Raw genomic sequence first — 57671 nt, 5'->3', positions numbered from 1 at the left:
ACTGTATAAAAAAGCGTATTCGTTGATATTCAGTCGTTGGTTTTTTCTTTTCTTCTCTGCCAACTCCAGCAATTGCTGGCGCAAATATCGCAAGCGGTTATTTTCTCGTTGTACATGAGGACGCAGATAATCAAAAAACGCGCGTTTTTTCGCTGTGGTATCGCTGATTGCATTAAAATCAGGCAACGGTTTAAATTTAATCGCCGGTTCAGTATATGCCAACCGTTCCAGGACTTTTTTCTTATCCGCCTGGCCTAGCGCTGCAATTCTGTCGGGGCGTTGCCATTCGTCCAGTGAATCTTGCTGGGGGATGGGCTGTAGCCCCACGAATGGACTTAACGCGGCAGAACATACTGCCAGCCATCCAACGATAATTGCACTTTTTTTAATCAAAAAATCACCACTATATTCAACAGTTATAGAGCAAGTTCAGTTCAACTTAACCGGTTACTGCTTTGAAAAATCAATGTTCATTTTAGCCTTTGCTGGCGCTGGAGTGAACTAAAAAAAAATTCAGCATTTTTTTAGTGATAATTCGCCAACATTTATGGTCAGCGCATTGCAAATTATTCCCCTTTATGTGACAACTACACTTTATTGTTTTAGCTATCTGGATGGATATTATTTTAGGGGGCAAACCGGTTCTGGCTATGAAACCAATTGAACGTTCGACCAAGCTTGATGGAGTCTGTTATGACATTCGCGGTCCTGTGGCACAGGAAGCCAGAAAAATGGAGGAAGAAGGCCATCTTATTCTGAAACTGAATATCGGTAATCCGGCACCATTTGGCTTTGAGGCGCCGGATGAAATACTTAAACATGTTATTCATAATCTGCCAACAGCGCAGGGCTACTCTGATTCTCAAGGTATTTATCCGGCAAGAGTTGCTGTTGCGCAGTATTATCAGCAGCGCGGTATCAGAGGTGCCGATGCCGATGACGTGTATATCGGCAATGGTGTATCAGAACTTATCTTAATGTCGTTGCAGGCTTTGCTGAATAATAACGATGAGGTACTTATCCCCTCGCCTGATTATCCGTTATGGACGGCGGCCGTTAATCTGGCAGGGGGTAAAGCGGTGCATTATCGTTGTGACGAGCAACAGGACTGGTATCCGGACCTTGCCGATATTAAACATAAAATAAGTAATAAAACGAAAGCCATCGTGCTGATTAACCCAAACAACCCTACCGGTGCGGTGTATGATCAGGCTTTTTTACTGGAGCTGTTGAAAATAGCCCGCGAACACCGGTTAGTTGTGCTAAGCGATGAGATTTACGACAAAGTGCTCTATGACGGCACCGAGCATATCAGCACCGCGGCGCTGGCCGATGATCTGATAATGCTTACCTTCGGTGGCCTGTCGAAGAATTACCGGATTGCTGGTTTTCGGGTGGGCTGGCTCTTTATCTCTGGCGCCAAACATCTGGCGAAGCATTACATTGAAGGCTTAAACGTGCTGGCCTCAATGCGGCTTTGTGCCAACGTACCCTGCCAGCACGCCGTTCAAACCGCATTAGGCGGCTACCAGAGTATTAATGAATTAGTGGTACCCGGTGGCCGCTTATATGAACAGATGGACCTGGCGCACAAACTGGTCAGTGAGATTGATGGCTTAAGTTGTATGCGACCTAAAGGCGCCATGTATTTATTTCCAAAAATTGATCGCAAAAAAATCCGGATCAAAGACGATGAATTGTTCGTGCTGGATTTTCTGCGTCAGCACAAAGTATTGTTGGTTCATGGCCGGGCGTTTAACTGGCCAGAGCCCGACCATTTCAGGATCGTTTTTTTGCCGCATAAGGAACAACTTTCGGCTGCCCTTGGCAAACTTGCCCAATTTTTACCAGGCTATAACCAATGATAACTGACATTTCGTTCCAACAGGTATTTGAGAGTTTCACCGCCAAACTCGCCGCCATCGTGTTTTATGCATTTGATATTAATGGCGTTGCCATACCCATGGTATTGATCTGGCTGATTAGCGGTGCGCTGGTATTCACCTGTTATCTCGGCTTTATTAATGTCCGCGGCTTTAGCCATGCTATTGGTTTGCTAAAAAACAACAAAAGTAGCGGCGGCAGTGGTGAAATTTCACCCTTTCAGGCTTTAAGTACCGCATTATCGGGCACCGTGGGTACCGGTAACATCGCCGGTGTCGCTATTGCGATTAGTCTGGGCGGCCCAGGTGCCACCTTCTGGATGATTGTGGCGGGCCTGCTTGGCATGTCCACTAAATTTGTTGAATGCACTCTGGCCGTAAAATACCGGCAGATTAACACTGATGGCAGCGTGTCCGGCGGCCCGATGTATTACATTAAAGCGGCATTAGATAAATTTAATCTGCCGCTTACCGGCACCGTACTGGCCATGGCATTCTCGGTGTTTGTTATTTTCGGATCTGCTGGTTTTGTCCATGTTAACCAGGGGTTTGTTCAGGTGAAAACCGTGACCGGTTTTGACAATGCCTGGCTGTTCGGTGTTATTTATGCGGTACTGGTGGGCGCCGTTATTATTGGGGGCCTGAAAAGTATCGCCAGGGTTACCAGTAAACTGGTGCCGTTAATGTGCGGACTTTATCTGGCGGCGTCGCTGCTGGTTATGTTTACTCATTTTAGCGCGATCCCTGCTGCGCTGTGGCTGATTGTCCAGGGTGCGTTTACACCGGAAGCCGGTTATGGTGGCTTTATTGGGGTGCTGATTCAGGGATTTCGGCGTGCCGCTTACTCTAACGAAGCGGGCATCGGCTCCTCGCCTATCGCCCATGCCGCGGCAAAAACCAAAGACCCAATTAGCCAGGGGTTTGTTGGTTTACTCGAGCCTTTTATTGATACCGTCGTGATCTGCACTATTACCGCTCTGGTGATCATCCTGACCGGGGCGTATCAGACCCCGGGGCTGGATGGCGTGCAAATTACCTCCGGCGCCTTTGCCTCCGTTGTCAGCTGGTTTCCGTGGGTATTAATGGTGGCCCTGCTGTTATTTGGCTTCTCAACCGTTATCAGCTGGTCCTATTATGGCTTAACCGGTTGGCGTTATCTGGTGGGCCACGACAGGCGTCTGACCAAGCTTTATAAAGTGCTGTTTTGCTTTATTGTGTCCATTGGCGCCGTGCCAAATGTGATGGCGGTGTTCGATTTTATCGATTCAATGATATTTCTGATGGCGGTGCCCAATATTCTGGCGTTGTATTTGCTGCTACCTGAAGTAAAAACCGATTTAAAAGCCTATTGGCTAAAGCGGGCACGTTAATACCATAAAGGCTTTGGCTGCGCTGTCACATCTAAGTCAGCGCAGCTTTTGCTTACTATTGCCATTGCAAGTGGCTCAGGCAGCTTGCTCTGCCCCAGGCTTGTTTGCTGCTAATTCAGTCTCGTCAGGCGCTTTTGTTTCAGCGACCGCTTTAGCAGGTTTTTTTAGCGGCGATTTTTCAGCCACTTTTGCCGGCTTTTTGGCACCCAATGCAACCAGTAACGCCTCTTTATTCTGGGCCAGATATAACGCCAGAGTTTCGGTTTGCGCTTCATCAGTAAACAGGCTACTGGCATTTAAAAAACCAGCCAACTCATCAGCAGTATCCAGCATTTTGTCATAGGCATCAGCCTCCGCTTTTGAGGTAAATGTCATTTTCTCTACTCCATTGCGCTCTACAATATATTTAATTACTACTGCCATTTTGCTGCCCCTGATTAATTTTAACTGTTATTTTATACAGTATAATTTAGCCGGTGTCGAGTGCTCGAATTAAAATCGATTGTCGCGTAGTATAGTTGCCCTTGCTAAGCCGTTTTATCATGATTAAGGAAGGTTATGTTAGCAATTTGGTCAGAGCGACACTCAGAGAGCAGCCATGACAGGCCTAATGATCAACGCTCCCCCTGGCAACGCGACCGGGCGCGCATTTTGCACTCTGCTGCGTTTCGGCGCCTGCAATCAAAAACCCAGATCCTGGGCATTGGTCAGAATGATTTTTATCGGACAAGGCTTACTCACTCATTAGAAGCAGCCCAGATTGGTACGGGCTTAGTGAGTCAGCTGGAAAAAAAGGCGACCGGACACATTAAAGCCGCACTGCCGGATCCGAGCCTGATGGAAGCCTTATGCCTGGCCCATGATATCGGCCACCCGCCGTTTGGCCATGGCGGTGAAACCGCACTGAACTATAAAATGCTCTCTGACGGTGGCTTTGAGGGCAATGGCCAGACCTTGCGGATTGTTGCCAAACTAGAGCCTTATACTCAGCACCATGGCATGGACTTAGCACGGCGTACTTTACTGGGGTTATTAAAATACCCGGTATTGCAACCCACGTTAGCCGCCACCAGCAGCGCAAATCCGCTTAACTTAAATCAGTGGAAACCCGCCAAAGCCATTTTCCAGGTCGACGCTGATATTCTTGACTGGATATTGCAGCCACTAAGCAGCAACGATCGCGACGCCTTTCAGCGGGTAGAAACCTTAGCACAATCACCTTTTATTAAATCCCGCTATAAGTCGCTGGATGCGTCGATTATGGAGTTAGCTGACGATATAGCTTATGGCGTTCATGATCTAGAAGACGCTATTGTGCTGGGTAACGTCAGCTATGGTCAGTGGCAGCAGTATACCGGCGATGATATGCAACAGCTGGGTGCCAAATTGTTCAGCAATGAGCATCATATCCGTAAAGATGCTATTGGCGCGTTGGTAAACCGGCTTATCACCTCGGTAGAGGTATATCAGTCGTTACCGGATGCCTCCGAGCCGCTTATCCGCTACAACGCACGGTTACCCGGTGCGGAAACCGCATTGTTACACAGCTTAAAAAAACTGGTATTTAACTGTGTTATCAGGCAGCCAATTATTCAGCAATCCCGCTTTCGCTGTCAGAATATGTTATTACAGCTGTTTGATGCTTTTGCTTCTGATCCCAGCCGCCTGCTCCCGCTCAACACCCAGCAGCGTTGGCACAGCGCCAGCGAAAATGACCAGGGAATGCGGGTAATTTGTGATTATATTTCAGGCATGACTGACGATTATGCTGAACGTATGCACAAGACCCTGTTTGGTCCGTTGTAACCCGTTTTACTATCGGTGTGAGAAGCTTACTGGAGACCCTGTCGTTTTGAATAAACTTCGTGTATTAGCCGGCCCGGGTGCAATGGCACATATTAAACAACATGGTCTGCACGCCGACGATATCAGTGTGATGGTGGGCGCAAGTGGTGGCCCGAAATGGTTTTGCTTATTTGGCCTTGACCAGTACCTGCTGGCCGATTTTTTTGCCGGGCGCACTAAGCCACTGCATTTGCTGGGCAGTTCAGCCGGAGCCTGGCGCTTTGCTTGCTACGCTCAAGCCAACCCGGTTGCCGCCTCACAACGTTTTGCAAATGCATACTCGACAATTCGCTACCCGGCAGGTGCTAATATTGAGCAGGTAACCCGTATTTCATCGGCCATTATCGACCAGGTTTTCAGCGCTGAGCAACAAGTTACTGAAGTGCTGGAAAATCCGGTGATGAAACTTAACCTGATTGTTGCCAAAGCCAAAGGTATCAACCGAAGTCAGCGCAAACTATGGCAAGCCGCTGGCTTAACCCTGGCGGCGGGTGCTAACTTGTTAAACCGGCGTAACCTGCGACACTTTTATCAGCGGGTGCAATTCTATCCTGAACATAGCCAGGCACCGTTTCACCGCTACACCGGTCTGCCTACCCAACATGTACCGTTAAGCCAGGCTAACCTGCGTCAGGCCGTAATGGCCAGTGGCTCTATTCCGTTAGTACTATCTCCCGTAAAGGACATTGCAGGAGCAGGGCCTGGTATGTATTACGATGGCGGCATAACCGACTATCATTTTGATTTGCCATTTAGTAATCATGGCCTGGTGTTATATCCGCACTTTTACCCCCATCTTACCCCGGGCTGGTTCGATAAAGCACTTAAATGGCGCCGGGCCGATGCAGCCCATTTGCACAACGTGGTATTACTGTGTCCAAGCGCAAGTTGGGTGGCCAGTTTACCGAACGGTAAAATACCTGACAGAAATGATTTTAAGCTCAGTGATCAGCAACGGATCGCTAACTGGCAAACCGTATTGCAGCGCTCTCACGAGTTGGCCGAGGCGTTCGCGAACGGCCAGTATCAACTGGAACCACTGTAGACAACGGCTGTTTACAGCGCCGACCAACGTAATTATTGTGCTGCCAAGGCTTTTGAACTGGCGACCTCAGTTGTTGCTGTTAACGGTTTAATACTAAATTCGGTGGGTATAATATCCAGCTTAACGCCAAAAGCACTGCCACTGTCGAGCAAACCATCGAGATACTGCCAATAGCCTGTAGTATATTCGTCCTGACTAAAACGCAGGGTAAAACCCATCCCTTCGCCCTGATGCAGATAGCTAACCACTTGTGTGCTGCCTTTATTGTCAACCAGATCAAAGGTCAGCAGATCTTTTAGCCGGGTATTACGACTGAACACACCCGATACCACCGGTTTTGCCAGATTAAGATACTCATGGCCGACAGTCGCTGATTTCAGTGGGTTTGCCACAAATTGCTCCGTGTCAAAATGATAATGATCTCCGCCCTGCATCACGCTGATCCGCACATTTTCAATATGATAGCCGTGGGGGTTGTCAATCCGCCTGGCATGACTCACATCAATGGCGGTAACCGAACCGGCGCCAATAACCTGAACACTATGATTCGCCGCAGTGTATACCAGCGCGGTATTCTCATCGATGCCAAAGCCCAGCGGAAAGGTTGCTTTGTTTAGTTCGGCCGCCACAATCAAACGGCCAAAACGGGCTTTGCGGTCAAAGTGCTGATCAATAATGGCATGGGGAAAAAGACCCAGACCCGGTGCCAGCATTAGCGGACCATTCTCCTGATCCTGCATGCCGTTATAACTCTCGGTAGTGCCTTCTGTCAGCGCCCCCCACGAATCACCTGCCGCAATCATAACATCACTCATCATTGCTGCACCGGCACTGGTTCCGCCAATCACCCCACCACGCTGATATAAAGCCCATATAGCTTCAAGCAATACTGATTTATGGCCATCGGGCGCCAGGGTGGCGGTAATGTTCAGCTGATCGCCGCCCAGAAACCACACTGCGGTATACTGACTAAGGTGCTCTGCCAGCTGTATATCAGTAGCACCACGGCGCCACTGACTTTCATCTAAATCGGCGGTGCTTTTATCGTCCGCTACCGCAATCGGAAATAAGGTTATCTGGTCCTCATCCAGACCATAACGCTCCATGTCCTTCTGAAATTGCTTAAAGTATTTAACAGGCTGGCTACTGGCCGCAGGAACCACGGCAATCCGCGCCTGCAGCGCCCCACCGGCCAGTTCAATAAATCTCTGATATACCTGCGCATTTGACGCCGCCAACGCCCCGCCAACCAACACCAGCGACCCTTTATCTGGCAAAGGTAAAGGCGTCGGTGTATCTGCCTCAGTGCAACCTGTTAAACCAGTTATAGTAAAAATTAAAATTAAAATAGAAATCGGAATTGAGTTAGGAATCGACTTCGAAATAAGAATGTGCTTCACCAGATTTGCTCCATCTCTATGCTTCTAGCATTTGTTATTTTTATGGCCCACCGCACAGAGTACCAGATTTAAGCTGGTCAGGTCACTCGCTACGCAGTAAGCTGAAGTTATACTGTTTCTTTCAATCTCAGCGCTATACTGGAGCGCTAAACATCAACCGGAGAATGTTTCAATGCTAAGTACGCTTTTACTCACCTTGTTTATCGCCATGCTATTGCCATTTTTAGCCAAAGCGCCCCTGGCGTTTGCCATGCAAAAATCCGGCGGCTATGACAACAACAATCCCAGAGAACAACAGGCAGCCCTTAAAGGCTTTGGCCAGCGTGCCAATGCCGCCCATTACAACAGCTTTGAAGCATTAATTATTTACGGCTGCGCGGTGTTAAGTGCCGTAGCACTAAACGCAGTAGACAGCACCACCGTTATTCTGGGCTGGGTGTTTATCGCCAGTCGCATTCTTTATTACATCTGTTACTGGTTCGATTATGCCACTCCACGTTCCACCATATGGGCAATAGGCATAATAGCTGCATTTTGTATTGCTGGCCGAGCGATATTTGCGTAAGGCATCGGTTATACAACCAGGTATAGCGCCGATACCACGTTAATCAGCGTCTACCTGGTGATATTGCCGTGCGTTGCTATACTGAGTTGCTTACCATCTAGCCTCTAAATACTGGTCAGAATACTGGTCAGATTGAACGATAACCACTGCAGGAGTATTGCCTTGAGAACAACGCTCTTGCCGTGGGTAATGCTTTCTTTGCTAATTCTTATGTCAGCCTGTAGCGGGCGCGCCCAATTATCTGCAAAGGCCGGCACCGGCACTGATCCGCTACTACCGCCGCCTAACCCTTCTCTGATCCCCACCGTCAATATCGCACCAGCAGTCGGCTGGCCAAACGGTGTCACGCCAACCCCGGCGTCAAACATGAAGGTCACATCCTTTGCCGACGGCCTCGAGCATCCACGCTGGCTGTACGTTCTGCCAAATGGCGACGTACTGGTTGCCGAAACCAATGCGCCCCCAGGGAAAAGTGGTATCGGCGGCATTAAAGGCTGGATAATGAAACGGGTCATGACAAAAGCCGGGGCTGCCGTACCCAGCGCCAACCGCATTTCACTGCTTCGCGATACCGATGGCGACGGCAAAGCCGAATTACGCACTGTTTTTTTGCAGGGTCTGCATTCGCCGTTTGGCATGGCGCTGGTGGGAGACACCTTGTACGTGGCCAACGCCAATGCATTAGTAAAAATGCCTTATCAGCGCGGTGACACAACGATAACCGCTACGCCTACCAAGGTTACTGACTTACCCGGCAAGGGCGATGAATTGAACCACCACTGGACCAAGAGTTTGCTCGCCAGTGCCGATGGCAGCAAGCTATATGTCGGCGTTGGCTCAAATAGCAACATCGCCGAAAACGGCATCGATGCCGAGCATATGCGCGCTGCCATACTCGAAATTGATATTGCCAGCGGTGCGTTGCGAACATTCGCAACCGGCCTGCGTAATCCGGTAGGCTTAGACTGGGAGCCCGAGACTGGTGCACTGTGGGCGGTAGTAAACGAACGGGACGAATTAGGCAGCGACCTGGTGCCCGACTACCTCACCTCAGTGCGCCGGGATGCATTCTACGGTTGGCCATACAGCTATTTCGGCCAACACATTGATAAACGTGTTAGTCCGCAAAAACCAGAGCTGGTGGCGAGTGCTGTGGCGCCAGATTTTGCCCTGGGCGCACATGTCGCGCCGTTAGGTCTGGCCTTTAATAACAATACGGTGGCCGGCTATGCAGAGGGTGCCTTTATCGGTCTGCATGGTTCCTGGAACCGCCAGCCACTAAACGGCTATGAAGTTGTCTTTGTCCCCTTCGCTAACGGTATGCCAACCGGTCCGATGCAGGTGGTGCTGTCAGGCTTCATTGACGCCGACGGCAACGCCCGCGGCAGACCTGTTGGCGTTGTAGTAGATGGGCATGGCGGCCTGTTGGTGGCCGACGACGTTGGCAACACCATATGGCGCGTTACCAGCGCACGCACTATTTTTGAACGGGTTTCAATCAAAGATTCTACTGGCAAGCCTCGTTAAGCAAACTATTAGCGTGTGGCCTTTGCTCAAAGCTTTGTTACTAGTGTTTAGTGATCGTTTCATTCAATGCTTGTTCTAAAGTTCTGAAAAACTTTTCAGCTCGGTCCGGATGATCGTAATCCTGAAGAGCAATTGCATAATCGACTGAATCAAAATGTGACATTGATTTTATAGCCTCTAAGATTTTCATAGTTTTACCCATAAATTTATCAGAAATATCATTTTCTAAAGAATTTAAATCTTTGAAATTACTATATAGATATCTCATTACATTTATTTCTGGAGGGTAATCTACATAGAATTTCAAAACATCATCTTCAATAGTTTTACCTATTATTTTTTTTCGATCGAATTTTACACCACACAAATCAAATATTTTTTCATACTCAAAAATTATCGCTGTACTAGAAGCAAAATTCCAAACATCTTCATTGGTATAGCATTTCGCAACGGTGTCAGTGTAGTCTGCCTCTTTGTGGGAAAGAATCCAAATTATCGCTTTACAATCTGCAGTCAGTTTAGCTAAATCTTTTTTAGCTTCATTAATTTTTTTTGGTGAGAGAAATGTAGCATTTTTATTAGGGATAACACCCCACATAGTATATAGAAATGAAAACACGTTTCTGGGCAAGTTATTAATCATTAAAATTCCATCCAGTCATCAGGAATTTCCTCACCTGTCTGCCAATCTTCCGCTTTTCTAAAATCTACATGAGTTTTTTCATTCATTGAAAAACCGTCTTTTCTATATCCAGTTCTCTTAACTTTATCTAAAAAATCATTCTTCATTCCACGGTTCTCTAATTCTTTGAAAAACTGATTATTATGCTTTTGGGTAGTTTCATAGTGACCTGACTTATTACTCACTTCAGTTAATAATCCATCAATGACTTGCAAGGTACCCGCTGATGCAACGGCACCACCACTCGCTAACGAGGAATGGTGAAATATTTCTCTTTCTTGATAATTCGAAGCATATATACGTCCATCGGCTTCCATGACAAATATAGCACCTCCCCAAATTGAAATTGCCTCCCCCGTATCGAAAGGCTGACCTGAAATTTTGTTTACTAGTAAACCATTACTGACTTCAAGTTCAAATTTTAATTTCTGTTTTTCATCAAGGTATTCAACTACATTTGGTTTATTCCAACGCATGCAATTGTCTAGATCATTTTCGCCATTGTATCCAGGCAATAGATCAGTTGTCTTGTAAAATGGCTTCCCCTCCTTACAACTCAACCCCAACGGATCAACCCAATTAACATGATTAGGCGCATATTGGTAGTGGTTAATGCCGCCTAGCAGGCCTATGGGGTCCTGGCTGATAAAGCGGCCGGTTTCGGGATCGTAGTAGCGAAAGTGGTTATAATGCAGCCCGGTTTCACTATCAAAATACTGGCCTTGAAAACGTAACGGGTTATCAATTTCGTTACGCGTTACAGCCGCTTTACCAAATACTGAGTAGCTGGCTTGCCAGACGATATTGTTTTCACTGTCGGTTAACGATAGTGGCGTGCCGAGTTGGTCTAACTGGTAATAATAAATCGCGCCATTTTTCAGTAGTAATAATGGTTTATTGCTGCCTGGCTCGAAGATATACCAGCTATATTCACCGGCACAGCGCTCACCGATAAGCTTATCGCCATCCCAGAAATACTCGGTGCGCTCGCCACCGCTGATTTTAGCACTGCGTCTACCCAGGGCATCGTATTCGTAGCGGCTGATAGCACCGTTGCAGCTAACGCTGGTTAGCTGGTTAAAGCCATTAAACTCACGCTGCTGGCTACTTGGGCCAGAGGCAGCATGTAACTGGTTGCCACTGTCATCGTACTGATACTGCTTATCGTGATAGCGCAGCAGCCGGTCTTGTTTTACTTCAATGCCTTCGCCAGTGGGGTTGCCAAAACTATCCCATTGATGGCGCTCATTCTGGCTAGGGTCTGTGCTATGCTGCTTGTTGATTAACTGGTCCAGCGAATTGTACTGATACTCAGTGTTGCCCAGCTGGTTATCCGTTACTTTTTGCAGCTGATGCAATGGCGTATAACTGTACTGGCGTTGTTGCCCGAGCTCACCCCGCCGCCAGTGCTGCATGGTTAAGCGGTTAAAAGCATCAAACTGCTGCTCCAGCATCAGGCCGCTGTTGTACTCGCGGGCAGTTTCGCGCCCGGCACTGTCGAAGGTGCGCCAAATTACAGGCTGCTGATTTACTGCCAGCTGGGTCAGCTGGCCTTCTTCGTTGTAACGGTAGTCTATGTTGGTGCCATCAGGTAGCTGAGTCGTGCTGCATTTACCTTGCTCATTATACTGATGATACGTGCAGCTGTTATCCTGCCATATCTCAGTCAGCTGGCCGTTTAAATGGTAATTAAACCGCAGTTTGCGCTGGCCATTACTGGCCCGCAATACCCGGCCAATTTTGTCATAGTGAAAATGATTACTGGCCAGCGCCTGGCCATATAGCGCCGTTTGTTCGGTGATCCGGCCGCGTTTATCCCGCTTTACTTTCAGCTGACGTTTACTGCCGTCTCGAACGCCGGCAATTTTGCCGTTAATATCGTACTGCAAATGCTGCTGGCGGCCATCAAAGCCCTGCAAACGCACCGGCCGCTCCTGAGCATCATAGTCCAGCTGATAGCTGGCACCGTCGCTGCGCATAATGGCGGTTAAGTTACGTTCATTATCATACTGGTAGTCAAAAGCACTGCCATCTGCTTGTAACAGCCGGCTCGGTTGGCTTAATCCGCCGTACTGGCGTTCAACGATGTCCCCATTGGCATTGGTTGTGCTTCGTAAACGGCCACTCTCGTCGTAGCTGAAATGCTGCTCCAGACGCTGTGCAACACTCAGACTTTCACTTTCTGCCGGATACTGCACTTGTTTTAACAGCTTGCCAGCAGGGTTGTAATGGTATTCAGTTACCAGACCACTGGCATCTACCATGCCGTTTAACCGGCCCAGGCTGTCATAGCTGTAACGGGTTAGCGCATCGTTATGTTTCACCGCCAGTAGCTGGCTTTCATCACTCCATAATAACCGCTGCACGCCACCTGCGGGTAAATACACTTTCTCCAGCTGGTTTTCACCATTATACTGGTATCGCGTAACCGAGCTGTCAGGGTTAGATTCTTGTAATAACAACCCACCAGCGCTGTATTCCCGGCGCCATTGCCGCCCTTCAGCGTCAATAATAACGCTGCGTTGGCCCAGCTCATTATATTGAAAATGCGTAATAGCTGCGTCAGCTTGTTCCAGAGTAACCAGCTGAGAGTTTTCATTATAATAAAAGCGGGTCTGGCTGCCGTCCGGTAATGTTTCAGAAGTTTTTTTGCCCTGCTTATTCCAGCTGTATTGCCAGGTCGCACCATCCGGTGCCACCTTTTTTATCAGCAAATTTCGCTCATTATGAAAGTACTGCCAGCAATGGCCGTTACCATCGATACTGCTGGCGCTGTGATTGCTATCGTCATAACTGAAACGATAGTCATAAATGCCATTATCACCCCAGTTACGAACACAGCGGGCTGCCGGGCCGTTACCCTGCCAGCTGAAATAATGACAAAAGCCACTGGCTCGTTGCCGTACCGTGAGTAAATGCTGGCTGTACTGATATTTTTCTGTTTCGTCACCACTGTTGGTTGCACCGATTAGCTCTTTTTCGTCGTTGTACTGGTACTGCGCCAGCAACAGCTCTGTGCCTTTGGCTCCTTGTTCACTCAGGCTGACAGCTTCAATCCGGCTTAATAAGCCGGCAGCATTGTAGTGCAGTTCAATGCCTTTTTTGCGGGTATAATCAATACGGCTCAGCCGGCTTTGCCGGTTATAATAAAGCTGCAGATAACGCCCCAGGCTATCCATTACCTGATGCAGCAGCCAGCGTTTTCTGCCGGCTTGATCATCGTTTCCCGGGGCAGGATCAGTGGCCGCAGGTACAAATATCCAGTGCGTATTATCTGGCTTTAATAACACCAGGCTGCCATCGGTTTCTGCACGCAGAGCCAGCTCTTCGGCGAGTTGATAGCTGGTCTGGCCAGGCTCTGGCCGACTAAAATGCAGTTGCCGCCCTTCTTCATTTACCAAACGCAGGGTCGTCGTGCCGGCTTCATCACTTACGCTATCGATATGCAGGTTAAAATTACTGCGCCAGCCATAACCAAACCCAATATTCTGATGGCTTTGACTGGAACGGTACGTGCGTCGCCATTGCATCGGCAAGGGGCCGGCAAGCTCAAAATCGGTTAGTTCAAGAATTTCTTCGCCGGTACACATTGACACCGGATCACCACATTTTTCAACCTTGTCGGTCTCGGGCGTTTGCCGGCTGGCGGCATTGGTACCGCTCTTTTCTGATACAACATGGGCCCTGCTGGCGGCGCTGCTATTACCCGAACTGCTGGCTGCAGCTTTGCCTCCCCGTTTCATGGTTTTAGTGCTAGCCCTGGGTGGCGTGACAGACTCAGCTGCGCCCAATACAGCTTTTCGTTCCGGCACCTGCAAAACAAGTAATTTGCCGTCCAGTAAGGTTGTGGCCAGGGTGCGACATAATTCAGCGTCACGCACCGCGCTTAACGGCGCTGCTAAATCTGCCTGCGCTGATTGACGGCAAAACCATTGATACACCTGTCTGATACTGTCACTTTGGGTGGCGCTGCGATCGAATGACTGGCGGATCCAGTGCGTAGCAGCATCGCGGCTGGTAAAGTTTAGCGGCGCGCCACTTTGGCCCTGGCTGTCAGTGCAAAAGATATACATTTTGCCTGAACGGGATTTAAGGGTTAAAGAATGCGCCACCATGCCAGTTGTTGTCCTTAAGAGTCAGATATATTACTGGCTTGTTGCCAGCTGAAAACCGCCACGGCGCGGTACAAACGCTGTGAAATTTCACATTGCAGGGTAAAACCACGGTGTCCTGCGTTTAAATACCCCAGGTACAAATGCAACAATCGGTAAACTCCGCCAGCCGCGCCAAGCTCGCCGGTAAAATAGGCTGGAAAGCTCAGCTGAGTGGCGGCATCAATCACCGGCGCTAAGCGCGGATAGTGCGGCTGCCAGCAAGCTGTTGTCGCGCTACTGCCGTTATCTGCCAGATACAACCAGCTCAGCGGACCGTCAGTATTCGCGCTGGCACCGTCAAATAGATTGCCTATAGCCAGTTCATCGGTTTCAGTGCTAACCGTGGCATCTGAGGCCAGATAATGACACCGTAAACCGGTATCGCTTTGTGTAAGCGCCATAGCCACCGCAGCCTCAGACCACACGATTTGTTCCGTTTCCAGGTTCTCTGAGTAGTCAGCGTCCTGGCCTACTTTTGCAGCAGCGCGCGTCATTGCAGCCTGCTCCATCGCATTTGCAACCGGGCTATCCAGAGCAATCAGCCATATCACTGGGGCTCCGCTATCCAGTAATTGTCTGGCCGTGGCAAGCGCTAACAGTGCCGCACTGCTGCCATAAGGAAATAGTTGGCATGCAGCATGACTTAGCAACGAGGGAAACTCTTGCTGCAGTGCGCTGATAAACTCGGCTAACATCTGCTCGCCTGCCAGCTGTTCCGGTAACACCAACAACACCGGCGCCGCAGCTGGTGCAGTACTTAATTGCGGCCATAAGGTACGAAGCAACGCAACCAAACGTGCTGGCAACGGCAAGCCGGGTTCAATCTCAGACAGTTGATTAAATTGCCACCACTGGCCATACCGCAACACCAGACTTGGCGCTACCGGCACCACGTCCAGCTGCATTGCCCAGTCAGTAATGGCAGTTTTACCCAGCACCGCGGCGTAATCTTTTACTGCTAGGCAGTTGGCCATACACCACCCTGCCAGTTGTTCGGTTCTGCCAGGGCCAGGCCTGGTTGCTGCATTACTTGCAGAGCGGCAGCAGCAAAACGTTGATACTGATTTCCGCTAAGCCAACACGCCGCTAAATTCAGCCTACTTTGCAACTGGCCGCCAAGCAGTGGCTCGATGGTATCGGCCACATGCTGGCTCTGCTCTGCTGCCTTGCCGTTTAGCAGGTTGTCTGCTGCCAACGCGCCCAGCATGGTTATCAGGGCGCTTTGTGCTGCTGCATGGTGTGCTGGCTCACGGGCTATTTCCAGCAGCAACGGACAAAACTTAGCTAAACCGCTAAAGCCCATTGCATTAACCGCCAGCGCAATATCGCTAATACAGAGTGCATTTACTATTCGTACTTTATGCTCAGCAGACGCGCCAAGCAGTAATAACTGCAGTTGTCTGGGCGTCAGACATTCAGCGCTTTGTAATTGCTGCACAATGTCGTACTCGTCTATGTGATGCCCTAACAGATACAAACTGTAATTGAGCTCGGCCAGGCTTGCTGTATCAAGGGTGTTATCTGCTGCCAGCTGCTGTAAGGCAGCCCGCTGCATGGTTAAACCACTATGTCCGGCTATTTGAATCGCGCTTCGTATATCAAAGTCTTGCATGGCCCTAAAGAGCCTGCCGGCAGCCGGTTTGTCGGCAAGCAAACAGATGAACTGGCTTTGTTCTGGCCGGCAGTACTGCTCAAAATAATGTGCTTTATTTTTTTGTTGTAATGCCAGCCATAACTCAGCCAGCAACACTTGTGCAGACAACGCAAACGGCAATGCCAGGATTTTGTCCAGTTCAGCGACATGGTTATTCAGCACTGCATTGAGCCAGAATGGCATGTCATCCCGCTGCTGACGCAGATAGCGCTGACATAAACGCACACTTTGTAGCAATCGATAGTCGTGCTGCTGCAACTGGCTAAGCGTAATATAGTCACTACTACCAAGACGCACTCTTTGCAGCCATAACAGATTGCTGCGCTCTGCCAGATCAGTGAACGTTTGCATCATTGCTTAGCCATACCTCTGCCATTCCTTTGCCTTAGTTCTGTCGCTTCTGGAATAGTTGTGCCAAAACTTAGCCACCAATCAGCACAGTCGGTACACCTACCACTATCTTGCCGCCATGGCCTGTGTCATCACCAAGCCGGGCCGCATTTTTGCCATTGATAAACACGGTAGCCGAGCCGCCACTTATGCTGTCGGGTGGCCCGACACACAAAAGTTTATCGCCCTTGCGTGCTGCTGGCATAGCGGCAATACTGACATTAGGAGAGCCTTGTAACACCGGCCCACCTACATGTGGTACCTGACCAGTAACTTTGGGACAGACATGCATACAACCGATTACCGCAGCGGGCTTGCTCATAGTTCACCTGTTTTGCTTTGCATTTATCATCAACCTGCCATTGGTCCTGAACAGCGTTGTCTCTAATTAATGCTAACCTTGGCGCCATTAATGGTAATATTCACGCCCTTAATGGCAATGGAACCGTCGCTTTTCATCGCTATAGAAGCGGCGCCGGTCTTAATCGTAATCGCATCTCCGGCCTCAATGGTGAGTGCTTTCCCCACTTTATGTGTTTCAGCCCCATCTACCTTGGTGCTGCGGTCTTTATTTACCGTGTCTGTATCATTTCCTTTGATCAGTCGGGCGCTGTCATTATCGATATTGATCTGCTGATCGTATTCAACCTGCAGTTTAAAATTCTTTTCCGCGTGCAAATAAAGTAACTCATCACCCTTTTTATCTTCAAAACGGATTTCGTTAAAATTATCAGCCGCCCCCCCTTCACTGGAACGGGTTTTTACTCCGCTCTGGGTTTTGTCTGTGGGTAAATCGTATGGCGGCATATGGTCAGAGTTGTAAACTGCACCAATAATAACCGGTTGATCCGGATCACCATTTAAAAACTCTACCAGCACTTCCTGGTCCCGCCGTGGGTAAAAAAACATGCCCCATTTTTTGCCCGCCCAGTTCTGACTCACCCGGATAGGACAAGAGCTTTCATGGTCGGTAATATCGCTACGATCCCAATGAAACTTCACGGTGACCCGACCTAGTTCATCAACCGAAATCTCCTCAGAACCTTTACAGGTTACAGTGGCAGTTTGCACACCTTGCACCACCGGCTTGGGCGTATGCAGCAGTGGCCGGTATGCCACCTCTTTGGGCACACAACGGAAACTGTTGCTAATTACTTTCTCAAAGCTCTGGCTTGCGCCGTTCTGGTTAATAATGGCTGCTTCTAAGCGCAAATCAGTAATCACATATTGTTTGCCCTCTTCTGCTTTATCTTCATGTTCACTGATAGTAAAGGTGCGCCCGGCGGTAAAACTACGGCAACTGCTGGCCCCTTGCTGCATAGCCATATCACGTTGCAATGCTTCAAGCCTAATGGTGGCGATGGCTTTAGAGCGGCTGTGGGTTTGGGCTTCTGCCCCATAACTGAAAACTTCATAGTCAGCATGTTTACTGACCAGACTGCCCTTGCCATAACTACCAGTAGGTAACGCTTTGGGCTTTTCCAGATTGTATCCGCGCTGCACAAACTTACCCGGCACCATTTGTATCGCTTTTTGCCACTGGCTGATATGTGCCTCTGCCAGGGTACCGGTGTGAAACTTAACGTTCTTTTCTGTACACGGTTCATATGCTGAAGATTTATCAGCGAGAATCAGCTTGTGCTGGCCTTTGCTGTGTTCAAAAAAGTAGAAGATACCTTCTTGTTCCAGCAAGCGGCTGACAAAACTGAAATCCGCTTCTTCATACTGTACTTTATACTCGTAATCAGGATAACTGCCGCTGATTTTAGAACTGGCATCCAGTTTAATACCATGCTCACCGGCTAGCATTTCGACAATTTTCAGCACATTACTGGCTTTAAAAATGCGACTATTCACCTTATGTTGCATATACCAGGCTGCTGGAACAATACTAAGGTGATAGTCGCGAAAACGATTGCCGCCGGCTTCTTTATTAACTCGTAAACCTAAAGAATTAACCGCGGCTACCACACCATGAATGTAACGCTGGCGGTTATTACCTAGTTCAAGGGTTATACAAACCTCTTTACCAATCAAATCTTTAGCTGCTATTTCCTGACCGTTTGTGTACACCGTCGCTGCCAGTGAAAATAACCGGGATATTCCTTCATCTAATACAAACCGGGTCAGATAAAGCGCATCCTTACCCAGCGGGGTATCAATTCTGATGCTGTTTTCATCCTGGGTAGCTTTTTGCATCCGTTCGCCTCAATTAAGCATGGATTGGTAAAAAGTTCGGGGTGGTGATGAGTAAATACAGCTGATACCGCTGGCGGCATCAGCTGTATGTCAACCTTACAGCTTGGCGCCTTTAACGCCGCTGTAACCGTATACCAATGGCGCTGTAACGTTGTTTTTATCGTCTGTCGGGGTAACAGTCATCATCAGCTCGGTGTAGCTGATGACGATAGTTTCAACAGGACGGTCACCCGAAACTGACATCTGATAGCTGCTGATCATGGCATCAGTCAGTTCAATTTTCATGATTTCTTCAATTTTGTCGCCTTGCTTGGTAATGTGGAATACCGCCTTCTGGCCTTTACCAATAGTCGCTTCTTTGAATAGATCCGGTGATGATTTGTCTTGCAGTTTAGTAATAACAATATCGTTTAACCGGGTAGAACTGGCTTCACGATCCATCGCAGTACCGGTGTAAGAAGTTAACTCGCGGTGAGAACCCCAATCCATCGATAGTACGGTGATCATGTCTTTAAATTCATCAGCGGTAGATTCGCCTTTGATCGCGCCATACTGCAGGTAGGTATTTGCTTGCATGCTATGCTCCTTTTGCATATTTAAAATAGTGTCCACAGAGGACAGATATAAACCCGGGCAAACCTCACCCCGGCTAAACGCCTAAAAAACACTTCCTACAGCCACTATGAATACCACAAACAAATTTAACATTGTTTAAACATTAAAGCGGACTTTGTTGGTAAAGTACTTTTTCAAACTGCCTAAATTATACATTCAACGAAACTATGATCAACTTTTAATTAACTTTTTATTTTTATATTTAACCGAAAATAGTTCACAACAGAATTGCCGGGTTTTGCAACCCGGTATGTTTATATTTTGTAATATTTAATCAATGTAATAGTCGAAGTTTTCACCATTAAAACTTAACTGCACCTGTTGTATTATTTGCTGCTGCGCACTTCGCTGCAGGATCAATACTGACAGTTCTGGTAATAAGGTATTTTGCAAAATATTATGAATGGTACGGGCACCTGAGCCGGCGTCCTGACAGCGGCTGACAATAGCGTCTACTACTGCCTGCTCATAGCTGAATGCGGCACTATAATGTTGTTGTAACCGTTGTTCTATCCTTTGTAACTGTAAAGCGCTAATCAGCGCCAGTTTGTCATCATCCAATGGCAGATAGGGAATAACATTTACCCGCCCTAAAAAAGCGGGTTTAAATATCTGCAGCAAATCGTCTTTCAGTGCTTTAGTCAGGCCTGCGATCGAAGGCGCTGTTTCCGGGTCTTCAAATAATCGCATCGTTGTGTCAGTGCCGACATTAGAGGTCATAATGATAATGGTATTTTTAAAATCGATATCGCGTCCTTCACCATCTTTAATGGTACCTTTATCAAATACCTGATAAAAAATGTCCTGCACACCGGGGTGTGCTTTTTCCATTTCGTCCAGCAAGACCACGCTATATGGCTTACGCCGCACTGCTTCCGTTAAAATACCACCCTCACCGTAGCCAACGTAACCAGGGGGTGAACCCAGTAACAATGACACTTTATGCTCTTCTTTAAACTCCGACATGTTAATGACGGTAAGATTATCCTCGCTGCCGTAAACCTGTTCTGCTATCGCCAGCGCTGTTTCAGTTTTACCCACGCCACTTGGCCCGGTTAATAAGAAAATACCATTGGGTTTATTTTCATCTGCCAGTTGCGCCCGTGACGTTTGCACGGTGCGGGCAATCAGTTGCAGAGCATGTTGCTGCCCGACGACTCTCTCGGCCAGGTGCTGTTCCAGTGCCAGTATGTTATTAATTTCATCAGCGTGCATTTTACCAAGTGGTATGCCTGTCCAGTCAGCAACTACCTCGGCGATCAGCTGCCCGGTAACCTGCCAGTGCACCATGGGCATGGTAAGTTCAGCTAATGACGCCCGAAGCGCGTTCAGCTCTTCGAGCAGCGGTCCGTTTGTTACCGCAGGTTCATTGCCCGGCTCAGGGTTATCGGTAGTTATCGTTGTCGCATTTTGTTGCAGCTGTGCTGCCAGCTGTCGCGCCCGGCATACCCATTCACGCTGGGTTTGCCATTGTTGCTGCAGCTCGCTAAGGCTGCGTTGCGCTTGGGTTAATTGCAGTTGTAACTCTTCTAGCTGACTGGTATGAATTTCACCCAGCGTTTGCTCTCGCTGCAACACACTTATTTCACTGATTAGCTGATCAACTTTCCGCTTTTGATCTTCTACCGGGCCAGGTATCGCATCCTGGCTCATTGCAACCCGGGCACAGGCCGTATCCAGCAGCCCTACGGCTTTATCCGGCAGCTGGCGGCCACTGATGTAGCGATCAGATAAATACGCAGCGGCTTGCAAAGCGTTATCGGTAATACTCACGCCATGATGACGCTCCATCACGTCGAGTAGACCCCGCATCATCAGTACTGCTTTAGCCGGGCTTGGCTCTTCTACTTTTACTACCTGAAAGCGCCGGGTTAATGCCGCGTCTTTCTCAAAGTACTTTTTGTATTCAGCCCAGGTGGTCGCAGCGATGGTTCTGAGCTCACCACGGGCCAGCGCGGGTTTCAGTAAATTAGCAGCATCGTTTTGCCCTGCCTGACCACCACTACCAATCATGGTATGGGCTTCGTCAATAAACAAAATAATCGGGGTTGGGCTCTGCTTTACCTCGTTAATCACGTTTTTCAGCCGGTTTTCAAATTCACCCTTCATGCCGGCACCTGCTTGCAACAGCGCTAAATCGAGCACCCGCAACGCAACAGACTTAAGTTTTTCCGGCACATCAGCTGCAGCAATGCGCAGTGCTAAACCTTCCACAACCGCAGTTTTTCCGACACCGGCTTCACCGGTTAGAATCGGATTGTTCTGGCGGCGGCGGGTTAAAATATCGATCATCTGGCGGATTTCAAAATCCCGGCCAACAATCGGATCAATCTTGCCAGCGCGGGCCTGCGCCGTTAAATCAATAGTGAATTGATCCAAAGCAGGCGTTTTACCAGGCTTAGTGGCTATTCCCGCTAATGGTGCGTCGCCCTGTGCCGATACACTACCGTGCTCAGTAGACTGAGCCGCCAAGCCCGGCCATACCCGCAGCAACTCAGCCGCGTTTATTTTATCCAGCTCTGGAATACGGCGCAGCATCAGGCCGGCAAGGCTTTCATCCTGTAGCAAGGTATATAACAAATAGGCACTACGAACCTGCTGGTCACCAAATTCAATAGTGGTGTTAAGCCAGGTTGCTTTTAACCAGCTTATAAGTTGAACTGCGATACCCGGTAGTGAGTTATTTCCGGTCTTCAGCTGTTCTAAGGCATGCTGCAGCTGGTGGTGAACTTTATCCGTGTCCACGGCAAAAGCCCGAAATAACAAGGCAAAGTCAGTGTTGTCGCGTTGCAGCAACGCATCCAGCCAGTGTTCAATCTCTACCGAATAATGACTGCGTGACTGGCAACGTGCCGTAGCAGCTTCCAACGCCTGTTTACAGTCATTGTTAAGTGTTTCTACCAGACTTTTTAAAGTACTTGTCGACATACATGCTTCCTGTGCATTTATTAAAGCCGGCCCAGTTGGAAACCCACCTGAGCAGAATGCTGCGAAACTGCAGCGCGAATACTTAAGCGGCTACCCCGGCCCAGCACAGTTTCTCTGCCAGCAAGGCGGCTACAGGCAAAATCTTGCTGTTTACCCTTAATAACCAACCGAACCTGTAAATGCGGATCGAGATAACGGCCGACGATCTGCTTAACCAACTGGTAATGGCTGCCACCTGGCAATAACCCGGGCAATTTACCGGCTGGCGCAGCTACCTCAATCACCACCTCTGAACTGACATCCCATACCCGCTGCCCCAGCATACTGGTTTGGCCCAGTGCGCTATTCTGACCTTCAGGCAGGTTGCGACCACTTAGCCGGGTTTGCTCGTCTTTATCTAACGCTAACCAGCGCCCAGATAAGGAAACCACCTTAACGGGAGCGCCGAGTAAATCCGTTAAAATCTGCTGTAAGAACTGGCCTGATCGATTACGCTGGCTAAAGGCGCCCGCGTAATACAGCCCAAGGTTGTCATTGCAGCCACTGAGGTGTTGCAGTAACGTGCTGAACGGGTCGTTTAAACCATCAGCAATCTCGTACTGACAGGCAAAGCGGTATTTTTCCCAGGCCCGGTAATACAGTGAGATCAGCCGGTGATTAAACATATCGAAAAAGTCACGCATCGCGCCGTCGCGTTGTTTTAACCGCTGCAACAGCATTTCAGTATAATGCTGCGGCAATACGCCACTGGGCCCGGTTAACCCCAGAAAGCTGACGTATAACTCCAGTGCCAGTTGATCGTTATTGTTGGTGCGCGCGTTTGCCTTGTTAATAGGTTGGCCGGCAAAACCCAAATGTTGTTCAGCTTTAAACCGGACCAACTCAGCGCCGGGAAACGCGTCGCGTCCCACCCCATGCCACTGCTTTTGTTCAGCGCTAAATTGGCGCTCTATCTGATACACCGCCTGATAAAAATCGAAATCGCCCGGGTTGGCTATTAGTACCGCTAAACTCATAGTGTTAACTTCATAACAGTACCCTGCTGCCTACCCGGGCGGGCCAGCGATGATAGAGTTGTTCGTGTTCTTTGAGTTTGACACTGAGCCGGGTATAGCTGTTGACGCTGGCATATTGCGCAAAAAACGCATCTAGAATGTTGGCAAAAAAATACACATTGCTACCGCTATAAGCAGACTGGCTAAATTCCAGTAAAATTTCGGTACCACTACAGACAGCAATCCTTCCCTGCTGATTTACCCGTGCCGAGCCAGCAGTAAGGGTTAAGCCGGCAATGCCATCAATCAACGCTTTAGATTCCGGCGTACAACGAAAATCGTACAGTTTCAGGGTTTCCTGCAAAACCGTTAATGCCCGCTCGCCACTGAAATGATTCAGGGTAAGGTGGTTAACCAGCTGCCAGCGGCTGCTTTCAGCTAATGCCGGACGTATGCTCATGGTTGGTGCGGTCAAACAGCGTACCGATTTAATCACATCAGCATGTTTGCTAATGGCAAATTCGGGCTCACCACCGCCAAAGGGCAAATAAGCAGGCTGGTTGCGGTTACTACACAAGGCGTTAACCTGAATAACCCAGTTTTGCTGCTCATCGCTATTACTAACCCCTTTGAAGTGACGGTCAATAATGGACAAATATACTTCAGTACCCGCCTCTGCGTAGCCTCCTGCCCAGTCAACAAATTCACGGCGGGTATGCCAGAACAGCTGCTGTTGCACCAGGTAATCTGGATGGCCCTGGCTGTAATAAGGGTTAAGAGTTAATTCATTACCTTGCGGGTCAAACGCCTGCACCTGCTGTACCTGCACCACCTCACAGACATCGGCATCAAGATAGCGCGGGGCCAGTCGGTACTCATATTGGGCAGACTCCAACTTCACTGGCTCCAATTTTTGTTTAAATAAGTTAATCACCGGAGTGCAGCCCAGTAGTACGCTGTCGGCGGTAATATGACGCTCTAACTCATCCGCACCTTCGGCCAGATAAAAATACAAGTCCACTTTATCGGCAATCCCCGGCCAGCTTGGATCCAGCTCGTTGAGGGCAAAAAACAAAAACTTTTCCGGACATAAAAATTGCTCAATCAACAGCCGGTAGCCACTGAAGCTGCGCTGACTGTAAGGCACTACCTGCTCATCGTCTGCAAAGCCAACGGCTTGTAAGTGACGTGGTTGCAAAAATCGCATGTGTTCAGGCTTGCCTGATGGGGCAACGCCGATACTGATCACCTGGCGCAGGATCAGCTCAAACAATTTGTAAACATGATGGCGCTGACCGTTCAGATAGAATCGCAACTTTCCTACCGCTAATTCCTGCAGTGAGGTGTTTTCAAACTCACAGGCTAAACTCAGCTTTAATAATGCTTTAGCAATCTGGCTGGATGGCGGTTTCGGCGCATGAAATGGTGCATTCTTAAATTCTGCCTGTACCACCTCCAGCGGCCAGATATCAGTATCGTAGCAACTCTGGAACGTACAGGGCTTTAGCCCCTCTGCCCGGGTTTCAAACTGGGTGCCCCGTTTGACGCAGATCCCTGAGGTCGATAAATTCTGACTCACCAGTTTTAACACCGATATCGAGGGGATGGGCGCCTGGTAATCCGGATACATCTGGCCAAGTAATGCATCTGTCAGTTCCGGAAAGCTGTCATCCAGCTTCTGTCGAATTTGCCCACTAAGTAAAGCAAAGGCCTCAATTAAGCGCGATACGTGGGGGTCTTCTACCGTCTCTTCACTGATCCGCAACCGGCCGGCGATTTTCGGATATTTTTCAGCGTATTCGGCACCCATCCGGCGGATAAAAGTCAGTTCACGATTGTAATACTTTAGTAACTCATCATTCATTACTGATAATCCCTGATGGTCAGCCCCAGATGAACCGGCTCTACCTCCGAGTCAAACATAATATGTTCGGGTTCGGGGTCAGCATATAGCAACGCCTGGATCCGTAACCGTAACACCCGCTCAATATTTTGGTCCTCATCAGCCAGCGTTACTTCTACCTCGACAAACCTGGGTTCAAAGCGCCGGATACATTGCTCTACTGCCCGACATAACAGTTGCCGGCCTTCAATAGAGTCGACTACCATTACCGAGAAATCGGGCAGACCGTAGTTCAGCAGGCTTTGTTCCAACTCGCTGTAACTCTCAGGCCAGACATGCCATTGCACCCTGGTATTAAGCAGGTTTTCCAGATCACGCCGCACACTTTGCCGCAGCGCTTTTAAATCAAAGCCACGACGTTGCCGGCCAGGATCTTTCTGGCCCGGCGCATCGTCAATCAGCCGATCGAGCAGTGACATTTGCAACGCTTGTTTCTGATGCACTTTCATTGACGTTATTCAGCCATTGCCGTACTGACAACCGCCTCGGTTTCGCCTTCAGTGCTAAGCTGATGGATATCGCCCAAAGCCACTGCTTGCTCACCCAACAACAACATTTTCTGGCCAGTACCGGTAATCAGTCGGGCGCTATGTTCATGCCAGTCGGTAGCCCGGCCTAGCTGAATCACCGGATCAGCAGCGGCCTCTGCGCCGCTAGCCATTAGCGGAGTTGACACATAAATAAGGGGTAAAAAAGCCTCACCCTGAGGACCATCAATAATACTGATGTCAACCCGCCGCCAAATAAGGTCAAGCAGACTTTTGACAGGATGCAGCTTTAAACTGGCGATTTGTTCAAACCCCGCCAGATAATACTTACCATCGGTGCCAAATAATTCCAGATACCCAGCCAGGCTGTCGTCCAGATCCCGGATGTCCGAATGGCATTGGTCGAGATGAGCAATAGCAACCTGCGGCCTTAATTGTTCCATTTCCTCAGCCGCCATTGTCGCGGCAGCGATGTCATGTTCATGCATGGCTAAGCGTAGCTTTAACAACGCGCTGAACATCAGTGTTGGTTCACCAAACAACGTGGCCGTCATGCCGCCCTGGTAAAAATCACGCCGGGCAGTTTCTGCCCTGATCAGTTGCCGGACATTAACGGCGCCGAGTAGAAAATCCGGATGCTGACGAACTATCATGTCCAGCTGTGCATCAGCTTTATCCAGCTCACCCGCTATACACAGCAACTCAACGTATACTGCGCGCATCTGGGCATTCAGTGGGTCGTCCCGCAGCGTCGCCAGGGCATGGCTCAACGCAGGCTGTAACTGACCACTACTGATCAACGTATTAAGTTTTTTCATTTAAGATCCCTCAGGCTGACGCCTTTTGCTTCGGAGACAGCTCCGCGACTAACTTTACTGATGTCACCATCTGATCGAGCTGAAAATGAGGCTGCAGCTGGATCACTGAATAATAACGGCCGGGCTGACCCCGTTTTTCTTTAACTTTTATCTGTGCTTCCCGCAAAGGCCGGCGCGCCCTCACTTCATATGAGGCATCAGCAGAGGCCGTGGTGTAGTTATGCAGCCAACGCTGCAATTCTTGCTCGCAGTGTTCTGCAGAGACGTACCCCCCCACTTTGTCGCGACCAATGACTTTGATGTAATGGGCAAAACGGGCCACACATAAGATGTATTGCAGCATGGCCGAAAGCCGCGCGTTTACACTAGATAGGGTTTTATCGTAAGCTTTGGCTTCCTGCACCGACGCATTGTTATAAAAGGCATAGAAATCACTGTAAGGCACCGCCGACAGCGGCACAAAACCGGCATCTGATAACGCTGCTTCAAAGCGGTGGCCCACCAGCAAATTGACCGAGGGTTTATTGAACGGCTGGTATTTCTCCGTTTCATACTGACTTACCGGCAAATGCGTCACCAGCCCAAAATTATAATGGCCGGCTTTCATGCCGCGTATTTGGCCAAACCAACCAGACTCGCTGTATGCCCTGACCAACACCCCGGCAAATGCCCAGGCGGCATTACCCCATAAATAGTCTCGCTGCGGCTGGCTAAATTGCTCTTTAAACACGAAGCCTTCCGTGCGACTGCCATCATCTTTATAGGGCGGGCGCATCAGTACTTGCGGCATTACCAGACCTAAAAAGCGGGCATCTTCCATATTGCGAAGCGCCCGCCATTTAACATATTCCGGTTGTTTAAACTGGCTGGCGATATCACTCACCTGGCCCAGCTCTGAGAAATGGTCAACCCCAAATAAGGAAGGATGCGCCGCAGTAATAAAGGGCGCAAAAGCTGCAGCGGCGGTTCGGGCTACCTCTTTTAACGTATCAAGATCATTAATACTCTGGCCGCGGCGGATTTTGTGACTGATTTGGTAATCGCCAATTAACACCCCAAATGGTTCGCCACCAGCCATGTCAAATTCGTTATCATAAATAAGTTTGAAAAAATCACTCTGGTCAAAATCGATAGCCCGGTTAATATCTTTGCTAAGCTCAGGCCAGGAAAGAGAAATAAGTTTAACTTTCACTTTTTGTTCCCGATCAAAACGCTCTGTCTGCTCAGTCAGATACAACAAACCCCGCCAGCTTGCTTCCAGTTCCTGCAGCAACTTATGATGTAATACTGCATTCAGTTGCTGGTTGATAAGAAAATCAATTTCAGCAATGGCCCGGCCCAGCACCGGTATCACAAAAGCTGCGCCGACACAGGGACGGTTTTCAATATGTTGCAGCCAGAACAGCACCGCTTTTAGCGGATCGGACTCCCGTAAAAAACGGCTCAGTAAACCTTTTCTGGCATAACGGGCATAGGACGGACAGGGACTGGCGTCCTCCTCTGTATCAAATACTGTATCAGCAACAAAATTAACTGCGTCAGCCATGACTTTTCCGTCCCTGCCTCTATTAACTGCTCAGAGTGAGTTACTAAAACCCGCTTAGCTACCCATTTCCGGAATTTTGGCTACTAAACGTAATGACGTAGACAATTCTTCCAGTTGCAGCCATGGTCGTAACCAGGCTACGGCATTGTAAGACCCGGGGCGTCCGGGGATCTCACGAACCTGCACCTTAGCATCGGCCAGCGGATAACGGGCCCGGACTTCCTGGCCACTGCCTTCTGACGCATTGACATAAGTCAGGATCCAACGATTAAGCCATACTTCCACATCCTCGGCTTCCATAAAGCTGCCGATTTTGTCGCGGGCCAGTACCTTCAGATAATGGGCAAACCGTGATGTCGCCATTAAATAAGGCAGGCGGGCAGAGATGGCAGCATTCGCTGTCGCTTCCGGGCTTTCATATTTTTTCGGTTTCTGGGCGGTCTGGGCACCGAAAAATACCGCGTAATCAGTGTTTTTGTAATGGCACAGTGGCAAAAATCCCATTTTGCCAAGCTCAGCTTCCCGCCGGTCGGTAATGCCTATTTCGGTAGGACATTTCAGATCCGGGTCGCCATCATCACTCATAAAGATATGTGATGGTAAACCCTCCACTTTACCGCCACCTTCCGCGCCGCGAATGGCGGTACAGAAGCCATACTGGGCAAAGGCATTGGTCAGCCGGCTACCCAGTACATAAGCAGCATTCATCCAGCAGTAATGGTTATGGTTGGTATTTTTTGCTACCGCTTTCTGAGTATCCAGTTCGAACTCTTCATAACCAAACTCTTCTACCGGCGCTGTGGTACTGCCATAAGGCAAACGTGCCAGCACCCGCGGCATCGACAACGTGACAAAGCGCGAATCATCACTGTCACGGAATGAACGCCATTTGGTGTACTCCAGTGATTCAAAAATCTTTTCCAAGTCACGTGGTTTGGAAAGCTCAGTCCACTCATCAAAACCAAACAGGGCCGGTGAAGCACTGGACAAGAACGGGCAAAAACCAGCGGCAGAAACATTTGACATATAGGTCAGAGTTTCAATATCTTCCGGATGATTGGTAAACTCATAGTCACCAATGATGGCGCCATAGGGTTCGCCACCCGGGGTGCCGAATTCTGTTTCATATACTTTCTTAAAGGTCTGGCTCTGGTCAAACTCAACTGCTTTACTTAAATCTTTGTAAAGCTCTTTTTTGCTCATGCTGATCATACGGATCTTCAGCGAGCTACCGGTTTCGGAATTAGTAACCAGGTGATTAAGACCACGCCAGCTGCCTTCTAATTTCTGAAAGTCTTCTGCGTGCATAATAGCCGCCAGCTGATCAGAGATTAGGGTATCAAGCCGGTTAATTGCCTCGTTAAAGGTTACCGTCAGGTTTTTATTCCAGCTAACGGTACCGCTCATTGCTTCTTCGGTTAGCGTCCGAATTAATTCTTCAGCGCGCGATGCATCTGTCTGCTTGGTGGCACCGATAGCCTGGTCAAGTAGTGAGGCAAACTCGGTGCTGCTGTCGTGGCTTTGTGCTAAGGCTTCCGTACTCATATTATTTGTCCTCTACATTCAGTTCCTGCGCCAGCTGTTGCAGGTCAGCATCACTGTTAAGTACCCGTTCCAGGATATTTTCAAGATCTTCAGAGCGGTCAATTTTGGTCATCAGATCCCGTAATTTGTTACGGGTAGCCATCAGTTTTTCCAGCGGCTCAACCTGACGGACAATGGCCGCAGGCTCAAAGTCCTGCATCGATTTAAACTGCAAATCCACGGCAAACTCGCTGCCATCGCCCGCCAGTTTATTTTCCACTTTAAAATTAAGCTTCGGGTTCATCCGTTTAAGTACTTCGTCAAAATTATCGCGGTCAATTTGAACAAAGCGTCGGTCTTTTAACGGCTTTAGTGCCTGAGTATTGTGGCCGGCGAAATCGCCCATTACCCCTACTACAAACGGCAGTTCTTTTTTTACCGCATTACCTTCGGTTTCTACATCATAAGTAATGTGGACCCTGGGTTTGCGCACCCGTGACAACTTACTGTGAATACTTTCCATTTACGCTCTCCTATCATTTGTCTGTCGTGGCCGCGCAGGCAACGCTGGCCGGTTGCACTACTTAGTCTGCGGTATCCCCGCCAGACGAAAATAACTGTTTCGGGTATTGTTATCGTCAATCAGCTCCTGCAAAAGCTCCGGCAAAGTAAGATCACTCCAGCGGATCACCTGCTCAAGCGCGTACGACATTGGCGAATGAGGTTCGGTCTTACGAAAAAAATCAACAGCATGTTGCAACGAGCGAATTACCTGCTGACGTGATTGCAGTTGCTCATCGACATTATTAGATGGCGGGTTAACCAGGAAGTCAGCTTCGCCAGTTGCAGCGGAATCATCAGCCACTTTCAGCTTATCTGCTGCCAGATAGCTCACCGCATCCAGACACTTTTGCATGGCTTTACTAATGGCAGTGGTTGGCTGCGGCTCGCCGGCCATGGCAGCATCCATTGCGTCAGACAATAGTTTAAACTCACTAATCGCCTGCTGAATGTCATGATAAAGTTGCTGATAAAATCCGGCCGGGGTTTCCTGCACCGCCTGTTGAATTTGCTCCAGGCTGGCGATACCGGCATCAGCTCGAAGTTTTTGCTTACTTTCATCTTTGCGGGATAAGTCGGCGGCGCGTACATATTGCCAACAGGCAAAACACCCTGTTGAACTGACATCGGTAATGGGAATACTTAATATTGGGGTAATTAGCGCGCCATCACCTTCATAGCCATTGAGGCCAACCAGCGGCGCTATCCGGGCGTCCATGCCTTCGTCATCCGGCAGTGGATACAGATCCTGCCAGAAATGTTCAATTAGTAAACGGGTCACTTTAAATCCGGCGGCCAGGCCGGCAAAACCCTCTGTGCGACACCAGGCTTCAATCAGCCAGGCAGCATATTCCAGATCCTTACTTTGCTCAGCTAATATATCGGGTAATGCCTGGGCAAGCGGTCGCCAATCGAGTACCAGCGCCTGAAAATCTTCGTCCTCAAACAACATCGCCCGTTCATTGGCCCGAGCCTGGCTGCGCACGTCTTTTAAAGTGTAATACTGCGAGGTAGGAGAGATATCGCTACGAGGATCGATGCCCGTCGGCGCATGCTCTGCAACGGGTTTAATTAACAACTCGAAATCTATTAACTCACTGCGATCCATCACAATTAACCATTAAATCTATTAACAGCAAAATATGTTACTTTATAGCTCACAAAATAACAACATATCAAACTATATTTATACATTTTTCAGGTTTAGTGGAATTGTTTTGTCATTTTCATTAACATTTGTTTCGCGGCGCACTTTAATCAGGATGCTAGTGATATTGTCTTTAGCCCCGGCAACTAACGTAGAATGCAACAATGCTTTACTGGCGTCAGCAATATCATCATGTTGTAAATATTGATAAATTTCATTATCAGGTAACTCTTTTGTTAAACCATCGGTACACAATAAAAATAAATCATCTGGCTGACAGGTGTCTGAATTCAATGCAACATCAAGTTGTGCGTCAACCCCTACCGCCCGGGTAATTACATTTGCCAGTTCATGGCTCTCTGCTTCGCTGGCCGCCAACAACCCTTGAGATATCATTTCATTAACCTGGCTGTGATCATGGCTTAATTGTTTTAATGTGTTGTTACGTAATAAATAACAGCGGCTATCTCCAGCCCAAAGTAAGTGATAGCTATCCTGCTGAATAAACAAAACCACCACAGTAGAGCCGGCCAGCGTGCCAAGCAGCTGTTGCTGACTGTATTTTACCAATGCCCGATTGGCATCCTGTAATGCCTGGCTTAGTATGGTTGCACTTAACGCCTCTCCGGCACTGTCCACCGCCGTTTTCAGCAGGTCCATCACCATTCGGCTGGCGACGTCACCAGCGGCATGACCTCCCATGCCATCAGCCACCGCCCATACGCCGGCTTCAGGCAGCGCCAAACAGGCATCTTCGTTAAGTTTTCGAACTAAGCCTTTGTGGCTTTGGGCATGAAATGCAATTTGCATAAAACTGAAACCATCCGGATTAATATTGAATATGTTTTTGCTGCCAGTTCCAGCGTGACCAGTCGCCATCCAACATCGCTGCATACTGGCTAACCTGAGGTAAACCAGAGGTCACCAGCAAGCAGGGGGCGACATGCTCAGAGCCATTGGTCCACCACAGGCAATAACGTGAAAACTGTTGCTGGTAGCTCTGATGCAACAAACCAAGACTCTCCAACGGCTCACTGCCACTGATCGTCCAGGCCTGACGAATGGCTTCATTGTTGCTTTGACTGACACTGATTCTCTTTGCTTCAGGCCAGGCAACATGCAGCTTGCCAAGCGCTGCCAGCCACTGCTGCAAATTAAAGCCGTCGTCCAGGGTAGCAAGTACCTGCTGTTCGAAGGTGTCACACCAGTCCCGTTCCTGCCACGCCTGAACCGGAGTGACGGCCAATTCAGCCGCCAGCGTAAAGGGGTAATGGCGTCCTACCTGATCGACCGATGGCATCAGGGTACCGGCCATTGCCTGATCGCTACAGACACCTGCAGATAAGGCAAAGTGCCAGACCGGACTAGTCAGGTAGGTTTCCAGCCAGGTCGCACCAAGTTGTTCCCGACTTACCGCAAGCACTGCCTGCAGCCATTCATTCCAACTATCAACAAAGGCAACCTGGAGCCCCTGAGCCAGAAAATCTCCCTGGCTGGCGACTTTTCCGCAAAAGCCTAACGTTGAGTTGATGGGTGATATTACAGGCTGGCCGGACACGAGAACGCCTCCAGTTCGTTGCTCCAAAACGGCGTGTTGACCGTATCTGGAACCAACTCCAGCCGGGCTTTATTGCCCTGCACCGCCAGATGCAGCACTTTATCACTGCGGGTTTGCGGCCGAGCCAGCGTTAGTTCATCCAGTAAGCGGAACCAGGACCACTCCCCTTGATAGCTGACGTTTGAAGACAGGCCGGCATTTGCCGGGGTAAACACCAGCCGGGTCTGTAGTTTGTTGCGATCGCCCGGCCAGTAAAACTGGCTGGAACGGGTTGGTCCATGCCGGTAAGACAATTCCTGTCCCGCAATGTCCAGCATCAGGTGGGTAATATGCCGATCGAGAAATAATGGTTTTAAACTAAAGCCAACTTTCAATTTCTGGCTGCCCGGTTCAAAAAACGTGCTACGAATACGCTGGGCACTCTGAAAGGTCTTTAGTACGCTGGCATTCAGCCCTATGTCTTTTTTGAACGTCCACGCCGTGCGACTGGTGTTAACAAAGGGGCTCAGATAATCATTAAAAAAACTGTCTAACGTGCCGCCATATCCGAAGAAACGCTCAAAGTCGCGTAATTTAATATCGGAGCTAGCCTGGCGATTCAGCGGATAACGACCAGCAATAGCGCCGCGATACTCACTGAGTACCTTGCCTTGCCAGGCTTCATTAATATGTTGCCGACTGCCGCTGGCAAACAGCTGTGCGGTATCGCTGGAAATGTTACCCAGCCAGGTACTGAACGGCGCCGGCACTTCACTGCGGATCCGGCGCAGAGCCACATTCAGCTCATTCGCTTCCTCTGAGTTAAGCTGGTTGGCATAAGCCTGCCGCGCCCTGCCCCCAGGCGCATATAAGCGTTCCAGATAATCATAGTAGCGCCGGGTAGTCTGGCCAATTTGTTCCAGCTGCGCATCGTTAATGGCCAGCAATTCAGAAAACGCCGCCTCAACTTCTTTACCCGGTAAACTGCGACTGACATCGGGCATCTCGTCTGGTAATACCCTGTTTAAGCGGCGGGTCTGGCTGGAAAACTGAGTCTGAGCTACCTTGCCGGCCACATCTGCTGCCATATCGAGTTCGGCCGATTCCGGCAACTGGGTTAGTCGCAGATTTTGCTGCGCCGCTTTTATCAGGTTCTGAATAGGCTGCTCCGGCCCTGCCAGAATTTTAGTGTGAGCCAGCCCCTGTTCAACATTGGTGATAGGCTGCATTTCGATGTCGTTTAGCAACTCCTGCCATAAATATACATAGTCCCGCATATAGCGCATGGTAACCTGGGCAGATAAATCAGCATTGCTCTGCTTTGCGGCGCCATCGTCCTCATCACCGTATACCCAGCTGTCCGACAGCAGCTGGCGAATGATCCGGCGCTTCTCAATGTTGAAAACACCATGAAACCCCTGATAAGTATATAAGCCTGAAATACCCTGGCGCAGCGGTTTACCACTGCGCCGGCTGAACAGCGTTACGCTGTCAGTTGCCAGCACGTCTGACAGGCGAAAATCTGGAATATGGCTATCCATCAGCTCAGTTCGGATCCGCTGATAAGCGCGCTCAGCTAATGGCACTGTCATCAGCAGATCACGGGTGCCTGCCACCACCTTTTCGTCAAAACGGGCACCCTGAATACCTGCCTGTAATAGCGCATCCAGATGGCTTTGTAATGAGTTTCGAAGCGGCTGGTTAATTTCAGCCGGCAACAGGCGCTCAGTAAACTGGGCAAACCAGGCCTGCACCTGCTCTGCTTCAAATCGCTCCGGCTGAAAAATCATCAGATAGGTTTTCAGGGTTTCATATAAATAATCCCGATGCTCAGCATGCTGCTGCATTTCAGCCGTTAAACTTGCCAGCAAATAGGGTACAAACTCGGCATACAGCGCCCGCTGATAAGCTGTTTTAGCAGATTGACCTAATTTGTCTCCCTGATATAAGCCAAGATTTTTTGGCCCGTCTGCTGGTAATAAACCAGCATAGCCAGCGGGCATATCACGCAGCACATTCAGCTGCTCGTTAAGTTGCAGCATCGATTGTTGCGCCTGCGATTGCTCGAGGCTATGGTACTGTTGCAATGATAACGCCACGTCATCAACCAGTTGCCGGTTCCAGTGGTAACTGGAAGTCCAGGCACTCAGTAACCACACTGACACAACAGCACTCGCCGCCAAAGTGCCATGCCTGATCCAGCGATGTTTGTTTTTATGCTGCAAATTTACCGAGGCCAGCTCCCGTTCCGGAATAACAATTTGCTCAAAAAAGCGTTTTAAAAAGTAACTTTTTCCCTCGCCTGTATGCCGACGCAGCGGCGGCTCGGCCAGGCCAAAGTTACCACCGAGCTGCGCCATAATCCGGTCAATCGGCTGGCCTTGCTGGGTGGCACTGGCAATATAGACGCCCCGCAGCATAGTGGCTTTTTCAAAGGGATTAGGCGAAAAAATCTCTTTTAGAAAGTCATCGGCGGCACTTTGCAATAATCGTAACTGACGAGGAAATTCATAAATGGCAGCCCGGCTTTGTTGCTCGCGCTCCGTTTGCAGCCGGTGGTACAAGCGCTGGTGTAACCGGTTCACTATGGCGTGAAATTCTTTATTAAACTGAGCCACCACCCCTTTTTCTTCATTCTCGGGATGCAGTGAAAAGGTGGTTCCCCATACCTGTTCCCGATCCTCCGGCGCCAGATCATCAAAAAACTCAGAAAAACCGGCAATTAAATCTGCTTTAGTAAACATCACATACACCGGGAAGCTCATCCCCAACTGGTTTTGCAGTTCCTGCACCCGCTGCTTAATGGCTCTGGCATGTAAGTTACGCTCGGTACGGGTCTGGTTTAGTAAATCAGCCAGACTGACGAACACAATAACCCCGTTTATTGGCCGGCGTGGCCGGTGCTTGCGCAGCAATCCTAAAAAACCCTGCCAGGCGGATGCATCTTGTTGGGCGTGACTGTCCTGCGTGGTATAACGACCGGCGGTATCGATTAACACGGCCTGGTTGGTAAACCACCAATCACACTGCCGGGTGCCGCCAATGCCCTCAATGGCATCAACCCCCATTTGTTCTTTTAACGGAAACTCCAGGCCAGACTGTTGCAAAGCGGTGGTTTTACCTGAGCCTGGCGGCCCAATCAGCATATACCAGGGTAACTGATATATATCCCGCGCTTTGCTAAAACTGGCGTGTTTTAAAATATCCAGGGCCTTTTGCATTCTGCCACGCAGTATTTCAATATCCCGTTTCGCCATCGCATCCTGTTGCTGATGCTCATCGCCATTTAGCAACGTATCTACTGCTTGCTTATGTGAGCGGTCTTCACGCATACCCCGGATATAATGACTGGCACCCCATATTAATGCGATAAGCAGCAGCGTAACCAGCCTGGCGGTGGTGCTGGCCAGTGGCTCGACACCCGCGATAGCCACTAATGGGCCACCAAACCAGATTAACAAAGCCAGTGCGGTTAAACCGAGTAAGGTTATCAGCCAGCCTGCAGTCATAATGCGGCGCAATGAGAGAAAAAAACCTTTAAGTTTCATTTATTTAGTCCTTGCACTTCACTATTGCGCTAACAAATCTATTTCAACCCGACGGTTAAGTGCCCGGTTAGCTGCAGTATCATTGGTCGCTATCGGATCAGCTTCTCCGCGCCCTTCTGGCCATAACCGACCATGCAACTGACCGCCTGCTGCCAGCGCATCAGCCATAGCGTTGGCTCTGGCTAGTGACAAATGCCAGTTCGATGGATATTTACTGGTAAAAATGGGCAAATCATCGGTAAAGCCAGTTACCAGAATACGACCATCCACCCCTTCGAGCGACCTGGCAATTTTGGTAATTACGGGCTGAAAACTTTCATTAATTGTCACACCGCCCGCAGTGAAAAGATGATGCAGGCCTACCCGGATCCGTACCCGATCAGGCAACTCTATTACCTGTAACATATCGCGCCGAATTTCGGTTTGCAGCAGTTGTTGTAAGTGAACAGCATCCTGATGAGGTTTGCCACTCTTGCCTGTCACCGCATCAGGCTGCCAGTTCACCAGCGCATTTAATTCGCGATGAACCTGATTAGAGTAACTATTAACCTGATAATTAAGGTACATATAAACGCCCAGCAATAACGCCGCGATAACCGAACATAGCACCCACAATGGCAAGCGGTTTTCCAGCGCGCCGGATTGCACCGCATCGCTGTGCCATTTTGGCGACAGCTCGCGGGCGGGCTCACCACGCTGACTGCGGATCGCTTTGTAAGCACGATCTTTGATCAGCTCCAGTTTCTCGTAGCCGCGTTCTTCAACCCGCATTTTGCCAACAAAGCCAAAAGATAAGCATAAATACTGCAGTTCCAGTAACGTCAGATTTTGGGCCGGCTGACTTATAGCGCTCTCCAGCAGAGTAAAGAAGTACTCACCGCCAAAGGTCTCATTATGAAATGTTGACAACAGGCTCTCAGTCGCCCAGTCACTGTTCCCCCCCCAACTGGTGTTCAGTACAATTTCATCGATAAAGCAGCACAGGGTATAACGAGCCTGCTCAATAACCTCTGCCACAATTCCTTTAACCCGAAGCTGCTGCTCGTACTGATTAATCAGACCAACACACTGTTTTTTTAAGCCATTAACATCATTGTGGCTGGGAGTACTACGAATAGGGCCTACCAGAGAAAACAGTACTGCGGCTTCATCAACCAGCACGTTGTCACTGATCGACAACGTTGGCGGCATCTGGCCCGGTACACTGTTGCGATTGCCAGTAGCAATCCTGGTTTTATCATTGTTAACACTGCCGCTCACTGCCGGCTCTGGCGGGGCAGCAGGCGCAGCCTCTGGTCGGATGGCGCGACCACCCGGCCGGGGTTTTATAATGGTTTGATCAGACATTAGCTTCCATCCCTGTTATTCAGGCTTTAATGGCCCAGAGTTCCAGCTTTAACCCGGGATAATTACCCGATAAATGCAAAGCCAGTGCGCCACTGTTTGCCAATCGCTGCCAATAAATACTGGTTTTATCTAACTGAAAGTAGTGATAGCCGGCGTGATACGGCACCTGTCTTGGTGCGACCGGCAACCCCGTTACCGCAATACCGGGCAGCTGGTTGTTAACCAGTTCACGTATATGCTCAACCGGGCCAATTTTTAATCTGGCCGGTAAATGTTTGCGGATATCCTCCGCAGGCAAGTCGGCACTGACTGCCAATACAAACTGGGCATATTCAAGCAGGGTTTTATCGGTTAGCGGTGATACTAAAATGCCGAACTTAGCCTGCTCTAATGGCAGTGCCTGCGCGGTCTGTTCCAGTACCACGCTGAGGGTCTGATTCATAATCACTGCTAAGTTGCCAAAAACAGGGGTCAGGTCCTGATGAATATAGGGTGGAAACTCAGGTGGCCTTTTCTCTTTACTGGTAAAGGTAGCCAGTTCACCGAGCATGCTCACCATCAGCTGATACAACGCCAGCGGGTTGCTACCATCAAGTTGCTGCCAGTGCTTTAACACTGGCTCATACCGGTTGAGCACCTGTAACATCAGAAAGTCGGCAATAGAACTGCTGGTTCCCTGCCCTTTGCTAATCCGACTGCTTAATGCCTGCGCCCGTTGATTTAGCATGCCAAGGGTTTCAGTAATCAGCGCCTTAAGCGGCGGGTTACGCTGTACATTTAAAAGCGGCGGAATAAACTTATCCTCCAGCTTCACTTCACCCTGATCGGAGACTTCCCGGATCCGCGCAATAGCAAAACCAATAAAGCCACTTCTATCGTCACTTTCCAGCTTCAGCAATACTCTGAGCCTGGCCAATTGTAATGTCTCTGCAGCCACTTCAGCTAAACTGGTATCGGTCAGAGTGTGGTCAGCAAAATGAAAGCGGGTTATCTGTTCGCTATCCGGTTGAGCAATATTTACACCATTTGCTCTGTCAACCGCCAGACACAGATACACCTGCTGATCGCGACACCCCTTGCCAATACTAAGGGGAGCTGGCAAGGGTTCAATGTCAGGTAATTCGAGTAAGGTGCCATCGGGCAGAATACCGCGCAAACTGGTTAAGCCAAACTGGCTGAACTTTAAACACTGGCTGTCAAGCTGATAATCGTAAACGCCCCAGCTAAAAGGCGCTAGCTGTTCCTGACGGCTTTGCTGGTTGTAATGCAGATGTCGGTCTTGTTGTTGAAAGTGCTGCGGCCGCAAAAACATGCCCTCTGACCAGGCAATTTTACTGAATTCACTCATTTGCTTTTTACTCCAGGCAAATTACCGCGTTTAACGGCTTGGCCGTTCTAAATCATGTTCACGGATATACACGGCAAGCTTGTCAACGTAGACATAAAAATCGTCATAACCTGTTGGTTTAACGTCTACTACTGCACGCCAGCGGGCACCTTCAATATCACGGTATGCGGCAATCACAGCAACGGCTTTGGTGGTAGGTAGCAACGTCATTTTGTATTCTGTGCGCTGGCCTGGCTCAAACACCAGCTCGTCTATTTTAAGCAGGTCAGTGCGCAGGGTTTGTTCAGGATTGTCATACAGCGCAAAAAAGTCCTGATTTTCAAATACCGTTTTAGAAGCCAGCTCGTACACACGGATAATTACCGGCGAAGGCCGCTGGTCTGCATCAGGGTTGATGTCTTGTGCTACCCGGAAATGCAGCGTCGTAGACGGCGGAAAAGTGGAATAAACAGCCTGACAACCCTGTAATAAGTACATAGACATCATGACTAACACCAGCAGGTAGATCCGTTTCATAGTTGACAACTCCATTGATCTGTCATTTTTGTTTGGATAAGTATTCTTCATAGGCGCGGATAAAATCATCATTTACGCCACCTTTTGCAGTACGGCTAACCTCAGAAAGTAGCTCCTGGTGCAGCGCCTGAAATAAATTCCAGTAACGGTTGTAACGCTGGCCAGGGTTCACTTTATCAATAAAACTGGCGCCAAAGTCCCGTTGCTCTATCTGCTGCGGCGTAAGCTGAGCAAGCAGTCCCTGCATTGACCCGGCAGCGCCGGCAATGATCGCAGCTTCATGTTGACTCATATCGGAAAACGCCGCACTAACAGCCTGACGCGGTGCCATAAAGCTGCTGGCGTTATGATTAAATAAGTTATGAAAGGCTTCGCTGACATTGGCTGAAAATTTCAGAGGATTGTTTTCCCGCTGTTGAAACGTGGTCTGGTTCACCCGCAAGGTATTTTTCAACTCTGAGCGGGAACGCATCACGTCAATGATGCCCTGCAGCGATGCCTGAAGCGCATCACCCAACTGGCCCCACCAGGCGGGGTTTTGCAGCTGTTGAGCCGGTGGCATGGGTACCTTGAGGGCAGTCAGAAATGCCTGCAAACAATGCCCGGCGTTTGCCTGTGCAGCGCCGCTATCCTGGGTGTTTGGCGTTGTGCTAAGCAGCGGATCAACTTCGTTACTTGTCAGGTTCAGGGGCTCCTCTGGCAAAGTGTCATGTTGCCAGTTCGGTTGCCAGTCATCGGGAATAAGGCTTTGCGGCGGGGAAAAACTTTCAGTTAACATATCACTATTTTCCAGGGCATCACTCTGAGAATAGCCGTCGGTTTGCTTATAATCTGAATCTTCTGCCCCTAATGGTACCGGCGCTGCTGACATTGCCACGGTTCCAGGCAACGTTGACTTGCTCTGCATATGAACAGCAGCAAAGTCGCTGACTTTCAGCCCCTGAGCTGGTGTACTCTCAGGCAGACTCTCTGGCCTGTTCGCTGCGCCGGACATGGCGTGCGTTGGCGCTGTTATGATGGCAACGTTAATTTCATAGTCACCCAGACACAATAAATCACCGTCTGTCAGCAAATGTTGCTGCCCCTTTCCAACCGGGGTAACTGCACGATTAACAAATAAACCATTGGTTGAATGGTCCGTGATCCAGAAACCATCGCGTTGATAGCTAATTTGACCATGAATGCTGGAAACAACGCGCTCCGGATCAGGCAGATGCCAGTCAGCATGCTCAGCCCGCCCGAGAGTACCACCTTTACCGTCAAAGCGTTTCAACGCCACCTGACGAGGTGATAACCGGTGATAACTTAACACCGATAGCTCCAGTAACATATCCGTCTGACTCACTTAACACTCCCTGCCAGCATTAATCAACTTAGTACAATAATTTTACCAAAAGGTTGCAGGCGCAAAGATTAGAGCCAACAATAGTCGAAGTCAATATATATCTTGTTTACATTAATGCAATTTAGCTTGATGTTTTTTCATCTAAAGCTAAAATGGCGAGGGTTAAATCGTCGTGGCACAACTGATATTGCACCAATCCAAGGTGTCTAGTCAGTATTAATAACTTTGTTGTCACTAACTTGTAAATCAGGCGGGGTATGCAGTAACACTGATGCGTTACAAAACCGCAGCAGAACAAAGAGTAAGGTAACCAATAACATGGCTGATAACGCTGATAAAACCACTCAATCTGATATTACGCTTTCTGCCAGTTCACCGGCCGTTACAAAAGCCATGAATAGCGCCTTACGGCGGGATCGTGGGGCGACGACTGTCGCAGATGCTGCGCGTACTGACGCTACTGTCACAGAAGTTACTGTCGCCGAGGATAGTGATGTAAGTGATAATGAGAAAACCCGCTTTGCCCGTCCCAACATGGCTAAAGCTGCACCTTGCAGCGACTTAAGTGGCAAAACGATCAAACAGCGCTACTTACTGGAATCTAAAATTGGTTCTGGCGGTATGAGCGATATATACCGGGCCCGGGATACCTTTTTAGCCAACACCGGGATTACAGAAGCTCAGGTAGCAATAAAAGTGTTACAACCGCAGTTTGTCAGTCAGCCAGAAGCACTGCAACTGCTGTTGCAAGAAGCCCATAAAACCCAGCAATTATCTCATCCTAATATTGTCAGCGTATTTGATGTTGATTGTGAACAGGACTGTTACTTTATCGTTATGGAATATCTGGATGGCGAAAGTCTGGACCAGGTGATCAAACGCTACAAACCCAAAGGGCTGCCTCTGAGCGCGGCAATTAAATTGCTTGATCAATTAGGTGCGGCCTTAAATTATGCCCACAGCAAAGGCATCGTGCATGCAGATTTAAAACCGGCAAATATTATGGTTAACCGTAATGGCCAGTTAAAAGTGCTGGATTTCGGTGTCGCCCATACCCTGCAGCTTAATCATGATATCTATGCAGCAGAACAGCAAAACCCGGCCGCAGCACTAAGTGGCTACACTCCTGCCTACGCCAGTACCGATTTACTGGCGGGCAAAACGCCATCGGTAAGTGATGATACCTTTTCGTTTGGCTGCATCAGCTATGAACTTCTGACCAGTAAGCATCCTTTTGACCGGATCCCGGCGGATAACGCCGCACAGCAACAAAAACATGCCGACAAACCCGCCCATGTAAATCCGTTGCAGTGGCTGGCGTTAAAACGCGCCCTGCGTTTTAACCGTAATGACCGCAAAACCAATATTAGCCAGGTATTAGTGGCACTGAACCGACGCTACTGGCCAGCGGCAACCGTGGCCTGTGCAGCATTGCTGGCGGCTACGGCCTTATGGCAGGTTTACAGTCAGCAGCACCTGCAGCTGCAGATGCTGCAACAACAGCACACTTTGCAACAACAGCAATACAATGGCTATCTTGAGCTGGCTGACAGTAATGCCCCGGAGTTTCTGGCAACATTTTCTGCGCTAGAAACCACTGATCCATTGATACGCTCTGGTTTACTGCGTTTACAATCAGCCAGGCTGCTGACGTATTTTGAACAACAAATTGATCAGGTAATTAGCGATCGCCGTTATAATTATCCTGATTATCCGCAAATTGAACAGCTGCTCAGTCAAGCCAGCCGCTTATATCCCGACTCCCATTATTTGGCGGATCTGGCCAGCAATATGAATCGTAGCAAACAAACGGCGCTTGATGTGCTGCGCAACCAGCTGAGCAGTCAGTTGATCAATCAACATTATCAGGAACATCCTGATGAAATCGATATTTATAATATAATTGAGGATATTCAGCGGATAGATCAACATTATAACATTGTGCCGGACGACGCTGAAATAAGCGCCTATCAAACTGCGTTTGCAGATGCCAGCCGTGAACATAATGCCCCGGCACTACATGCATTAATAAAAGCCGGTCAGCATATATTTGCTAATAATGAACAAACCCGTGATTTATTGCAACATGGTGAGCAACTGCAAACCGCTGTTGCGGCGATGGCGGCCTACCACAATGCTAAAGATACTGGCACCCCACTGCCCTTTCCTCATCAGGAGGCCGCAGTGTTTTATCAGCAAACCTTTGATCGTCTGAGCGAAGCATTAACCCTCAGTAGCTCGGCACAGGAGACTGACAATGTTTTTGAGCAATATCAACATTACAGTACGCAGCTACCGGCTGATTTCAGTTTAATAAGGGGGTTAAAGCGACAATTAGCAGACAAATACCTGACATTATCGGCTGAACTGCTAAAAACTAACCAGGTACGAAATGCAGAGCGACTGATGCGCAGGGCCAACACCCTGATGAGCAGCATTAACAGTTAACGGGTAGTTACTGCGGCTGCTATGTGGTACCCGCCTTGGTTAACGGTACCGATCCAGGCCCTGACATAATTGCCGAATTCCACTCAACGTGCGCGGGCTGGTGCGATACAACAGATCGGCATCTACCGTAACGAACTGGCCAAGCATTACTGCAGGTATTACCGGGTAAGCTTGCCAGAAACCGATATCAGCAGGTTTAGCGCCAGCTGTGGCCTGAATAATTACCTCGGGCTGGGCTGCTAATACCTGCTCCAGACTGGGCTGAGGATAATCATTGCTGGCATTGGCAATAATATTGTCTGTCGCGCACAGTGCCATGGCCTGTGCTGGCCAGGCCTGATTAGCTACTGAAGTAAGCGGCTCCGTACCCATACTGAAAAACACCTTTAACCTGGGCCTATTGTTATATTCGGATTTAATATCAGCAAGTTGCCGCTCAAAATCCGTTGCCACTGCCTCCGCTTGTTGCTGATGTCCAGTAACGTGGCCCAGATACCGCAACTCATCGGCAATATCACTGATCTGGATTGGATCGGAATACACCACATTAATACCAAACTGCTGCAAGCGGCTGATGTCCGCTGCCACATTGCCGGTTTTCCAGGCAATCACCAGATCAGGCTGCAACGCTAATATCGCCTCAAGGTTCACACCGGCATAATTTGCCACCTGCGGTAAGGCTTTTGCCGCATTTGGATAATCGCTAAACGCACTGACCCCAACCAGCTGGCCGCCGGCACCAATTGCATACAACAGCTCGGTAATATGCGGTGCCAGGGCAATAATGCGCTGCTCTGGTGCATGTTGCTGCTGAGGTTTCGGCGTTGCTGCAAATAGCGTTGCCGGACTCAAGCTTAACATCAGATAAAACACAGAAAAAGCAAACCGCATTTTCACCAGTAGACTCTTCACCAGTCAATACCCCGCTGTGCTTTGATGCCGGCATCAAACGCGTGCTTTATCACCTGAACTTCACTGACCGTGTCGGCCATCTCTATTAAGGTGCGATGACAGGAGCGGCCGGTAATAACCACATGCTGCGTCGCAGGTCGGTTTTGCAGGGCACGGACAATCCGTTCCAATTCAATATAATGATAACTGACCATATAAGTCAGCTCGTCCAGCAGTACTACATCAATAGCCGGATCGGCCAGCATCTGCTCGGCGCGCGCCCATACCTGTTCAGCTGCAGCGATATCGGCCGCTTTATCCTGGGTATCCCAGGTAAAACCGGTAGCCATAACCGCAAATTCTACCTGATGTTGCGCCAGTAAATTACGCTCGCCACACTCCCAGCTGCCTTTAATAAATTGCACCACGGCTGCGGTTAAGCCATGACCGACAGCGCGCGCTACCGTGCCAAAGCCCGACGTGGATTTACCTTTTCCATTGCCGGTAATAACCAATAACAGCCCTTTTTCAGCGGTTGCTTTGGCAATGCCCTGCTGCACCTGTTGTTGCAACTTTTGCTGACGCAATTTATGCCGCTGCTGCCGGTTTTGCTCATCCGCCACCTTAGCAGTGGTCCTTTCCTGTTCAATTAGCTTTTTATCATCAGACATCGCTATGCTGTACTCCTGCGTTGGCGCATAATTACCAGAAAAAACAGACTGCCAAGCACCGAGGTTATTATCCCCAGGGGGATCTCCTGGCTTAGCAAAGCACTACGGGCTAAGTTGTCAATCCAGACCAAAAATAAGGCACCAAACACGGTGCAGCCCAGCAATAGCGGGATGGCAGTCACCCCAACAAAATAGCGCACCAGATGCGGGATCATTAAGCCGACAAATGCTATGCCGCCGCATTGTGCAACAATACAGGCCGTTACCAGGGCGGTTAGCAGCAATAAGATAAAACGCAATCGGGTTGGATTCACTCCTAAGGTCTGAGCACTTTCGTCACTTAGCAGCAAAGCGTCCAGCTGCCGACGCAACATCAGGGCAACCAACAGCAATACGCTGACCGCCGGTGCTATTAACGCAACACTGCTCCAGTCGGTACGACTTAAACTGCCCATCAGCCAGAAAATCACTTTGTTGGCGGCAAAAGGCTCGGCAAAGTACAAAATAAAACTACTGATCGCACTAAGCATAAACGACACCGCCACCCCGGCCAGCAACGTCATTTCAATTTTTCGCCATTGCCGGCCCATACACACCAGAAATACCAGCGCCACCGCAAACAATGCTCCCAGAAATGCGGCTAATGCCAGGCTTAACATATGGGGCGGCAGTAAAATGCTGGCAATGCTGGCTCCCAGGCCTGCGCCTGCCATCAAGCCAAACAGATACGGATCCGCTAATGGGTTGCGGCTGGCATTTTGCAGCACCGCACCGGCTACCGCCAGCCCTGCGCCTACCAACATGGCACACAGCAAACGCGGCAACCGCACCTGCCAGACAATAGTGCTGGCCAGGGGATTTTGCTGACTGCCCAGTAACGCCTGCCATACTTCAGCAATCGTTAAACTGGCACTGCCAATGGCCAGGCTCAGCACGCCACTTGCCAGCAGCGCTAATAGCATTAACATCAAAATAAGCCACCGCTTCATAGTGCACTACCACTGGCAAAGAAGGTAATTTGCAACTTCCCGTGCACCGGATGCACACTGACTTCACACGGCAGCTGAAAAACCTGGCTAAGCTGCGCTGCGGTTAACACTTCAGCCGGGCTACCAAACGCCAGCAACCGCCCCTGATGTAACAGGGCTATTTTGTCACAATAGCGAGCAGCCAGATTTAGGTCATGTAAACATGCCAACACCGTTTTACCCAGGCCCCGGCTTAACTGTAAAATCTGATGTTGATATAACACATCAAGATGATTGGTCGGCTCGTCCAGCAGCAGCAACTCAGCTTGTTGCACCAATGCCCGGGCCAGATAAAGCCGTTGCAGCTCGCCACCAGAGAGGGTTTCTACCAGCGCTTGTGCTTTGTGCTGCAAACCCAGTTGGGTTAACGCCAGCGCTATTTGTTGTTCATCATCGCTATTATTGCCATCAAACCAACCTTTGTGCGGTAATAGGCCCATCGCGGCTACCTGGTACACTGTTAATGCAAACACGGGTGGACTTACCTGGCTAACACTGGCAATTTTACAGGCGCGCTGGCGGGCGCTTAATTTAGCCAGCGAGCGTTGATGCAGTAATATCTCACCGGAGCTTAAACGCTGCGTTCCATTGATCAGCTTCAATAAGCTGCTTTTGCCAGCACCATTGGGGCCAATAATGCCAATAAAATCACCTTTATTTGCGCTTAAACTAAGTGGCGCTACTATCGATTGGCCATCAATCGTAAGGGCAGCCTGATGAAGTCTTAACAACGCCGGGGGCAAACGCAGCTCCTGAATTATCCTGCGAAAACAACACTGCCGGCAAAGCGCCGGCAGTGTTGGTCTTTTTTAATGTCGGCAATAGTAGCCGCTTACACCTGTGTTAGTCCAGATTTGCCAGTAAGGTTTTATCTAAACCATCTTCATTTAAGATTTTGATAATCGCCTGACAATGATCGAGGGTAAAATCGCCTTCACCAATTTGCGAATTCAGCATCGCCCGGCGCTTCAGTACTATTTCAGAAACCTGCTTACCATCACCGAGTTTGCTGTGCAGTTTGTCCAGCCACGGGTACAGTTTTTGTTCCGCATCGTAAGCTGCCTGACGAGCTTGTGGATGAAAATCCTGACAAGCATTGATATTCAACAGATAAAAATTCAGGTAACCGGCAACGGTTATCAGCTTATAATCCTGTGTTTCTGCCTGAACCGGTGAAGTTACTATCAACGCTGCCACCGCGGCACCTAACCATTTTTTCATTGTTATTCCCTGCCATCTGTTGCTAATTATGCCAACCAATCTAAACAGAAAATGGGTGTTTTGCAATCTCGGTTCCAAAAAAAGCCAGCCAGCGTGGGCTATTTGTTACTGCTGGCGCGCAGAATTCAGCCCCGCCCGCTCCGTCAGACAGTCGTCTGAACCCATAGCAAATTCGCGGCAAACCCAGGGGCGCTGCTCATAAATGCTACAGCGATACGTATCGCGGTCTAACGCAGAACACCAGCCATCGGCCAGTCGTAGCATCGTTTGGCCGCCCCAGTGGTCGGTGGCTATATGGCGGGCAGGCACCCCGGTATCCGAAATTATCATTACCTCTAAACGGCAACAACAGGCCTGACAATTAGTGCAACTTACTGTTACCGGCTCTACAGTGCTTATTGGGATTATCGTAGTTACTGATTTAGTCATACGTAAGTTTAGCCTGCGCTGCGCGGATGACGCAACAACTGCGACCCCAAACCTGCCAGATTACGCTGATGATCACATGATCAAAGCCAGTAATATTATTTACAGTGATATTAGCAACGGGCTCAATACCTTTGGCCGGATAGAAAATGTGTTGCTTAACAAAAACAGTGATGCAGTTGAATATCTGTTTTTCGAAACATCCAACGCTTTTCGCCCGGTCAGTAGCACTAAAGGCTTTGTTGAAATCCAAATGTTAACTTTAATGCTGACCCCGGGGGGACGTTGAAGGTGCTGGTTAAAGATACCAATGCTCAGCGCAAACCCACAGAGCTGAAAGTAACGAAAAGAGAGGCAGAGTATCGTCTGGTTTCAAAAATACTGGATGAATATATCGTATTTTCTGACCAGCAAATGCGTCAAATCGATGATATCCTGCTGGATGCAAAAACCGGTAAGATTAAATATTTCACGGTTGATATGGCTACCGACAGCTTCTTTTCAGACGACATCAGGGCTATTCCGGTGAATGAAGTTCACGTTAAATGGTCTGGTCAGGTGATATCATCTGCATCTCTTACTGATGTTAGCAGTCATAAAAAATATCAAATGAATTCAATGTAATTACTTAAAAATTACTGTTTATCAATATCAAGCCGGTGTCGGCACAAGGCACCGGCTATTTTCGTACTCAGCTAACTTATCCGCTTGCTTGTTTTTGAGCGATTTTTGCTACATGAGCGCCCTGGAAATAAGCAATTTTCAACTCATTTTCAGACGGTTGCCGCTTTCCATCACTGCCAGCAAGCGTGCTCGCACCATAAGGAGTACCGCCGGTAATTTCATTCATGTTACTCATTTCCTTACATGAATAAGGTACACCAACGATAATCATGCCATGGTGCAATAATGTGGTGTGTATCGAGGTGATGGTTGTTTCCTGGCCACCATGCTGGGTGGCGGTAGAGGTGAAAACACTGCCTACTTTACCGATAAGTTTACCATTGGCCCAAAGCGAGCCGGTCTGATCAAAGAAGTTGCGCATTTGGGCACACATGTTACCAAAGCGGGTCGGCGTTCCAAAAATAATTGCATCATAATCAGCCAGCTCATTCGGACTGGCAACCTCGGCAGCCTGATCAAGTTTAGCGCCTGCTTTTTTTGCGTCCTGCTCTGACATCAGCTCGGGAACCCGTTTAACGGTAACCTCAGTGCCGCTAACACTGCGCGCCCCTTCCGCTATTTTTTGTGCCATGGTTTCAACGTGACCATACATACTGTAGTAAAGAACGAGAATTTTCGTCATGTTGCTCCTCCTGTTTATAAAGATGCTGCAATAAAACAAAGATAATGTTGCCCTCTGAGCATAGCCTAAATGTCAGATGATCCCATTTCCAGCACTCAGCACCCGCTGAAATAACCATTACTAAAGCCAAAGCTGGCCACTGTATTATCACTCACCGACGTCCGACCAGACCGCAAACTCATTACCGTTAGGATCAGTAAAATGAAAACGACGACCTCCTGGAAAGGAAAAAATATTCTGTATAATCAGACCACCTGCTGCTGTTACTTTATCCAGGGTAACTTCCAGTTCATGACTGTACAACACCACTAGCACACTGCCATTACTGCAGGTAGCAACGTTGTCGGATTTAAAAAAGCCACCATCAACTCCGGCGTTGGCAATTGCAACATAGTCCGGACCATAGTCAATAAATGCCCAACCAAAAACGGTGCTAAAAAATGCTTTGGTTTGCCTCAGATCACGCGCCGGCATTTCCAGATAATTAATTTTGCCAGTATCAGCCATAGTTAGTGTCCCCGTTTTCAAGCAACATATAAATTATCTCACAATCTGATTGGTCAGCCGGCTCAACCCTAATATCGCGGAGAAGTTAGGTAACCACCGTTATGATTGGTCGTTTTTGCTGCTGTAAAAAGCAGAAAGAGCCTTTAAAAAGCTATATTCATCCAGCCCGGCTCTGTTGAGCGGTTTCGGCTGGGCACTCCATATTACCACCACCAGCTTTGTATCGGGGTCCACAAATACGTACTGGCCAAAAATGCCCTCAGCGGCATAACTGTTGCCGTGCATCGGCCATAACATATATCCGTAATTAACCTGCTCGCCTGCGATAACCTGACGGGTACTGGCGGCTTTTATCCAACCCTCTGGCAACAACCGTTGGCCGTCGATAACTCCGTCATTGAGTAAAAACAAACCGAAGCGGCCGTAATCACGTAAGGTTGCCGACAAACCGCTGCCCCCGACTTCAAGGCCGTCTGCTGATTGCAACCACCAGTTGGCGTCTGTTTCCATCCCCTTTGACCAGATTTTTTCAGACAGATACTTAGCAACAGGCTTGCCGGTTGCTGCCCGCACTAATGCTCCGGCCAACTGGGTTTCACCGGTACTGTAATTCCAGCGGCTGCCTGGTTGTGCTGCCCGAGGCAGTGTAGCCATCAGATCCAGTACTGCACCGGGTTGCTGACTAATTTGCGCTTCGAGCATGCGGCGCCGATCTGATGCAGGATCAGTATAAGTTTCATTCCAGGCCACACCCGAGCTCATTTGCAGTAAATGTTTTACCGTTACACCATCGTAAGCGGTGTCTTTAAAGCGCGGCAAATAATTGATAATAGGATCGTCGATACTTTTTATCGCACCGTCATGTATCGCGGCTCCAATTAAAGTTGCCGTTATCGACTTTACCACCGACATCGACATCCAGCGGGTACGCTCATCGTTACCTAATTGATATTTTTCAAACTGTATTTCGCCGTTGTGAATGATCAACATACCGCTAATGGCATTGAGCGAAAATATGTCAATTAAATCGTAATGTTGGTCGTCCACAGTGTAGCTGAAGGCCTCTAATGGCTGCTCACTAACCGGTAGCGTACCAACCGTTGCGCCACGAGCTACAGTGCGGGTTGGAAATAACCGGTCAATGTTTCGAAACGTATTTACCCGGATATCAGGATAAAGCTTGCCATCATACAGCTGACGCACCGTACCAATAGGTTCATCTGCATGACGATAAGGAGCGTCTGCAGCACTCACCCACCCGGCAAATGCCAGCAATGTAATCTGAACAGTTACTATGAAATATTTAACGCTACACATTGTCGTATTCGTCCTTTCTTGAAGTAGAGCTGCCAGTCTGATTGGGTAAATAATCGTTAACGTAATGCCATTTTGAGGTCCGGTCAACAATATCGACTGCCGCAAGTGATACTCAGCGCCGGTTCGGTTCAATACGCAAAATTTCGCCTGGCGCATGATCGGTTAACAGGTAAAGCTCACCCTCTTTGCCAACAATGACGTCACGAATACGCTTATCAAGCTCGTGGAACAACCGCTGCACCGACACCACTTTGCCATCTTCAAGCTTAAGCCGAAACACGCCCCTTGCGGCCAGACCACTCACTAGCAAGTCACCATTAAATTCTGCAAATGCATCGCCCTGATAAACCACGATGCCCGAGGGGGCAATAGACGGTGTCCAATGTTTAATCGGTGGCTGCACACCGGGGTGATCTTCGTGGGGCGATATATTTGAACCGGGGTAGTTAATGCCGAAGGTGGCAATAGGCCAGCCATAATTCACCCCGGGCTCGATAATATTAATTTCGTCGCCGCCATAAGGGCCATGCTCGCTCTCATACAACAGGCCAGATTCGGTGTGGAAAAAAAGCCCTTGCGGGTTTCGGTGACCGTAACTAAAAATTTCCGGGCGCTTGCCCGGCTGGCCAACAAAAGGATTGTCGTCCGGAACGGAGCCATTCCTATTCAGCCTGATAAGCTTACCAAGATGGTTGCTGAGATCCTGGGCGTCCTCACGAAAGTCGAAGCCATCGCCAATGGATACCACTAAGGTATCATCGGGAAGAAACACAATACGCGAGCCAAACTGTAAGGTCGTATCCTTGAGTGGCAAGGCCTGAAAGATACGCCGGAAGTCTTTCAGCGTCACACCGTCAAGCTCGCCGCGTCCGACGCAGAGGTTATTGGCTTTTATTGTGCCGCAGGAGTAACTCAGAAAGATTGTTTTATCCCGCTCAAAATGCGGTGACAGCACGATGTCCAGCAATCCGCTCTGCTCGCCTACAACTACGTCTGGCACGCCCTCTAATGCTTGCTGCAACAGCGCGCCATCGAGATCAATAATCCGAATATTACCGCCTCGTTCCGTAACCAGACGTCTGCCATCGGGTAAATGCACCATGGCCCACGGATGCTCCAGGCCTGCGCCAATAGTAGCAACCCGATAGTTTTGAAGTGGATAATCGTCAATTTCTACCTGGCGATCTGGCCGCATCAGAACATGAATACCGAAGGCAGACACCAGCACAACGACCGGAAAAACAAGGTATAACCAGCTGAACACTTTGCGCGCGCCATATTCTGGTTTACCGCTGGTGAGGGTAAATACCCATGCCCCGATGGCACCGGTCGACATCATCGACACGAAACCAACTACACTGCGGGTGGCTGCAATAAGAGTTGGCGCTGCGGCCACTTTGTTGGCAACCACAAATGCCACGGCCAGACCTACTGCACCCGACAGGCATAGCAAAGCACTCTGCCAGCGGGGCCACTTGCGGGCCAGCCATAGTGCCACAGGAAACGCGAGCAGAAATGCCACACCGACGAGCAAGCCATAAAACGGCGCGAACGTCGTCAGGTCCTTAGTAACCGTTCTTAGCCAGTCTTGCCAGGTTGCGTAAGCTCCCATCTCGAGCACATTAAAAAAATTTACGGTCGACTGAAGTAGTGAGCCCAGCAAGGCGGCAACGATGACGGCGAACAGCCAGGGCAGCAGGTTGCGCCCCAACACTTTTAAAGACTTGAACAATACCTGAAGGCTTAATGTATTGGTGGACATACTATTCCTTGTAACTTCTTATCGTTTCTAACTGAATCCGCTTTGCTATGCAATTACCGCGATCTTCCGGTGTAATATCGACCGGGTAACATTGAGCCACCTTAGCTTATTATAAAATGTAGCACAGTTGTTATATTTTATATGTTATCTGTAAGCAGCGCCGCATTGCATGGTTGCCATTCCCAAATTTAAAATTTATCGCTTCCTGGCAACTTTAAGTTATTAACTTTTGTTTTTCCTAACATCTTCAACAAAAGGTTCCGAAAAAATCTGAGTATAGGATAAAGCACTGCGGAGACCGTTTTCGATTTAAAAAGCCAGTAGTTTATTCGGTTAACTATTCCATAGCGGCTGCCAATCAACGTCAGGGCATGAATGGCATCTGCGCCAAAGTAAAACTGCTCGCCAATTTTTAATACGATTCCCTGGTCGATATCAAAGCCCTTAGCGGTAATTTCGTCCACAATTTCGCTACCTTCGCGGGCATTGATAATTTTTAGTTCGCCGACACTTTGCCGGATGTTTATCACCTGACAATAGGCATGACACACCGGACATTCACGATCATATACCAGCACTATTTGTTCACGGCTCACCTGGTTTTTCCTTTTTCAGTACCATTGCGATACCGCCAAGGATCGCAATAGATGCGACAATAAAACGAATGGTTATTGGCTCACTGAGGAAAATAATGCCACCCAAAGCAGTAATAACCGGTACACTAAGCTGCACGGTTGCTGCACTGGTAGCCTTCAAAACCGGCAGCACCATGTACCAGATAGCGTATCCCATTCCTGACATTAATGCGCCCGACGCCACGGCATACCAAAAACCAGCTATATCAAGCGATACCGTATTGAAGGTCACTATGCTGATCACTAACGCAATGGGCACTGCCCGCAAAAAATTACCCGTCGTTGCCGCGGTAGGATCACCCGCACCTTTGCCAAAAAGAGAGTACATCCCCCAGGCAACCCCTGCACTTAACATCAGTATAGCGCCATGCAGTGGCGGTGCCGAAAGCCCTGGTAGCAACATTACTATCAGCCCCCCGCCTGCAAGCAAAAGCCCGGCAAATTGCCATTTGCGAAGACGCTCGCCAGAATAAATACCAAAACCAATCATCGTCGCCTGAACCGCGCTAAACAGCAGCAGCGCACCCGTTGCGGCAGATAAGCTTATGTAGGCAAAAGAAAAGCCAGCGGCGTACACAAATAGCGCCAGGGCCGACAGCCAGTTACCTGTGACAACAGGCCTGGTGTGTCTGAGGCGTACTAGCAGCAAAAGCACTAAGGCACCGGAAATTAACCGGATACTGGTGAAGCTGGCAGCATCGATGCCGGTATCGACAAGTGCAGCCCGACAAAGCAATGAATTAGCAGCAAATGCCACCATACTCAACGAGGTAAGCCCTAAAATTCGTACAAATGACATCAATCGTTTCCCCGGGCTGCCATCATTATCAGCAATAGCGGGTGAGCACCGCGGTGGCTGTTAGCACAACCGGTGCCGGGTGCCTGCTAACGCGATTTATGAGGCAAACGCTCAGCCTATACCCAGCAATTGGCGTTTTATGATTTACAAAAAGTAAACCGTAACTGCTGAGCTTTGTTGGTTTTAGTTAAGCAGAGCGTTTTGCGCTTTTGCGAAACAAGCCAAACCAAAATAATGCTTCAAAAGCAAAGCCTAACATTATAAATAGAAATACACCCGTTGCATTGCCATAACTGTAAGAGCTAAGGGCAGCAATAACGAGTACAACAAGAATTAAGTACCGGTATACTCTATTCACCATAAATCCTTATAATTTGCGGACAAAATTGTCACTCAAAATGTTAAGAAACGAATAACACCAACGGTTTTTTTTCATTGTTAATTAAGTAGTATAGAAACACTACTTAATTTTGGCCCGGCATTTGTGACATTGATCTTGCGGCCAGCAGCTGATTTAACCTGTAAGGCATTAATTATTTAAATCCACTAACATTGTAGCTTGTATTAAATCTTCAAATTGGCTTTCCGTCATTGTTCTAAGTTCTTCAAACGCTTTTGAAGAGTATTCTTTAGATCCCTTTCCTTCACCCGATATTGTGGTCTTGTCACCATCTCGTTTGATAAAGAACATAAATGGCATAGCCGGATTACCTTTCATTGTTGCAAATACAAGTGACTGGCCATCGCTACATGATGTTACTTGCCATTTTGCAGCCGCTAATTCGGTATGTGCGGGCCCGATATTACAGGACATAGGCGGCGCACTATGCGTATAAAAAGAAGCAAACAGGGTTAAGGCTAACGGTAAGTGAATTTTCATAAATTAGATCACGTGTTAAATTGTATTTGGTTGTAACCCAATATCAGCACACACTTCCGGTAAAATCTGCTCGGTGAGCCCTGCAGGAAGGCGCGCTAATTTGGGAAGTGCCAATTGCTGTTGCAAAGTTTGTTCACTAGTAATAATTTTTTCAATCCAAGGCTTAAAGAATGACACTCTGGAATACACTTCCACGACACCATACTTGCCGATACCTTCACCTTCACCTTCAACTCTGGAGCTAATTCCAAGTAAGTAGATCGTACCGTCGATGGTAAGAAAGGCAGGGCCGCCGCTATCGCCTCCACCAGAAACACCTTCATATGGTAAAGCTGCATCTTCTCTATCAAATTTAAATTTTAATAACGGCCCTTCTGCTTGTTCAATTTTGTTATGGGCTTTTCGTAAAACTCCGCCATTTTGATAATTATCAACCGTTTGACCGGTTAACCCATTTCCTGTACCGCCGACACCAATAAACCACGTTATCTTGCCAAACTCGTCAGATTCTTGGTATAGGTTTGCCGGTTTTATACCCTTTATGGGTTCTGCCAATTTTATCAACGCAATATCATGACTTTTACCGGGCTGATAATCTTTGTGCACAAAGACACGTTCTACTTTGTGGTGGCCATTATTCAGGCTGATAAAACTACCAGAATTAATGCAGAAAGTTGCGTGAGCGGCAGTAACAATCCAATCAGGTTTAATGAGTGTGCCATGAGCCCCGTCAACATAAAGCGTTGCTAACGGTGCAAAATCTGCAGGGTTAGCCAGGTACTTTTTGTCCTCAACATCATGCCGAATAACAATTGCTGTAGCCGACAAGCTTAATGTTATCAATGAAATGAACAGAAATATACGCATAGCTACCCTATCTGTTTTAACGCTGTTGTAAAATATCCGATTTCAATCGTTTTGTTAGGTGAAACCATTGTGCAATACAAAAGCACCAACCCTACTTTATTAAATTTTTGAGTAAGCGCTTGCCATAATTTATCGCATTTCTCTCAATTTTAGTTAGTGGGTCGGTTTGCCCTAGCTTCGGACTTCTTAATAATGTTTGACCAAGCGTAACAGCCTCATTCTCAAGCGTGTTTAACCTTGATAAAGAAGATTGATCTTTTGATACGGATGTTTTCATCGTCTGCTCCTGTTTAATGGCATCAATTGACGTGTCAAACACAGCCGCAAGACACTTTATAGACTCAGAACTAACAGCCTGACCACTTTCAATTCTTTGAATCGTTCTCGAACTTAAACCTGAATGACGCGTTAAATCTTCCTGCGACCACCCTTTTTCTAAACGACGATTTTGAATACTCATAAATTATCCTGTTATAACTGTTGAGTACTTTATGGCATATTTACAAGACTAAGAACACGACAAAACACCGACAGAGGATGGTCTGTCGACGACAACGAGTTCAATCTGCGCCTAACGCTGTTGGCTGCGGCAGAAACCCGCTTACTGTGGCAACTCCTCGAATTCTGGCACATCATTTAAACTTTTATCCCAAACCGCTTTGCGAGATGTAAAGATGTGGGCTGTTGGTGACAAAGAGACTTTCGTATCTAAACACCCGGCGGGAATGGCGAGCAGACCTACCTCATGAATACTTGGCAGTGCGGAACCGCAGAATTTACAAAAACTTTTCTTGTGGCGAGAGCCTGGAAGCGTGAAGGTAGTCACAGACTCTGAGCCTGCCAACCAGGACAACTTAGCTGACTTCGAAAATAAATTAGCCGCATGCGCAGACCCTGTATCTTTTTGGCAATGCTGACAATGACACAGGTAAAAACCGTCGAACGTCCCTTGCACTTCAAATTTTGCATTGCCACACAGACAAGACCCATAATAATCAGCCATCAAGTCTCCCTCTGTTGTCTTTAGTTTGCGCACACACAACGCTCAAGTTTAGCTCGGAAAGTCGCGCAGCGGGTTGACGTCGCAGCCAGCGCTTTTTGCTGGCGATAAAATTTTTTTGTTATGTGACGATTGCAAAAACAAACACCACCAAACAGATTAATAAAGCCCATGGAAAGGGAGATGCCCACAAGCTTAAGTCTTGTGAACTTGCTGCTTTAGCACTTTGCCGCCAACGTGCCCTTGTTTCTTCAGTTTGTTTATAACGTTCTCTTAGCTGTGGCCCCGGAAAAAGAAACAATGTTATGCCAAAAAATATTGCATACCATCCCGGACTAAATTCATTAGGTGTATAAAACAACCTGATCACGCCAAAGCTTATAAAAGCACACCCAATTATAATTTCAGACTTTGTTGGTAACTTCATCTTATAGAGTCGCATAGACATAATGACTCCCCAAGAGGTGCTGACCTCCGAGTTCGTGGGTTAGTTTTGCAACCAGAGCCATACTGTATTTGTTGAAGATACAATACTGGAGGTCAGCATGGTTAACAATAGCATAACTTTTATTGGCTTAGATACACACAAAGAGTTCTTTGAAGTGGCCTATATCGAAGACAATCGGGACGCGAAACCGGTCAGTCTGGGCCGTATTAACGGCACCAAACCAGCACTGCAAAAACTGGTGCGGCAGTTCGAATCAAAACACCCTGGTTCTACCCTGCATTTCGTCTATGAAGCAGGCCCTTGTGGCTACTGGATTTATCGCTTTTTAACAAGTTTAGGTCACTGTTGTTATGTGGTGGCACCGTCGTTAATTCCTAAAAAAGCCGGTGAGCGGGTTAAAACGGATAAGCGTGATGCGGTAAAACTGGCATTGCTACTGCGTTCAGGCGATATGGCGCCTATCTATGTGCCAGAGCCCGAAGATGAAGCGATGCGTGATTTATCACGCGCCCGTGAAACGGCGATGAAAGATTTAAAAGACGCCAAGTATCAGCTCAAAGCGATGTTGCTTCGCAATAACATCCG

General features: G+C 48.7%; 54 protein-coding genes (1 of these 54 running past the window's edge). 10 read left to right on the top strand and 44 right to left on the bottom strand.

Translation table 11 applies throughout. From position 1 onward, the window contains the following. On the bottom strand, nt 1-393 hold the start of the coding sequence (locus B2Q61_RS05915; RefSeq protein WP_290615918.1) for a glucosaminidase domain-containing protein. 468 nt of this gene lie to the left of the window's left edge; the window shows 393 of its 861 coding nt (coding positions 1-393); it begins with the start codon at nt 391-393; the stop codon falls past the left edge of the window. A gap of 257 nt (nt 394-650) precedes the next feature. Here B2Q61_RS05915 and B2Q61_RS05910 point away from each other — a divergent pair, with 257 nt between their 5' ends. Together B2Q61_RS05910 and B2Q61_RS05905 are read left to right on the top strand one after the other, a co-directional pair. Continuing rightward, complete coding sequence (locus tag B2Q61_RS05910; RefSeq protein WP_290615920.1) at nt 651-1865, top strand: pyridoxal phosphate-dependent aminotransferase; 1215 nt, start codon at nt 651-653, stop codon at nt 1863-1865. Beyond that, complete coding sequence (locus B2Q61_RS05905; protein WP_290615922.1) at nt 1862-3253, top strand: alanine/glycine:cation symporter family protein; 1392 nt, start codon at nt 1862-1864, stop codon at nt 3251-3253. Before B2Q61_RS05910 ends, B2Q61_RS05905 begins: the two co-directional genes overlap by 4 nt. 75 nt (nt 3254-3328) lie before the next feature. Here B2Q61_RS05905 and B2Q61_RS05900 read toward each other — a convergent pair whose 3' ends face one another. Further along, complete coding sequence (locus B2Q61_RS05900; RefSeq protein ID WP_290615924.1) at nt 3329-3676, bottom strand: YebG family protein; 348 nt, start codon at nt 3674-3676, stop codon at nt 3329-3331. A gap of 135 nt (nt 3677-3811) precedes the next feature. Between B2Q61_RS05900 and B2Q61_RS05895 the strand changes: the two genes are divergently transcribed. Both B2Q61_RS05895 and B2Q61_RS05890 read left to right on the top strand, forming a co-directional pair. Further along, nucleotides 3812-5059: an anti-phage deoxyguanosine triphosphatase gene (locus B2Q61_RS05895; protein ID WP_290615926.1), complete on the top strand. Its 1248-nt coding sequence runs from the start codon at nt 3812-3814 to the stop codon at nt 5057-5059. 46 nt (nt 5060-5105) lie between these two features. Then, nucleotides 5106-6143 (top strand): patatin-like phospholipase family protein, encoded by a 1038-nt coding sequence (locus tag B2Q61_RS05890; protein ID WP_290615928.1) that lies wholly within the window; start codon nt 5106-5108, stop codon nt 6141-6143. 32 nt (nt 6144-6175) lie between these two features. Here the strand turns inward: B2Q61_RS05890 and B2Q61_RS05885 are convergent, their stop codons facing one another. Next, nucleotides 6176-7543, bottom strand: a complete 1368-nt coding sequence (locus tag B2Q61_RS05885; RefSeq protein ID WP_290615930.1) for a cyanophycinase — start codon at nt 7541-7543, stop codon at nt 6176-6178. 172 nt (nt 7544-7715) lie between these two features. Here B2Q61_RS05885 and B2Q61_RS05880 point away from each other — a divergent pair, with 172 nt between their 5' ends. After that, entirely contained in the window at nt 7716-8108 is a 393-nt protein-coding gene (locus B2Q61_RS05880) for an MAPEG family protein (protein ID WP_290615932.1), read from the top strand. Nucleotides 8109-8212: 104 nt separating this feature from the next. Here B2Q61_RS05880 and B2Q61_RS05875 read toward each other — a convergent pair whose 3' ends face one another. Then, entirely contained in the window at nt 8213-8476 is a 264-nt protein-coding gene (locus tag B2Q61_RS05875; protein ID WP_290615934.1) for a hypothetical protein, read from the bottom strand. Here B2Q61_RS05875 and B2Q61_RS05870 point away from each other — a divergent pair. Next, the gene (locus B2Q61_RS05870) at nt 8475-9635 is read left to right on the top strand and encodes a PQQ-dependent sugar dehydrogenase (protein ID WP_290615936.1); all 1161 of its coding nucleotides are present in this window, start codon (nt 8475-8477) and stop codon (nt 9633-9635) included. The genes B2Q61_RS05875 and B2Q61_RS05870 overlap by 2 nt on opposite strands. A gap of 40 nt (nt 9636-9675) precedes the next feature. On the opposite strand, the gene B2Q61_RS05865 is transcribed toward B2Q61_RS05870, so the two are convergent. The 23 genes from B2Q61_RS05865 to tagH all read right to left on the bottom strand — a co-directional run bounded on the left by B2Q61_RS05865 (nt 9676) and on the right by tagH (nt 40880). Continuing rightward, the gene (locus tag B2Q61_RS05865) at nt 9676-10278 is read right to left on the bottom strand and encodes a hypothetical protein (RefSeq protein WP_290615938.1); all 603 of its coding nucleotides are present in this window, start codon (nt 10276-10278) and stop codon (nt 9676-9678) included. Beyond that, nucleotides 10278-14432, bottom strand: coding sequence for an RHS repeat-associated core domain-containing protein (locus B2Q61_RS05860; RefSeq protein WP_290615940.1), 4155 nt, complete (start codon nt 14430-14432; stop codon nt 10278-10280). Before B2Q61_RS05860 ends, B2Q61_RS05865 begins: the two co-directional genes overlap by 1 nt. Before the next feature lie 14 nt (nt 14433-14446). After that, nucleotides 14447-15445: a hypothetical protein gene (locus B2Q61_RS05855; RefSeq protein ID WP_290615942.1), complete on the bottom strand. Its 999-nt coding sequence runs from the start codon at nt 15443-15445 to the stop codon at nt 14447-14449. Continuing rightward, complete coding sequence (locus tag B2Q61_RS05850) at nt 15430-16479, bottom strand: hypothetical protein (protein WP_290615944.1); 1050 nt, start codon at nt 16477-16479, stop codon at nt 15430-15432. The genes B2Q61_RS05855 and B2Q61_RS05850 overlap by 16 nt, the downstream gene beginning before the upstream one ends. 67 nt (nt 16480-16546) lie before the next feature. Beyond that, nucleotides 16547-16837 (bottom strand): PAAR domain-containing protein, encoded by a 291-nt coding sequence (locus B2Q61_RS05845; RefSeq protein ID WP_290615946.1) that lies wholly within the window; start codon nt 16835-16837, stop codon nt 16547-16549. Nucleotides 16838-16899: 62 nt separating this feature from the next. Further along, nucleotides 16900-18714, bottom strand: a complete 1815-nt coding sequence (gene tssI, locus B2Q61_RS05840) for a type VI secretion system tip protein TssI/VgrG (RefSeq protein ID WP_290615948.1) — start codon at nt 18712-18714, stop codon at nt 16900-16902. A gap of 96 nt (nt 18715-18810) precedes the next feature. Next, a complete protein-coding gene (locus B2Q61_RS05835) occupies nt 18811-19290 on the bottom strand; it encodes an Hcp family type VI secretion system effector (RefSeq protein WP_097109775.1) in 480 nt (159 codons plus the stop codon). 309 nt (nt 19291-19599) lie between these two features. Continuing rightward, nucleotides 19600-22257 carry a type VI secretion system ATPase TssH gene (tssH, locus tag B2Q61_RS05830; protein ID WP_290615952.1) on the bottom strand — a complete coding sequence of 886 codons (2658 nt, stop codon included), beginning with the start codon at nt 22255-22257 and terminating at the stop codon, nt 19600-19602. 20 nt (nt 22258-22277) lie between these two features. Continuing rightward, on the bottom strand, nt 22278-23273 hold the full coding sequence (gene tssG, locus B2Q61_RS05825; protein WP_290615954.1) for a type VI secretion system baseplate subunit TssG: 996 nt from the start codon (nt 23271-23273) through the stop codon (nt 22278-22280). A gap of 10 nt (nt 23274-23283) precedes the next feature. Continuing rightward, nucleotides 23284-25116: a type VI secretion system baseplate subunit TssF gene (gene tssF / locus B2Q61_RS05820; RefSeq protein WP_290615956.1), complete on the bottom strand. Its 1833-nt coding sequence runs from the start codon at nt 25114-25116 to the stop codon at nt 23284-23286. Further along, entirely contained in the window at nt 25116-25604 is a 489-nt protein-coding gene (tssE, locus tag B2Q61_RS05815) for a type VI secretion system baseplate subunit TssE (RefSeq protein WP_290615958.1), read from the bottom strand. The genes tssF and tssE overlap by 1 nt, the downstream gene beginning before the upstream one ends. 5 nt (nt 25605-25609) lie before the next feature. Next, complete coding sequence (locus tag B2Q61_RS05810) at nt 25610-26461, bottom strand: type VI secretion system accessory protein TagJ (protein WP_290615960.1); 852 nt, start codon at nt 26459-26461, stop codon at nt 25610-25612. 10 nt (nt 26462-26471) lie between these two features. Further along, on the bottom strand, nt 26472-28007 hold the full coding sequence (gene tssC, locus B2Q61_RS05805; RefSeq protein ID WP_290615962.1) for a type VI secretion system contractile sheath large subunit: 1536 nt from the start codon (nt 28005-28007) through the stop codon (nt 26472-26474). A 54-nt stretch (nt 28008-28061) separates the two neighbouring features. Then, nucleotides 28062-29552 (bottom strand): type VI secretion system contractile sheath large subunit, encoded by a 1491-nt coding sequence (gene tssC, locus B2Q61_RS05800; RefSeq protein ID WP_290615964.1) that lies wholly within the window; start codon nt 29550-29552, stop codon nt 28062-28064. 1 nt (nt 29553) lies between these two features. After that, nucleotides 29554-30054 (bottom strand): type VI secretion system contractile sheath small subunit, encoded by a 501-nt coding sequence (gene tssB, locus B2Q61_RS05795; RefSeq protein ID WP_290609703.1) that lies wholly within the window; start codon nt 30052-30054, stop codon nt 29554-29556. A 57-nt stretch (nt 30055-30111) separates the two neighbouring features. Then, a complete protein-coding gene (gene tssA, locus B2Q61_RS05790) occupies nt 30112-31200 on the bottom strand; it encodes a type VI secretion system protein TssA (RefSeq protein WP_290616040.1) in 1089 nt (362 codons plus the stop codon). A gap of 78 nt (nt 31201-31278) precedes the next feature. After that, the gene (locus B2Q61_RS05785; RefSeq protein WP_290615966.1) at nt 31279-32049 is read right to left on the bottom strand and encodes a PP2C family protein-serine/threonine phosphatase; all 771 of its coding nucleotides are present in this window, start codon (nt 32047-32049) and stop codon (nt 31279-31281) included. 19 nt (nt 32050-32068) lie between these two features. Beyond that, nucleotides 32069-32797, bottom strand: a complete 729-nt coding sequence (gene tagF, locus B2Q61_RS05780) for a type VI secretion system-associated protein TagF (protein WP_290615968.1) — start codon at nt 32795-32797, stop codon at nt 32069-32071. Next, nucleotides 32779-36324 carry a type VI secretion system membrane subunit TssM gene (tssM, locus tag B2Q61_RS05775; RefSeq protein WP_290615970.1) on the bottom strand — a complete coding sequence of 1182 codons (3546 nt, stop codon included), beginning with the start codon at nt 36322-36324 and terminating at the stop codon, nt 32779-32781. The genes tagF and tssM overlap by 19 nt, the downstream gene beginning before the upstream one ends. Nucleotides 36325-36345: 21 nt before the next feature. Beyond that, nucleotides 36346-37671, bottom strand: coding sequence for a type VI secretion system protein TssL, long form (tssL, locus tag B2Q61_RS05770; protein ID WP_290615972.1), 1326 nt, complete (start codon nt 37669-37671; stop codon nt 36346-36348). 19 nt (nt 37672-37690) lie between these two features. Next, nucleotides 37691-39019 carry a type VI secretion system baseplate subunit TssK gene (gene tssK, locus B2Q61_RS05765; RefSeq protein ID WP_290615974.1) on the bottom strand — a complete coding sequence of 443 codons (1329 nt, stop codon included), beginning with the start codon at nt 39017-39019 and terminating at the stop codon, nt 37691-37693. 30 nt (nt 39020-39049) lie between these two features. Then, nucleotides 39050-39535 (bottom strand): type VI secretion system lipoprotein TssJ, encoded by a 486-nt coding sequence (tssJ, locus tag B2Q61_RS05760; RefSeq protein WP_290615976.1) that lies wholly within the window; start codon nt 39533-39535, stop codon nt 39050-39052. Between the two features lie 22 nt (nt 39536-39557). Beyond that, complete coding sequence (gene tagH, locus B2Q61_RS05755) at nt 39558-40880, bottom strand: type VI secretion system-associated FHA domain protein TagH (RefSeq protein ID WP_290615978.1); 1323 nt, start codon at nt 40878-40880, stop codon at nt 39558-39560. A gap of 318 nt (nt 40881-41198) precedes the next feature. Here tagH and B2Q61_RS05750 point away from each other — a divergent pair, with 318 nt between their 5' ends. Continuing rightward, nucleotides 41199-43328 carry a serine/threonine-protein kinase gene (locus B2Q61_RS05750; protein ID WP_290615980.1) on the top strand — a complete coding sequence of 710 codons (2130 nt, stop codon included), beginning with the start codon at nt 41199-41201 and terminating at the stop codon, nt 43326-43328. 39 nt (nt 43329-43367) lie between these two features. Here B2Q61_RS05750 and B2Q61_RS05745 read toward each other — a convergent pair whose 3' ends face one another. The 6 genes from B2Q61_RS05745 to B2Q61_RS05720 form a co-directional block, all read right to left on the bottom strand. Beyond that, nucleotides 43368-44240, bottom strand: coding sequence for a cobalamin-binding protein (locus tag B2Q61_RS05745; RefSeq protein ID WP_290615982.1), 873 nt, complete (start codon nt 44238-44240; stop codon nt 43368-43370). Next, nucleotides 44237-44890 carry a cob(I)yrinic acid a,c-diamide adenosyltransferase gene (gene cobO / locus B2Q61_RS05740; RefSeq protein WP_290615983.1) on the bottom strand — a complete coding sequence of 218 codons (654 nt, stop codon included), beginning with the start codon at nt 44888-44890 and terminating at the stop codon, nt 44237-44239. The genes B2Q61_RS05745 and cobO overlap by 4 nt, the downstream gene beginning before the upstream one ends. Nucleotides 44891-44892: 2 nt before the next feature. Continuing rightward, entirely contained in the window at nt 44893-45879 is a 987-nt protein-coding gene (locus B2Q61_RS05735) for a FecCD family ABC transporter permease (RefSeq protein ID WP_290615985.1), read from the bottom strand. After that, entirely contained in the window at nt 45876-46661 is a 786-nt protein-coding gene (locus B2Q61_RS05730) for an ABC transporter ATP-binding protein (RefSeq protein WP_290615987.1), read from the bottom strand. The genes B2Q61_RS05735 and B2Q61_RS05730 overlap by 4 nt, the downstream gene beginning before the upstream one ends. A 100-nt stretch (nt 46662-46761) precedes the next feature. Then, nucleotides 46762-47139: a hypothetical protein gene (locus tag B2Q61_RS05725; protein ID WP_290615989.1), complete on the bottom strand. Its 378-nt coding sequence runs from the start codon at nt 47137-47139 to the stop codon at nt 46762-46764. A gap of 105 nt (nt 47140-47244) precedes the next feature. Continuing rightward, nucleotides 47245-47469, bottom strand: coding sequence for a YkgJ family cysteine cluster protein (locus B2Q61_RS05720; protein ID WP_290615991.1), 225 nt, complete (start codon nt 47467-47469; stop codon nt 47245-47247). Between the two features lie 34 nt (nt 47470-47503). Between B2Q61_RS05720 and B2Q61_RS05715 the strand changes: the two genes are divergently transcribed. Together B2Q61_RS05715 and B2Q61_RS05710 are read left to right on the top strand one after the other, a co-directional pair. Continuing rightward, nucleotides 47504-47854 (top strand): hypothetical protein, encoded by a 351-nt coding sequence (locus tag B2Q61_RS05715; protein WP_290615993.1) that lies wholly within the window; start codon nt 47504-47506, stop codon nt 47852-47854. Then, nucleotides 47851-48189, top strand: a complete 339-nt coding sequence (locus tag B2Q61_RS05710) for a PRC-barrel domain-containing protein (RefSeq protein ID WP_290615995.1) — start codon at nt 47851-47853, stop codon at nt 48187-48189. The genes B2Q61_RS05715 and B2Q61_RS05710 overlap by 4 nt, the downstream gene beginning before the upstream one ends. Nucleotides 48190-48265: 76 nt before the next feature. Here B2Q61_RS05710 and wrbA read toward each other — a convergent pair whose 3' ends face one another. From wrbA to B2Q61_RS05655, 11 genes are all read right to left on the bottom strand, one after another. Next, a complete protein-coding gene (wrbA, locus tag B2Q61_RS05705; protein WP_290615997.1) occupies nt 48266-48871 on the bottom strand; it encodes an NAD(P)H:quinone oxidoreductase in 606 nt (201 codons plus the stop codon). A gap of 147 nt (nt 48872-49018) precedes the next feature. Next, complete coding sequence (locus tag B2Q61_RS05700; protein WP_290615999.1) at nt 49019-49378, bottom strand: VOC family protein; 360 nt, start codon at nt 49376-49378, stop codon at nt 49019-49021. Nucleotides 49379-49477: 99 nt separating this feature from the next. After that, nucleotides 49478-50695 (bottom strand): serine hydrolase domain-containing protein, encoded by a 1218-nt coding sequence (locus B2Q61_RS05695; protein ID WP_290616001.1) that lies wholly within the window; start codon nt 50693-50695, stop codon nt 49478-49480. 112 nt (nt 50696-50807) lie between these two features. Beyond that, nucleotides 50808-52457: a PQQ-dependent sugar dehydrogenase gene (locus B2Q61_RS05690; protein WP_290616004.1), complete on the bottom strand. Its 1650-nt coding sequence runs from the start codon at nt 52455-52457 to the stop codon at nt 50808-50810. A 188-nt stretch (nt 52458-52645) separates the two neighbouring features. After that, nucleotides 52646-53053, bottom strand: coding sequence for a DCC1-like thiol-disulfide oxidoreductase family protein (locus B2Q61_RS05685; protein WP_290616006.1), 408 nt, complete (start codon nt 53051-53053; stop codon nt 52646-52648). Then, nucleotides 53043-53891: a DMT family transporter gene (locus B2Q61_RS05680; RefSeq protein WP_290616008.1), complete on the bottom strand. Its 849-nt coding sequence runs from the start codon at nt 53889-53891 to the stop codon at nt 53043-53045. Before B2Q61_RS05680 ends, B2Q61_RS05685 begins: the two co-directional genes overlap by 11 nt. Before the next feature lie 529 nt (nt 53892-54420). Then, the gene (locus B2Q61_RS05675; RefSeq protein WP_290616010.1) at nt 54421-54771 is read right to left on the bottom strand and encodes a hypothetical protein; all 351 of its coding nucleotides are present in this window, start codon (nt 54769-54771) and stop codon (nt 54421-54423) included. Between the two features lie 15 nt (nt 54772-54786). Further along, nucleotides 54787-55638, bottom strand: coding sequence for a trypsin-like serine protease (locus B2Q61_RS05670; RefSeq protein ID WP_290616012.1), 852 nt, complete (start codon nt 55636-55638; stop codon nt 54787-54789). Between the two features lie 91 nt (nt 55639-55729). Further along, nucleotides 55730-56098 (bottom strand): helix-turn-helix domain-containing protein, encoded by a 369-nt coding sequence (locus tag B2Q61_RS05665; protein WP_290616014.1) that lies wholly within the window; start codon nt 56096-56098, stop codon nt 55730-55732. Between the two features lie 141 nt (nt 56099-56239). Next, nucleotides 56240-56641 (bottom strand): GFA family protein, encoded by a 402-nt coding sequence (locus tag B2Q61_RS05660; RefSeq protein ID WP_290616016.1) that lies wholly within the window; start codon nt 56639-56641, stop codon nt 56240-56242. 118 nt (nt 56642-56759) lie between these two features. Then, on the bottom strand, nt 56760-57086 hold the full coding sequence (locus tag B2Q61_RS05655) for a hypothetical protein (RefSeq protein ID WP_290616018.1): 327 nt from the start codon (nt 57084-57086) through the stop codon (nt 56760-56762). A gap of 97 nt (nt 57087-57183) precedes the next feature. Here B2Q61_RS05655 and B2Q61_RS05650 point away from each other — a divergent pair. After that, nucleotides 57184-57671: IS110 family transposase (locus B2Q61_RS05650; protein WP_290616020.1), on the top strand; the 488-nt coding region annotated here is incomplete at its 3' end.

Source organism: Arsukibacterium sp. UBA5043 (assembly GCA_002415085.1).
Lineage (GTDB): Bacteria > Pseudomonadota > Gammaproteobacteria > Enterobacterales > Alteromonadaceae > Alishewanella.
Note: the sequence above shows the minus strand (reverse complement) of the source record. Positions and strands in the feature narration are given on the sequence as shown.

Coding starts and splice junctions, on each gene's coding strand:
- B2Q61_RS05910 (WP_290615920.1), top strand. CDS start 651: ATGAAACCAATTGAACGTTCGACCAAGCTTGATGGAGTCTGTTATGAC.
- B2Q61_RS05905 (WP_290615922.1), top strand. CDS start 1,862: ATGATAACTGACATTTCGTTCCAACAGGTATTTGAGAGTTTCACCGCC.
- B2Q61_RS05900 (WP_290615924.1), bottom strand. CDS start 3,676: ATGGCAGTAGTAATTAAATATATTGTAGAGCGCAATGGAGTAGAGAAA.
- B2Q61_RS05895 (WP_290615926.1), top strand. CDS start 3,812: ATGTTAGCAATTTGGTCAGAGCGACACTCAGAGAGCAGCCATGACAGG.
- B2Q61_RS05880 (WP_290615932.1), top strand. CDS start 7,716: ATGCTAAGTACGCTTTTACTCACCTTGTTTATCGCCATGCTATTGCCA.
- B2Q61_RS05870 (WP_290615936.1), top strand. CDS start 8,475: ATGAAGGTCACATCCTTTGCCGACGGCCTCGAGCATCCACGCTGGCTG.
- B2Q61_RS05875 (WP_290615934.1), bottom strand. CDS start 8,476: ATGTTTGACGCCGGGGTTGGCGTGACACCGTTTGGCCAGCCGACTGCT.
- B2Q61_RS05865 (WP_290615938.1), bottom strand. CDS start 10,278: ATGATTAATAACTTGCCCAGAAACGTGTTTTCATTTCTATATACTATG.
- B2Q61_RS05860 (WP_290615940.1), bottom strand. CDS start 14,432: ATGGTGGCGCATTCTTTAACCCTTAAATCCCGTTCAGGCAAAATGTAT.
- B2Q61_RS05855 (WP_290615942.1), bottom strand. CDS start 15,445: ATGGCCAACTGCCTAGCAGTAAAAGATTACGCCGCGGTGCTGGGTAAA.
- B2Q61_RS05850 (WP_290615944.1), bottom strand. CDS start 16,479: ATGATGCAAACGTTCACTGATCTGGCAGAGCGCAGCAATCTGTTATGG.
- B2Q61_RS05845 (WP_290615946.1), bottom strand. CDS start 16,837: ATGAGCAAGCCCGCTGCGGTAATCGGTTGTATGCATGTCTGTCCCAAA.
- tssI (WP_290615948.1), bottom strand. CDS start 18,714: ATGCAAAAAGCTACCCAGGATGAAAACAGCATCAGAATTGATACCCCG.
- B2Q61_RS05835 (WP_097109775.1), bottom strand. CDS start 19,290: ATGCAAGCAAATACCTACCTGCAGTATGGCGCGATCAAAGGCGAATCT.
- tssH (WP_290615952.1), bottom strand. CDS start 22,257: ATGTCGACAAGTACTTTAAAAAGTCTGGTAGAAACACTTAACAATGAC.
- tssG (WP_290615954.1), bottom strand. CDS start 23,273: ATGAGTTTAGCGGTACTAATAGCCAACCCGGGCGATTTCGATTTTTAT.
- tssF (WP_290615956.1), bottom strand. CDS start 25,116: ATGAATGATGAGTTACTAAAGTATTACAATCGTGAACTGACTTTTATC.
- tssE (WP_290615958.1), bottom strand. CDS start 25,604: ATGAAAGTGCATCAGAAACAAGCGTTGCAAATGTCACTGCTCGATCGG.
- B2Q61_RS05810 (WP_290615960.1), bottom strand. CDS start 26,461: ATGAAAAAACTTAATACGTTGATCAGTAGTGGTCAGTTACAGCCTGCG.
- tssC (WP_290615962.1), bottom strand. CDS start 28,007: ATGGCTGACGCAGTTAATTTTGTTGCTGATACAGTATTTGATACAGAG.
- tssC (WP_290615964.1), bottom strand. CDS start 29,552: ATGAGTACGGAAGCCTTAGCACAAAGCCACGACAGCAGCACCGAGTTT.
- tssB (WP_290609703.1), bottom strand. CDS start 30,054: ATGGAAAGTATTCACAGTAAGTTGTCACGGGTGCGCAAACCCAGGGTC.
- tssA (WP_290616040.1), bottom strand. CDS start 31,200: ATGGATCGCAGTGAGTTAATAGATTTCGAGTTGTTAATTAAACCCGTT.
- B2Q61_RS05785 (WP_290615966.1), bottom strand. CDS start 32,049: ATGCAAATTGCATTTCATGCCCAAAGCCACAAAGGCTTAGTTCGAAAA.
- tssM (WP_290615970.1), bottom strand. CDS start 36,324: ATGAAACTTAAAGGTTTTTTTCTCTCATTGCGCCGCATTATGACTGCA.
- tssL (WP_290615972.1), bottom strand. CDS start 37,671: ATGTCTGATCAAACCATTATAAAACCCCGGCCGGGTGGTCGCGCCATC.
- tssK (WP_290615974.1), bottom strand. CDS start 39,019: ATGAGTGAATTCAGTAAAATTGCCTGGTCAGAGGGCATGTTTTTGCGG.
- tssJ (WP_290615976.1), bottom strand. CDS start 39,535: ATGAAACGGATCTACCTGCTGGTGTTAGTCATGATGTCTATGTACTTA.
- B2Q61_RS05750 (WP_290615980.1), top strand. CDS start 41,199: ATGGCTGATAACGCTGATAAAACCACTCAATCTGATATTACGCTTTCT.
- cobO (WP_290615983.1), bottom strand. CDS start 44,890: ATGTCTGATGATAAAAAGCTAATTGAACAGGAAAGGACCACTGCTAAG.
- B2Q61_RS05735 (WP_290615985.1), bottom strand. CDS start 45,879: ATGAAGCGGTGGCTTATTTTGATGTTAATGCTATTAGCGCTGCTGGCA.
- B2Q61_RS05725 (WP_290615989.1), bottom strand. CDS start 47,139: ATGAAAAAATGGTTAGGTGCCGCGGTGGCAGCGTTGATAGTAACTTCA.
- B2Q61_RS05720 (WP_290615991.1), bottom strand. CDS start 47,469: ATGATAATTTCGGATACCGGGGTGCCTGCCCGCCATATAGCCACCGAC.
- wrbA (WP_290615997.1), bottom strand. CDS start 48,871: ATGACGAAAATTCTCGTTCTTTACTACAGTATGTATGGTCACGTTGAA.
- B2Q61_RS05700 (WP_290615999.1), bottom strand. CDS start 49,378: ATGGCTGATACTGGCAAAATTAATTATCTGGAAATGCCGGCGCGTGAT.
- B2Q61_RS05695 (WP_290616001.1), bottom strand. CDS start 50,695: ATGTGTAGCGTTAAATATTTCATAGTAACTGTTCAGATTACATTGCTG.
- B2Q61_RS05690 (WP_290616004.1), bottom strand. CDS start 52,457: ATGTCCACCAATACATTAAGCCTTCAGGTATTGTTCAAGTCTTTAAAA.
- B2Q61_RS05680 (WP_290616008.1), bottom strand. CDS start 53,891: ATGTCATTTGTACGAATTTTAGGGCTTACCTCGTTGAGTATGGTGGCA.
- B2Q61_RS05675 (WP_290616010.1), bottom strand. CDS start 54,771: ATGAAAATTCACTTACCGTTAGCCTTAACCCTGTTTGCTTCTTTTTAT.
- B2Q61_RS05670 (WP_290616012.1), bottom strand. CDS start 55,638: ATGCGTATATTTCTGTTCATTTCATTGATAACATTAAGCTTGTCGGCT.
- B2Q61_RS05665 (WP_290616014.1), bottom strand. CDS start 56,098: ATGAGTATTCAAAATCGTCGTTTAGAAAAAGGGTGGTCGCAGGAAGAT.
- B2Q61_RS05660 (WP_290616016.1), bottom strand. CDS start 56,641: ATGGCTGATTATTATGGGTCTTGTCTGTGTGGCAATGCAAAATTTGAA.
- B2Q61_RS05655 (WP_290616018.1), bottom strand. CDS start 57,086: ATGTCTATGCGACTCTATAAGATGAAGTTACCAACAAAGTCTGAAATT.